The sequence below is a fragment of the Aquabacterium sp. A3 genome (assembly GCF_038069945.1).
In the GTDB taxonomy this organism is placed as follows: Bacteria; Pseudomonadota; Gammaproteobacteria; order Burkholderiales; family Burkholderiaceae_C; genus Aquabacterium.
This window is the reverse complement of record NZ_JBBPEV010000004.1, coordinates 1-55995: the sequence shown is the minus strand read 5'-3', so window position 1 is coordinate 55995 and position 55995 is coordinate 1. Positions and strand designations below refer to the sequence as shown.

Genomic DNA, 55995 nt, shown 5'->3' with positions numbered 1-55995 from the left:
AGCCCACGGGCGAGCGCTACTGCATCAACTCCGTCGCGATAGACTTCAGCCCGGAGGACGCTGGCGCGTGAGCTGAACGCTGCCATGTCCATAGGTTCATACAGCCACCACCGTTCACCAGGGGCCCCAGGCGGGCCATGTCCATGAAGTTTTTGCTTGATCTGCTGCCCGTCATCCTGTTCTTCGTGAGCTACAAGTGGTCGGAGGGGCACAAGGACGCCACCGCCGAATGGCTGACCCAGTACCTGGGCTTTGCCGTGGCCAATGGCGTGGTGATGGCCAAACAAGCGCCAGTGTTGCTGGCCACCGTGGTGGTCGTGGTGGCCACCGTGCTGCAGGTGCTCATCTTGAAGATCCTGCGCAAGCCTGTCGATCGCATCCTGTGGGCCAGCCTGGCCATCGTGGTCATCCTGGGCGCCTTGACCCTGTGGTTCAACAACGAGGCCTTCATCATGTGGAAGCCCACGGTGGTGTACTGGATGATGGGGGTGGGTTTCCTGGTCACCGAGGTGATTCTGAAAAAGCGCATGCTGCGCCAGATGATGGGGGGGCAACTGGACGTGCCCGATGCCATCTGGACGCGGGTGGGTTGGGCCTGGGCCGTGTTTTTTGTGGCCATGGGCTTTTTGAACCTGTATGTGGCCTTTGTGCTGTATGCCAACGACACCGACGCCTGGGTGACCTTCAAGACCTGGGGCACCCTGGCCCTGACCCTGGTGTTCATCGTGGCGCAGGGCGTGTACCTGTCTCGCCATGCGCTGGAGCCGGCCGGCGACGCCGCGTCGGGCTCGCGGTCTTGAGCAGAGGGCGGACACCATGAACCACAACCCTGGGGCTGCTGGGCCCGTCGAGCCCATCGAGCCCGTCAGCGCGGCCGAAATGGACGCGGTTTTGCGCGCTGCACTGCAGCCCGAGCTGCTGGACGTGCGGGACGACACCGCCGCGCACCATGGCCACGCAGGCCACAACGGCCAGGACACCGGCACCCACTTCGAGGTGCGCATCCGTGCGGCGTGCTTCCGGGGTTTGTCCCCCGTTCAGCGCCACCGGCTTGTGTATGATGCCCTGCGCGATTTGATGCCCCGAGGCATCCATGCCCTGGCCATCAAGGCCGAAGTCGCGTGAACACTCAACGAACGCCTGATTCAAACACCATGAAATCCACCCGCTTTGCACAGGCCGCCATCGTGTCGGCCCTGCTGGCGCTGAGCTCCGCCTCGGCCCTGGCCCAGAACATCGCCATCGTCAATGGCAAGGGCGTGCCCAAGGCCCGCGTTGATGCACTGGCCGAACAGGTTATGCGCGCGCAGGGTGGCAAGCTGGAAATGACGCCCGACATCGAAGCCAAGCTGCGCGACGAAGTCGTGATCCGCGAGATCTACCTGCAAGAAGCCCAACGCCGCGGCCTGCAGGCCTCTGCCGATTACCGTGCGCAGATGGAGCTGGCCCGCCAGGCCATCCTGATCCAGGCGCTGTTCAAGAACTTCGAGGCCAAGAACCCGCCCGATGAGGCCGAGGCCCGCGCCGAATACGACCAGATCAAGGCGGCCAACGGCGGTCAGGAGTACCGTGCACGTCACATCCTCGTGGAGTCTGAGGCTGAAGCCAAGAAGCTGCTCGACCAGATCAAGGGCGGCGCCAAGTTTGAAGAGCTGGCCAAGAAGCACTCCAAGGATCCAGGCTCTGGCCCCAACGGCGGTGATCTGGATTGGGCCAACCCCGGGAACTACGTACCCGAGTTCTCGGCGGCTTTGGTCAAGCTGAGCAAGGGCCAGGTCAGTGCTGCGCCGGTGCAGTCACAGTTTGGCTGGCACATCATCAAGCTCGAAGATGTGCGCGAAACGGCGTTCCCCAGCTTTGACGAGGTCAAAGAGCAGTTGCTGCAGCGCCAGAAGCAGGCCAAGCTGGCCAAGTTCCAGGAAGACCTGCGCAAGTCGGCCAAAACCGACTACAAGTTCAGCGAGTAAGGCCGGCCAGCAGGGTGGCATTGCCCCCTGCGGCGGTGGTGTTGATGCTCACCACCTGCTCGGTGGTGAAGCGCTGCAGATACCAGGGGCCGCCCGCTTTGGGCCCGGTGCCGCTCCAGCCCTGACCACCAAAGGGCTGGGCCCCCACGACCGCGCCCGTCATGCCGCGGTTCACATAGAGGTTGCCCACCCGGGCCAGGCGCTGAACGGCCTCGACCCGCGTGTCCAGCCGGGTGTGCAACCCCATCGTCAGCCCAAAACCCTGGGCATTGATCTGCTGCACCAGCGCCTCCAGCGTGGGGGCGCTGGTGCCCGGTCCCCAGTGCACCACATGCAGGATGGGGCCGAAGTGTTCGGCATCGAGCGCCGCCACGTTGGGCAGGCGCCAGGCCGAGGGCGCCACCCAATGCAGGCCATCTGACCCAGGGGGGTGCCCTGGCTCAGGCCAGGGGGTGCGTGCCAGCAGCGACACACCGCTGCCAGGCTGGGCCGCACGGGCTTCCAGGGTGTGTTCCCAGCGTTTCAGGCGCTCGGCAGCGGCCTGGTCGATGACCGGGCCGATGTCGGTGCGGGGATCATAGGGCCAACCCAGTCGCAGGCATTGCATGGCCCCGCTCAGCATGCGCTCCATGTCGATGGCCACGGCCTGGTGCAGACACAACAGCCGCAGGGCAGAGCAGCGTTGACCGGCACTGTGAAACGCGCTGTGGATCACCGCGTCCACCACCTGCTCGGGCAAGGCGCTGCTGTCAACGATCATGGCGTTGATGCCGCCTGTTTCGGCGATCAGGGGCACGATGGGGCGGTGGCCCTCTGCCAGGCTGCGTTGCAGGCGCTTGGCGGTGTCGCATGAGCCTGTGAAGACCACTCCGGCGCACTGAGGGTGGGCCACCAGGGCCGCACCCGTGAGGCCGTCTCCAGGGACGTGGTGCAGCACGCTGTCTGGTACGCCACAAGCCTGCAGCAGGCGCACGAACCGTTCGCCGATGCGTGGCGTTTGTGGCGCCGACTTCGCTGCCACGGCATTGCCCGTGACCAGCGCTGCCATCACCTGCCCCCCAAAGATGGCCAGGGGGAAGTTCCAGGGGGCGATGCACACCAAGACCCCCCGGCCGCGCAGCAGCCACCGGTTGTCTTCGCCGGTGGGCCCGGGCAGGGATTGCCCCTGCGCCAACACGCGGGCCTGATGGGCGTAGTAGCGGGCCATGTCGATGGTTTCGCGCACCTCGGCCACCGCATCGTCGATGGTCTTGTGCGCCTCGATCACCAGGTCGGCCGCCCAGTCATCCAGGTGTTGAGACAGTTGATCGGCGACGCGTTCGAGCACGGCAATGCGGTCTGACCAGGGGGTGAGCTCCCAGTCGGGCCAGGCCTGATGGAGTGCCGCCATCAACTGGCTGGCTTGCGCGGCGGGCACGGGTGCAGGGGGCACCCCCCGCCCTTGCTGTGCCTGTTGGCGTGCGTTCTGGATGGCCTCATCCAGCAGGCGCAGGTGCTCCGGGTGGCTGAGGTCGCGGCCAGGTGCTTGCGTGTGTGGGCCGCCCCAGGCTTGGCAGGGCTCAGGCCATGGCGCTTCATCCTCCGTGCCGTCCCATGGCGCGACCAGCAACTCATCGAGCGTGACGTGCGGGTCGGCCAGGCGGTGCACGAACGAGGAGTTGGCCCCGTTTTCCAGCAGGCGCCGCACCAGATAGGCCAGCAGCTCGCGCTGCGGCCCGACGGGCGCATACACCCGCACAGGCGCCATGTGCGCTGCATCGGTGTGTTCGCGGATGCAGGCGTAGGTGGACTCGCCCATGCCGTGCAGGCGTTGCCACTCGTACTGCGTGGGCTTGACGCCCATGGCCCTGGCCATGGACATCACGGCGGCGATGGTGACGGCGTTGTGCGTGGCAAATTGCGGGCGCAGTTGCGGACTGTGTTGTAGCAGCAGGCGAGCGCACGACAGGTAGGCCAGGTCGGTGTGCGATTTGCGGGTGTACACCGGGTAGCCGGGCAAGCCCAGCTCTTGCGCGCGCTTGATTTCGCCGTCCCAGTAGGCGCCCTTGACCAGGCGAATGCTCAAGGTGCGCTGGTGTGTCTGGGCCAGGCTGGCCAGTCGCTGGACAAGTGCGGGTGCCCTGAACTGATAGGCCTGCACCGCCATGCCCAGCCCCTGCCACGCGGGCGACACGCGGGCGTCGCTCAGGGCCTGCAGCAAGGCGTTGATCACCTTCAGTTGCAGGCCCAGGCGGTCGCTTTCTTCGGCGTCGAGCGTGAGCAACAGGTCGTGCTGGGCGGCCTGACGGGCCAGCGTCACCACGCGCGGCAGCAACTGGCGCACCACGTCGTCTTCGTGCCGGTGCTCGTACCGGGGGTGCAGGGCCGACAGCTTGACCGACAGGCCCTGGCCGGCCGCCTGCTGGTCGGCCAGGTGGTTCAAGGCGTGCTCGTAGGCCGCCAGATAGCGGTCGGCATCGGCCCAGGTGCGTGCCCCTTCGCCAAGCATGTCGAAGCTCCACGCGGTGTGCGCCTCTGCGGCCGCCGATTCGCGCCGGGCCTGCTGCCACGCCGACTCGATGCGGGGCGCCAGCACGAACTGGCGCCCCAGCAAGGCCACCGCATGCAAGGTGGCTTTGACCGTGGCTTGCTGTCCCAGGCGCTCAAGCACACTGACCAGCGCGCCGTGGTGATCTTGGGGCGACGAGGGCGTGTGCGGTGGCAGCATGTGCGCTGCCAGGTGCAACACCCGGTGTGACAGGGCCTCCCACCAGGGGTGGGCGCTGAGAGCGTCTGACGGCAGGTGATCGAAGTGACCGTGCTCCAACTGGTCGCTCACCAGCAGGTGCAAGGTGTCGGCGTCGGGGATTCGCAGCAGCGCCTCGGCCAGCCGCATCAGTGCCAGGCCTTGCGCGCTGGACAGCGGGTAGGCCTGCAACAGGCTTTCCATGGCCCAGAACGAAGGGGGGTGCTCACGCAGGTGCTGCAGCCAGGGGGTGGCCAGCTCACGCACCACGGGCCAGTCCCATGGGCTCAGTGGCGGGGCGGCCGAGTTCGAGGTGGCCGCGCTCAAGGCGGCCGAGTTCAGCACGGCCGACTTCAGCCGGTGGACGGCGCGCTTCTCGTCGTCCCAGGGGGGTGGCAAGGCGGGCAGGTCGGTCACGCAGCAAACTCCCGTTGGCTGCAAGCCTAGCGCGGCCAGCGTGCGCCGTCCAGTGGGAGCAGCGGGCCCGCGTCGGTTTTATGGCGCTTTGGTGATCAGCTGCGCTTTTGGAACACCAGGTCCCACACCCCATGCCCCAACCGGAGACCGCGGTTTTCGAACTTGGTCAGTGGTCTGTAGGCGGGCTTTTCGGCAAAGCCCTCGGCGGTGTTGCGCAACTGGGGCTCGGCGCCCAGCACCTCCAGCATCTGGTGGGCGTAGGGCTCCCAGTCGGTGGCGCAGTGCAGGTAGCCACCTGGGGCCAGGCGCGTCACCAGGTGGGCCACGAACGGCGCCTGGATGAGGCGGCGCTTGTGATGCCGCTTCTTGTGCCAGGGGTCCGGAAAGAAGATGTGCACGCCTGCCAGCGTGTCCGGCGCGATCATGTGCTCCATCACCTCCACGGCATCGTGGCGCACCAGTCGCAGGTTGCTGAGACCACGCTCGCCGATCTGCTTGAGCAGTGCGCCCACGCCAGGTTCGTGCACCTCGCAGCCAATGAAGTCGGTGCCTGGGAGGGTTTCGGCGATCTTGGCCGTGGCGTCGCCCATGCCGAAGCCGATCTCCAGCACCACGGGGGCTTGGCGCCCGAAGGTGGCCGCCAGGTCCAGTGGCGTGTCCTGGAAGGGCAGCACGAAGCGGGGGCCGAGTTCACTCAGGGCCCGAGCCTGACCTTCGGTGGTGCGGCCCGCACGCATGACGAAGCTGCGAATGCTGCGCGGGTGCTGAACCGTGGAGGATTCACGTTCGGCCTCGGTGGGGTCGTTGTGCTCGGAGGGGGGGGTGTCGCTCATGGGCCGGGATTCTACGTGTGGTCGGCGAGACTCAGCGTACTCACCAAGTCTGGTGTCTCCGTGACGAAGTAGACCGTTCGCCATCTGAGTGCCGACCTTAGAACCCCTGAAATGGGTGGTTTTTGAGATGCTTATCCCATGTTGTTTCGCTTTGATACACGGGCTGGTTTGCGAGCCCGGCAAGGCGTCAGGAGTACCAGATGAGCACCCTCAAGAACCGTTGGATCCACACCTTGGCAGCCTCCGCCCTGGCATGGGGGGCCGGCAGCGCACAGGCCATCACCTTGACCTTGCCAACCACCTTGATCGATGCGGAAGCGACGTTCAAGTTTTCTGAAATGTCCAGCACCTTGATGACGAACATGGGCGTGTCCGTGTCCGCCATGGGCAACACCGTGGCCAACGATGGCGGCTGGAGTTTCATGATGCCCGTCACGCAGGTCGCGCTGAGCCAGACCTTGTTCCCGTTTGCCACCACCCCCGTCTCGGGTGAGGCCACCGGGTCGTCGTTGCTGATCCAGAACAACAAGGGTGCGCTGGCCTTGTCCAACTTCGAGCTGGATTTCAAGCGCAACATCCTGATGGCCGACCTCACGACCGCCGCCGGCACCACCAAGTCGTTTGACGTTTACGCGTTCAAGGTCGACAAGGACCTGCACCTGTCGACCACGGGCGGGCTGTCGCTGGACATGAGCCTGACCAACATGATGCTGACCACCGGCGCACAAGGCGCCTTCATGTCGGCGTTGCAGTTGCCGTCGTTCTTGTCGGCGGCCTTGCCCTTGCTGGATTTCGGCACGCTGGACGTGGAGATATCGCCGTCGCTGCGGTTTGGTGTGTCGGACAAGCCTTTCATGGCCAACGTGACCGCCGTGCCCGAGCTGTCGTCGTCGGTCATGCTGGGCCTGGGTCTGGCAGGCATCGCCTTCGTGTCTCGCCGCAAGCTGGCGCACTGAGCCCCGCTTGCAACAGGCACGCGCGGCCAGGCTCACCGGGCGCTACAATCTGCGCTGCACGCGGGTGTAGTTCAATGGTAGAACGCCAGCTTCCCAAGCTTGATACGTGGGTTCGATTCCCATCACCCGCTCCAGCATGAATCCAAAAGGCCCGTCACTGACGGGCCTTTTTCATGGTGCGTTCAGCGGTCCAGCCCACCCAGGGCCAGGTACTTGGTTTCCAGGTAGTCGTCGATGCCTTGACGCGCGCCTTCGCGGCCCAAACCGGATTGTTTGACGCCACCAAAGGGCACCTCGCAGGTGGAGATCAGCCCGGTGTTGACGCCCACCATGCCGTATTCCAGCGCCTCGCCCACCCGGAAGATGCGGCCCACGTCGCGGCTGTAGAAATAACTGGCCAGCCCGAACTCGGTGGCATTGGCCATGGCGATGGCGTCGGCCTCGGTGTCGAACTTGAACACCGGGGCCACCGGGCCGAAGATTTCTTCGCGCGCCATGCGCATGTCGGCGCTCACATCGGCCAGCACCGTGGGCTGGTAGAAGTGGCCACCTGACATGTCGGCTCGCTGGCCGCCCGTCACCACCCGGGCACCTTTGCCCAGGGCGTCGCCCACCAGGGCTTCCACCTTGCCCAGGGCCTCGGCGTCGATCAGGGGGCCTTGGCTCACCCCTTGCACAAAACCATTGCCCACGCGCATCTCGCGCACCTTGGCGGCCAGCTTGTGCACAAAGGCATCGTAAATGCCCGCCTGGGCGTACAAGCGGTTGGCGCACACGCAGGTCTGCCCCGCATTGCGGTATTTGCTGACCATGGCGCCTTCGACGGCGGCGTCCAGGTCGGCATCGTCAAACACGATGAAGGGGGCGTTGCCACCCAGCTCCAGCGCCAGCTTCTTGATGGTGGGCGCGCATTGTTTCATCAGGATGCGGCCCACTTCGGTGGATCCGGTGAACGACAGGTGGCGCACCACATCGCTGGCGCACAGCGCCTGGCCCACGTCCACCGAGCGTTGTCCATCGGCGGTCAGCACATTGAGCACGCCAGCTGGCATGCCCGCGCGCTGGGCCAGTTCGGCCAGGGCCAGGGCCGACAGTGGCGTGGCCTCAGCCGGTTTGATCACCACCGGGCAGCCGGCCGCCAGGGCCGGGGCCACCTTGCGGGTGATCATGGCGATGGGGAAGTTCCAGGGCGTGATCGCGGCGCACACGCCGATCGGCTGGCGGATGACCAGGTAGCGCTTGCTGGGATCGGTGGTGGGGATGGTTTCGCCATACACCCGCCGGGCTTCTTCGGCAAACCACTCGATGAAGCTGGCGCCATAGCCCACCTCGCCCTTGGCCTCGGCCAGTGGCTTGCCCTGTTCGGCCGTCAGGATGTGGGCGAGGTCGTCGGCGTGTTGCTGGATCAGCTGAAACCATTTCATCAGCACGGCGCCGCGGGCTTTGGCCGTCATGGCGCGCCAGGCGGGCCAGGCGCGATGGGCGGCCTCGATGGCCGCCTCGGTGTGGGCGGCCCCCAGGTTGGGCACCTCGGCCAGAGGATGGCCGGTGGCCGGGTCGATCACGGCAAAACGTTCGGGTGCATCCACCCAGTCGCCATCGATCAGCGCCTGGGTTTTGAGCAAGGTGAGGTCCTGCAGTTGGCTCAGCGGTGATGTCATGTGTTGGTCTCCGTGGGGGCATCCCAGCCACCATCATAGAGAGGCATTGCTTTGGGGGCTCAGAAGTCGCGGCGCAGCCCCAGGATCCAGGCGTGGCCACCGCTGGTGGACGCGCTCAGCCCCGACAGCCCGTCGCCTCGGGAGGTCAGTGCGGCGGTTTCAGCCTCCCGGTAGTACTCCAGAAAAACCTTGAGCCATGCATCGTGTTGATGGTCGATGCCCAGGTGCACGATGTGCTCGCCGTAGCCGGCGACGCGTGCCCACATGGCCTTGAAGGTGTTGGCGCCGCGGCGGTGCGTGACCAGCAGGCTGGCGGCCTGGTTACCGTCGCGGCTGAAGCTGCCCGGGGTGTGGTTGTTGGTGTCAAAGCGCTCGTACTTGGCCGCCCACTGCCAGGCGCCCATCGCATGACTGGCCGACAGGCCATACAGCCGATTGCGTCCGGTGCCGGCGTCGCCGCGATCGTCCATGGCCACGGCCAGCCGGGTGTGGCCGTGTTGGTAGGTCACGGCCATTTGCACCCGCTCGTCGTCAATGCGAGACGTGGAGCGGCGATTGCCCCGCGCGGGCGCGTAGGCGGCCGACACGCTGAAGCCCTGAAACTCCGGGCTGTTGTAGGCCACGGTATGGCGCACCCTGAACACGGTGTAGGTGGCAAATCCGCTGTAGTAGCTGCTGAAGGCATCCACCGGCGCGGAGATGGCGTTGTAGTACGGCATCCATTGTTGTCCCCAGTGCAGGGTGCCCCAGGGCGCCTGCACGCCCACACGGGCAATGCGCAGACGCTCGGGGCTGCCGTCAGGGGCGTCGCCCTGGTCATAGGGGTCTTGCAGTGACAGGTTCGGCACGTCCACGGGCAGCTCCAGCTGCCCGGTCAGCGCGATGCCGTCGCGCACCTGGTGCCGCACCGACACACCCACGCGCGAATAGGCATCGCGCAGCCCCGTGTAGCGAGCCAGCGCGTCACGGTGGTCCGGGTGCACGGATTCGGCCTGCACCCTCAGCGAGGCGTACCAATCAACTTCGGTGGCTGGCGCCGTGGTGGTGGTGGTGGTGGTGGCGCCGGCAACGCCGCTCAGCGTGGCGCACCAGGCGATCAAGGCGATGCCTGGGTGAATGCTCGGCAGCGGCAGACAGGTTCTTTTCAGCACGGTGGGTGTTGGTGTGTGTGATGGGTTGCTGGATGACGATGGCGTAGGGCGTTGGAGGATGGGGGCGCGCATGCGAGGGGGCTCAGCGAGGCAGGCTGCTCCACAAGGTGCGCACCAGCTCGCTGGCGCCGTCCCAGACGATCTGCACGCCCATGCACAACAGGATGAACGCCGACAGGCGCAGAAACACCGCCGTGCCGGCATCGCCCAGCGCGTGCAGCAGGCGGGCGGCGTAACGAAACGCCAGGAACATCAACAGCGCCACCAAGGCCACGGCCACCAAGGCGCCAGCCATGCGCACCAGCGAGGTCACCAGGCTGGCTTCGTGCAAGGCCACCCCCACGGTGATGGCCACCGCCACCGACCCGGGGCCACAGCTGATGGGGAAGGTGAGTGGATAGAAGGCCTGACGGCGGGCATGCTCCGGGGTGAATGACTCTGCCAGTGCGGCCCGACTGTCGGGCATGGACGGCGTGGCACCCAGCAGCCGCCAGGCCATCGCAGCCAGGATGAGCCCTCCGCCAATGCGGACGATGGGCAGCGAGATGCCGAACAGGTCCAGCACATAAGAGCCCACGAGCATGGAGCCGGCCATCAGCCAGAACGCGTTGATGGCAATTCGCCGTGCCAGCAGCGTCCGTGTCAAGGGCGAGGCCCCCTCGGTCAAGGACAGGAACACGGGCGCCGTGGCCGCCGGATTCAGGATGGGCAGCATCGCCGCCAGCACGAACAGGAAGCTTTTGCCCAGCGCCAGCAAGAGGTCGATGGTCATGCGCTCAGCTCTTGGGGGGCTGGTCGGCCAACTGGCGCAGCCGGCGGTTCAATGCCTTGCGGCGCGCGTCGTGCTCGTGCCAGTCGTGGTCGATGGCGCGCCACAGCGCGTAGGCCATCAGGACAATGACCAGCGTGAAGGGCAGTGCAAACACGATGGTGGCGGTCTGCACGGCCTTGACGCCGCCAGCCACCAGCAAGATCGCTGCGATCCCGGCCACCAGCAGCCCCCACATCACCTTGATTTTGCTGCCAGGGTCAGGTTGTCCACCCGTGCTCATCATGCCCAGCACCAGGGTGGCCGAGTCACCCGAGGTGACGAAAAACAGCAGCACCAGGCAGGTGGCCAGCAGCGACATCACCGAGCCGAAGGGCAGCGCCTCAAACATGACAAACAGCGCGGTTGAGACGTCGGCCTGAACGGCTTCGGCCAAGGGCACGTGCTGCCAGATTTCCATGTGCAGCGCAGCGCCGCCAAACACGGAAAACCACACAAAGCCCGCCAGGGTGGGCGCCGCCACGGTGCCGAATATGAACTCGCGGATCGTGCGCCCTCGTGATACGCGGGCGATGAACAGGCCCACAAAGGGCGACCAGGCGATCCACCATGCCCAGTAAAAGACCGTCCAGCCACCGACCCAGCCGCTGTCGCGGAAGGGGGTCATGCGCAGGCTCATCCTCACGAAGTCGCTGGCGTAGGCGCCCAGGGTGTTGGTGAAGGTGTCAATGATGGCCACGGTGGGCCCCACCATGAACACCACCAGCATCAAGGCCAGTGCCAGCAGCAGGTTCATGTTGGACAGCCACTTGATGCCTTTGCCCACGCCCGTGAGGGCGGACGCCAGAAACAGCACCGTCGTGACGGCGATGATGGCCAGTTGAGACGCCAGGCCCACCTCGAGGCCAAACACCGCGTGCAGGCCACTGTTGATCTGCAGGGCGCCGATGCCCAGCGAGGCGGCCACGCCAAAAGCGGTGGCCACCACCGCCAGCACATTGACCACCACGGTGAGCCTGGGGGCCCACGAAAAAGGCAAGGCCTCTGTGGCCGAGCTGATCAGGGCGGGCCGGCCTCGACGAAACGAGAAGAACGCAATGGCCAGGGCCACCACGCTGTAAACCGCCCAGGGGTGCAGTCCCCAGTGGAAAAAGCTGTAGCGCATGGCGGCATTGGCGGCCTCGGGGGTGTTGGCCAACACACCGGGTGGTGGCGCGCCGTAATGAGACAAGGGTTCTGCCACGCCCCAGAACACCAGCCCGATGCCCATGCCCGCCGCAAACAGCATGGCAAACCAGCTGCCGACCGAGAACTCGGGTTCTTCGTCCTCATCGCCCAGCTTGAGATCCCCGTAGCGGCTGAAGGCCAGCGCCGCCGCCATGATCACCAGCCCCAGCACCACCCAAAGGTACAGCCAGCCAAAGTTGGTGGTGATGGTGGCCAGCGCCTGGTCGAAGAATGCGCCAAGCGAGGAGGGCGCCAGCGTGCCCCAGATCATGATGATCAGGATCAGGCCGGCAGACAGCCACAATTGCATCAGGTGCTCCTGTGAAAAAGTTGAACGCTTTTTGCGCAGAAAGCAGACGAGTCTATCCCGCAGGGGGTGTTGAGCCGGTCTCCGATAACCTTGCTCGGCACTTGGTCTTGAAATCTATAATCCGGGGCTTTGCCCCATCCGATCCCCTAGAAAGCCGCCGCATGAAAGCAGCCGACATTCGCAAGACCTTCCTGGAGTTCTTCCAGTCCAAGGGCCACACCATCGTGGCATCCAGCCCTGTCGTGCCGGGCGATGACCCCACGCTGCTGTTCACCAATGCGGGCATGAACCAGTTCAAGGACGTGTTCCTGGGCTTCGACAAGCGGCCCTACACCCGTGCCACCACCTCGCAGAAGTGCATCCGCGCCGGCGGCAAGCACAACGACCTGGACAACGTGGGCTACACCGCGCGGCACCACACCTTCTTCGAGATGCTGGGCAACTTCTCGTTCGGGGACTACTTCAAGCACGATGCCATCAGCTTCGCGTGGGAGCTGCTGACCGAGCACTTCAAGCTGCCCAAAGACAAGCTGTGGGTCACCGTTTACTCTGAAGACGACGAGGCGTACGACATCTGGAACAAGACCGTGGGCGTGCCCGCCGAGCGCATCGTGCGCATCGGCGACAACAAGGGCGGCCGCTACATGTCCGACAACTTCTGGATGATGGGCGACACCGGCCCCTGTGGCCCCTGCACCGAGATCTTCTATGACCACGGCCCCGACGTGGCCGGCGGCCCCCCGGGCAGCCCCGACGAAGACGGCGACCGCTACATCGAGATCTGGAACAACGTCTTCATGCAGTTCAACCGCACGGAAGACGGCGTGATGCACCCGTTGCCCAAACCCTCGGTGGACACCGGCATGGGCCTGGAGCGCATCACGGCCGTGCTGCAGCACGTGCACTCCAACTACGAGATCGACACCTTCGTGTCGCTGATCGACGCGGCCAAGGCGGCGGTGGACGCCGCTGGTGCTGGTCAACAGGGCGACGGGTGTGACCGCAACAGCCCCAGCCTCAAGGTCATCGCCGACCACATCCGTGCCACCTCGTTCACCGTGGCCGATGGCGTCATCCCCAGCAACGAAGGCCGCGGCTACGTGCTGCGCCGCATTGCTCGGCGCGCCATCCGCCACGGCTACAAGCTGGGCGCCCGCACGCCGTTCTTCTACACCCTGGTCAGCACCCTGGCGGCCGAGATGGGCGACGCCTACCCCGAGCTGCGCAGCCATGAGAAGCGCATCACCGAGGTGTTGAAGACCGAAGAAGAGCGCTTCTTCCAGACCATCGCCAATGGCATGGAGATCCTGGAAGGCGCCTTGGCCACGGGCGCCAAGGTCATTGATGGCGACACCGCCTTCAAGCTGCACGACACCTACGGCTTCCCCGTGGACCTGACCGCCGACGTCTGCCGCGAGCGCGACGTGACCGTCGACCAGGCTGGCTTTGACGCCGCCATGGCCCGCCAGCGCGAGCAGGCCCGTGCCGCCGGCAAGTTCAAGATGGCCGCCGGCCTGGAGTACAGCGGTGCCGCCACCACCTTCCATGGCTACGAGCACCTGGTGCACGAAGGCGCCAAGGTCACGGCCGTGTACGTGGACGGCGCCCCGGTGCAGCAAGCCAACGCGGGCGATGACGCCGTGGTGGTGCTGGACAACACCCCGTTCTACGCCGAGTCCGGCGGTCAGTGCGGCGACAGCGGTGACCTGCGCAACGCCAGCAGCCGCTTTGTGGTGGAAGACACCATCAAGATCCAGGCCGATGTGTTCGGCCACCATGGCCGCGTGGTCGAAGGCGCCATCAAGGTGGGCGACACGGTGAATGCCAAGGTGGATGCCGAGCTGCGTGCCAAGACGGTGCGCAACCACAGCGCCACCCACCTGATGCACAAGGCCTTGCGCGAGGTGCTGGGCGAGCACGTGCAGCAAAAGGGCTCGCAGGTCACGCCCGACCGCACCCGTTTCGACTTCTCGCACGGCCAGCCCCTGAGCGACGAAGAAATCCGCGAGATCGAGCAGATCGTCAACGCCGAGATCCTGGCCAACGCCGACGCGCAGGCCCAGGTCATGGCCCTGGACGACGCGCAAAAGAGCGGCGCCATGATGCTGTTCGGCGAGAAGTACGGCGAGACCGTGCGCGTGCTGAGCATCGGCTCGTCCAAGGAGCTGTGCGGCGGCACCCACGTCAAGCGCACCGGTGACATCGGCCTGTTCAAGATCGTGGCCGAAGGCGGCGTGGCCGCGGGCGTGCGCCGCGTCGAGGCCATCACCGGTGACAACGCCCTGGCTTACGCCCAGAACCTCGAAGGCACGGTCAACGGCCTGGCCGCCATGCTCAAGGCCACCCCGCATGACGTGCCCGCCCGCGTGGCCGCTGCGCAAGAGCAGATCCGCGCGCTGGAGAAAGAAATCGCCGCCCTCAAGGGCAAGCTGGCGTCTGCCCAGGGTGATGAGCTCGTGGCGCAGGCTGTCGACATCAAGGGCGTGAAGGTGTTGGCCGCCCGCCTGGATGGCGCCGACGCCGCCACGCTGCGCAACACCATGGACCAGCTCAAGAACAAGCTCAAGACCGCGGCCATCGTGCTGGCGGCTGTGGACGGTGGCAAGGTGCAGTTGGCGGCCGGCGTGACCGCCGACACCACGGGCAAGGTCAAGGCTGGCGAGCTGGTGAACTTTGTGGCCCAGCAAGTGGGCGGCAAGGGCGGTGGCAAGCCCGACATGGCCATGGCCGGTGGCACCGACGCGTCTGCCTTGCCACAGGCCCTGGCGGGTGTTCAGGGCTGGGTGAGCGAGCGCCTGTGAGCCGGGCAGGGCGGCCTGCCCTGCCCAAGCCAAGCCACGTCCACCACGCGATGGCGCCAAGGGTTTTCCTGGGGCTTGGCGGGGTTTGGGCGCGCCAGTACGCGGTGATAGTTCACAAGGGTGTCATGACCGCACCCCTTGTGTCATGCAGCCTGCCACCGTTTGCACAGGCATCCTTCAGACTGAAGCCATGGTGCCGATCACTGTGATGGGTACCCGCTGACGTCGAAGGAGTTTTCATGTCTCATCCAGAAGCCAAGCATCCGATCGTGCCCCGCGAGCGCCTGCAGTTCGGGCTGGATCAGGACATCCCGAAGTACTGGTTTGGTGGTGATCCGTTCAAGACCCGTTTTTGGGACGCCCTGTCCATCATCTTCCCGCCGGGCGAAAAATTCTTCATGAACTGCGTGCGCGACTACCGCGACCAGATCAGCGACCCCAAGCTGCTGCAAGAGATCAAGGATTTCAACATCCAGGAAGCGCAGCACAGCCTGGTGCACCGCCAGGACAACGACCGCCTGCGCCGCCAGGGGGTGGACGTTGACCGCCTCACCCAGTTTGTTGACACCATGCTCAACAAGGACTACCGAAGCAAGTACAGCAAGGCCCACACGCTGTCGCTGACCTCGGCACTGGAGCATTTCACCTCCATCATCGCGCACAGCCTGTTCGACAAGCGTGACGTGATGAAGGAGGCCGACCCCCGCGTGCGTGCCATGTACGCCTGGCACGCCATCGAAGAGGTGGAGCACAAGGGGGTGGCCTATGACGTGATGATCGATTACGCCAAGGTGGGCTACTTCAAGCGTGCCTTGGGTTTGATTCACGCGTCGCTGATGTTCCCGTACGTGATCGCGGTCATCCAGCGCCAGTTGTTGATCCATGACGGCTTCACCATGCTGCAGCGTGCCCGGCTCATGGTGGGCGGCGTGTGGTGGCTGGTCAAGCCGGGTGGCTTGCTGGCGCCCATGCTCAGCCACTACTGGACCTACTACAAGCCGGGCTACCACCCCTGGCAAGAGGCCGAACAGCCGGGGTACGAAGAATGGCTGGCCGCGTTCGACCGCCATCAACGCGATCCGGTGAAGGCCAGCGAAGACATGCGCCAGGCCATGTCTCTTGCCTGATCCTCGCCAGGCCGCATCCAAGCCCCTTCGGGGGCTTTTTTGTTTTGGATCAAGTGCTGGGCCAATACGAGTTTGGTTTTGTCGCGCCCGAAACCCTGGTGTCACCCCCCATCCTGTCGCTTTGTCTCCCCATTTCTTAACATGGAGCCATCCTGGAGACAAAAAGACAAGGACCGCACATGGCACACACCCCTGACAAGCAGCACCCCATCATCCCGCGCGAAAAGCTGGATTTTGGTCTGGATGACCCCAGCATCCCGAAGTACTGGTTCGGTGGCGATGCCTTCAAAACCCGATTTTTTGATGCGATGTCACTGATCTTCCCCCCGGGAGAGAAGTTCTTCATGGTCACGGTGCGGGATTTCCGTGACCGTGTCTCCGACCCCAAGCTCCTGCAGGACATCAAGGACTTCAACCGCCAGGAAGCCCAGCACAGCATGGTGCACAACCAGTACAACGACGTGCTGCGCAAGCAAGGCATGCCGGTGGACAAGCTCATTGGCTGGCTCGACAAGCTGCTGTTCGACAAGTACCGCAGCCGCTACAGCCGCGAATACACCTTGGCCATCACCGGGGCACTGGAGCACTTCACGGCCCTGGGCGCTCACGCCATGTTCGATGACCGGGACATCATGGGCGATGCGCACCCGAAGGTGCGCGCCATGTACGCCTGGCACGCCATCGAAGAGGTGGAGCACAAGGGGGTGGCCTACGACGTGATGATCGATTACGCCAAGGTGGGCTACTTCAAGCGCGCTGGCGCCCTGGTGCATGCCACGTTCATGTTCCCGTACGTGATCCTGATGTTCACGAACGCCATGCTCAAGGCCGATGGTTTCAGTGCCTGGCAGCGCACCAAACTGTTTGCCAAGGGCATCTGGTGGCTGCTGAAGCCCGGTGGCTTTGCCGCGCCGCTGCACAAGCACTACATCCAGTACTACAAGCCGGGTTACCACCCCTGGCAGGAAACCGAGCAGCCCGGCTACGACGAATGGCTGCGCGGGTTTGCCAAGCACCAGGATCCGGTGGAGGCCAGTGAGTTGATGCGCGCAGATCTGGCTGCTGCACGTTGAATTCGCCGCGCTTTTTGTAGCGTGACCACGGTTTAGTTGGTTAGACTTCGGCACACCTGTCTTGGGTGTGCCGAAATCATTTATGCGCATTCCACTTCCCCCTGCGGCCGTGCTGGAGGCCTTGGGCATCAAGCCCATCCCGTTGTTCATGCTGTCGGCCTGGATCAAGGCGGGCGCCAAGTGCGGCATCAACGTCCAGACGCTTTTCAAGGAGGCAGGTGTCAAGGTTGACCTGATCCGCCTGGAAGACGCGCGGGTTTCACCTTTGCAGTTGATCTCCTTGCTGGAGCAGTGCGCTGCATTGACGCCGCCTGACAAGCACTTTCCCTTCGTGTTGGGCGACACGTTTGCTTTTGAGTCGCTGCCCGAGTTCGAGACCCTGCTGACCACCAGCCCCACCTTGCGCGAGGCGCTGAGGGTGGCCGACCTGGCGCGGCAGGTGGTGCTGCCCTGGCTCAAACTCGAAGTTCGTGAGGATGGCGATCTGGCGCGTGTGGTGGTGGGGCTGGACGTGCCGTTGCCCAACGTCGAGGCCTACGGCCTGCCGCTGCACCTGGTCACCGATGCCATCCTGGCGTGCATCCGCAAGTTTGGCCGTTCGCTGCAGGGCTCTGAAGAAGGCTTGTTGGGCGTGCAGATTCGCCGCGCCGCGCCGCCCAACGCCGCGCAGTTCGACGCTTTCTTCACGGTGCCCACACAGTTCAACCAACCGGTGGACGCGCTGGTGTTCGAGCGTCGGATCCTGGATGTGCCCCTGGAAGGCGCGTTTCCAGCGCTGCATGAGCAGGCGCAGTTTCTGGCCGAGCAGCGTCTGGGTAAAGAGGTCAAGCGTCAGGGCGTGGCCGCCGAGATCGAGTCCTTCATCGCCCGCGATGCCTCGTTGCTGGCCCTGGGTGTGGAAGAAATGGCCGACCGCCTCAGCCTGCACCCCCGCACCTTGCAGCGCCGGCTGAAAGACGAAGGCGACACCTACCTGCACGTGCAGGCCCGCATGCGCCAGCGCCTGGCCTGCCAGTGGCTGCGCGAGGGCAAGCTGTCCATCGACGACATCAGTGCCCGGTTGGGCTTTTCAGACCGCCGGGCCTTCACGGCCGCGTTCAAGCGCTGGGAAGGGGTGACCCCCTCGGCCTGGCGTGATCGCGAGGTCTGAGGGCGTCAGGCGGCGGGCCGGGCTCAGGCCCCGCCGTATTGCAGCGGCTGCGCCTTGCCCCCGAACACACGGTAGATGAACACCGTGTAGGCGCAGATCGCCGGCAGGGTGATCAAGGTGCCTGCCAGGATGATCTTCAAAGACCCGGGGGCGGCCGCCGCGTCCCACATGGTGAGCTTGTCCAGCACGATGTAGGGGTACAGGCTGTAAGCCAGACCCATGCCCCCCACCAGCATCACGCAAATGGCCAGCGTCAGTGGCAGCCAGCACAGCTTGCCTGCAGCACCGACGATGCGGTGTGAATTGAGCAGGCCCCGCAGTGCCACCAGCGCCAGCCCCGCCATGACCGGCACGGGCAGCAAGGCCAGGATGTTGGGGAAGCTGAACCAGCGCTCGCGCACGGTGTCGCTGAACCATGGTGTGGCCACCGACACGCCCAGCAGCGCCACCACCATGGCGGGCCAGCACCACTTGGCCCAGGCCACGGCCTGACGCTGCAAGGCGTCCTCGGTTTTCAGGATCAGCCAGCAGGCGCCCAGCAGGGCGTAGGTCACGGGCAGGGCCACCGCAATCAAGCCCGCAAACGCCATGGCGTGGGCGCCGGTGTCCAGGCCCATCACGAAGCGGCCCAGCATCCATCCTTGAGAGGCTGCGGCCATCAGGGAGCCCAGGCTGAACAGGGCATTCCACAGCGGCTTGTGTTGTGCGTGGGCCTTCACCCGGAAGTCAAAAGCCACGCCGCGCAAGATCAGGCCGATCAGCATGACCGCCACGGGCAGGTACAGCGCGCCCAGCACCACGCCCTGGCCTTTGGGAAAGGCCACCAGCAGCAGCCCCACGCCCAGCACCAGCCAGGTCTCGTTGGCATCCCAGAAGGGGCCGATGGAGGCGACCATCATGTCCTTGTCCTGGTCAGAGGCCCAGGGCATGAGCAGGCCCACACCCAGGTCATAGCCGTCCAGCACCACATAGGCCAGCATGGACACGCCCAGCAAGAGCCAGAAGACGATGGGCAGCCATTGTTGATCGGGCATGTTCAGGCTCCTTGAACTTGGGGGTGGGAGACGGCATGGCCGCTGCGTGCAGCCTCCAGGCCGGGCGGCAGGTCCATGGGCTTGCCGGCCAGGTAGCGCAGCACGCTGATGTAGGCCGCCAGCAAGGCCAGGTACACCGTCACGTAGGCGGTCAAGGTGATGGCGACATGCGCCGGTGGCGTGGTCGTGGCCACCTCGGCCACGGTCAACAGGCCATGCACGATGTAGGGTTGGCGCCCGATTTCGGTGACATACCATCCGGCCACCGTAGCCACCCAGCCAGAAAACGTCATCCACATCAGCACGTGCAGGGTGAACCGCGGCATGCGTGGCGGCTGCCAACCGGCGCGGCGCAACTGCCACAGCGCCAGCCAGCTGCTCAGCAGCATCAGCATGCCCACCCCCACCATCAGCCTGAAGCCATAGAACAGGGGCGCCACGGGCGGATGGCGGCCCTCGAACTCGTTGAGGCCCCGGATCTCACCGTTCAGGTCGTGCTTGAGGATCAGGCTGGCCAGGGCCGGGATGCCCACTTCAAAATGATTGGTGCGATTGGCTTCGTCCGGCACGGCAAACAGCAGCAGGGGCACCCGTGTGGAGGTGTCCCACACCCCTTCCATGGCCGCGATTTTTTGCGGCTGGTGCTCCAGCGTGTTCAGGCCGTGCAGGTCGCCCATCACGATCTGCGCCGGGATCAGGATGGCGCCCAGGGTCACGCCCAGGCGCAGGCTCTTGGGTGTGGACGGATTGCTTCGCCCGCGCAACACCTGCCAGGCGGCCAGCCCCGCCAGCAAAAAGGCCACGGTCAGGCCCGAGGCCAGCAGCATGTGGGCCAGCCTGTAAGGGAAGCTGGGGTTGAAGATGATGGCCGACCAGTCGGTGGGAAAGAATTCGCCATTGACGATCTCGTAACCCACCGGGGTTTGCATCCACGAGTTCAGGCTGAGGATCCAGAAGGCGCTCACGGTGGTGCCAAACGCCACCAGGAAGGTGGCCAGCAGGTGCACTCGCTCACTCACGCGACCATGCCCGAACAGCATCACGCCCAGGAAGGTGGCCTCCAGGAAGAAGGCCGTCAGCACCTCAAAGCCCAGCAGCGGGCCGGCAATGTTGCCCACCCGTTCCATGAATCCTGGCCAGTTGGTGCCGAACTGGAAGCTCATGGTCACGCCGCTGACCACGCCCAGGGCGAAGGTCAGCGCAAACACCTTGGTCCACAGTCGGTAGGCCCCCAGCCAGGCGGTGTCTTGCGTGCGCAGCCAGCGCCAGCGCATGAACAGCAAGGCCCATCCCAGGGCGATGGTGATCGTGGGAAACAGGATGTGGAAGGTGATGTTGGTCGCAAACTGCATGCGCGACAACAGCAAGGTGTCCATGATTCACTCCTTGGAAGAACCGGTTGACGGCTGCGCAGGCAGGCGGCGTGGCGACGCGAACTCCAGCAGGCGCCCCACCTTGGCGCCCAGCGTCATGAGTTGGGCCAGGGTCTTGGGGTCCATGCCCTGGATGTCGTCAAACCACCGCGTCATCAGCTCGATGAGGTCGTGCATGCCCTTCATGCGCTGTTGGGCGATGCGGTCGGCCTCGTTGGCGGGGTCTTCCAGCAAGGCATTGCGCAGCATCGACAGGGTGGGCTCGATCTCTCGTCGTCGGCGCTCTTCGGCCAGGGTCTTGAACACCTCCCAGGCATCCTGGGGGGCTTCGAAGTACTCGCGCCGGTCCCCCGGGAAGTGCTTGAGGTGGACGAGCCGCCAGGCCTGCAACTCCTTGAGTCCCATGCTCACGTTGGAGCGACTGAACTCCAGCGCCTCGGCGATGGCGTCGGCGTGCAAGGGCTGGGGCGACACGAAGATCAGGGCGTAGATCTGGCCCACGGTGCGGTTGATGCCCCAGCGGCTGCCCATTTCACCGAAATGCGACACAAAGCTGCGGACCAGGGGGGTGAGGGCGGTGTTCATGGTTGATGGCCATCAAGAGATGCGCCATTAGATCCTGAAATTTCAGGAATTACTGAAAGTTCAGGATTAACCGTGTGCACCCTGGGGGCAAGAACCTCCTTACGGGTGCTTGACAAGTTACGACGACATGGGGTTAGTGCTATGCCGATTCAGGGGATGTCGCGTGGCATGCGGTGCGTTAATGGCGCGAAATAGCCCTCTTTGGCCCTGAAGGTTCCTTGCCGCGAGGGCGCCAGACCAATAGATTAATAGCGTCGGATGTTCCCTTTCAGCGGTCAAAAATCCCATGTATCAGATGTTGTCCTCCTCCTCCGTTCCCATGCCATCCTTGGGCAGCTGGCGTGAAGCCGCCTCGACCTGCGGGTTCGCCTTGGAGCCTGTGCTGCGAGAGGCAGGCATCAGCCAGGTCGACGGGCACGCCCCCTTGCGCGTGTCGCCGGTCAATCTGTTCAAGGCGTTTTCCATGTGTGTGGAACGCGCCCGTGGTCATCACTTTCCGTTTGCGCTGGGTGAACGGTTCGTGTTTGAACATTTCGCCGAGTTCGATGCCTTCATGGGGGCGTGCTCCACCATCCGTGACGGGCTGGAGTTGGCGGGGTGGGCGCGCGAGTTGCTGGCGCCGTGGCTCACCGTGCGCCTGGACGAGTTTGGCTCCGAGGCGCACCTGCGCATCGTGATCGACGCCCCGGGCGTCAGCGTGGAAGAGTTGCGTCCGGTTCGCGAGGTGGCCCTGTCGGTGGTCAACCAGGTCATCCGCCGCGCCACCCGTGAGCCCAACTGGCTGCTGTCTGTGCGGCTGGCGGGTGCACCACCGGCCAACCATGAGCGCTACACCGCGCACTTCGGGGTGCCGGTGCTGTTCAATGAAGAGATCGATGCGCTGGTGATGGACCGTCGCTGGCTTGACTTGCCACTGACGCCGCCATACCCCCAGGCCCGAGGTGAAGCACGTCAGCGCATCGAGCGCCGCCTCAACCAAGAGCTGGGTGAGCGTCGGCGTCTGGTTGACGAGGTGCGCTGGGCCCTGGAGCGCCGGCCCGAACTGCTGCGTGAAGGCCTGGAGGCCACCGCCGTGGCATTGGGGCTGCACCCCCGAACCCTGCAGCGTCGCCTGCAGGCGGAGGGCTTCAAGTTCGTGGACATCCAGTCCGAGGCCAAGCAGCATCGTGCACAGATCATGCTGCGTCGCCGCGCCATCTCCATGGAGTCCATCAGCACCGAGCTGGGTTTTTCAGACCGTCGGGCCTTCACCTTTGCATTCAAGCGCTGGACGGGCATGTCGCCCAGCGCCTACCGCAGCCAGTTGGGCATCTCCGGTCGCTGATCGGCGTCGGTCGCTGCGCCCGGGCACAGTCCTGCTAGAGTGCGGGGCATGTCAGAACGCGCAGACCTTCAGGGCCGGCACATCGTGCTCGGCCTCTCAGGCGGCATCGCCTGCTACAAATCGGCCGAATTGGTGAGGCTGCTCACCCAGGCCGGGGCCACCGTGCAGGTGATCATGACCGAGGCGGCCGAGGCCTTCATCACCTCGGTCACCTTTCAGGCGCTCTCCGGGCGGCCTGTGTACACCAGTCAGTGGGACAGCCGGCCTGACAACAACATGGCTCACATCCAGCTGGGGCGTGAGGCCGATGTCATCCTGGTGGCGCCGGCCAGCGCCGATTTCATGGCCCGGCTGGTGCAGGGCCGCGCCGATGAGCTGCTCAGCCTGACGTGCCTGGCCCGTCCCCGCGACCGTTGTGCGCTGCTGCTGGCGCCGGCCATGAACCGCGAGATGTGGTCTCACCCGGCCACCCAACGCAACGCACAGCAGTTGCGCGATGACGGCACCATCCTGCTTGGGCCGGCCGCAGGCCAGCAAGCCTGTGGCGAGGTGGGCGATGGGCGCATGCTGGAGCCGGCCGAGTTGCTGGACGAGCTGGTGGCGCATTTCCAGGTCAAGCACCTCGCCGGACAGCGCGTATTGATCACGGCGGGCCCCACCTTCGAGGCCATTGATCCGGTGCGGGGCATCACGAACCTGTCGAGCGGCAAGATGGGCTTTGCGATTGCCCGTGCTGCGCACGAGGCGGGGGCCCAGGTCACGCTGGTGGCCGGACCCGTGCACCTGCCCACCCCTCGCGGTGTGCGGCGACTGGACGTGCGTTCAGCCCGCGACATGCATGACACCGTGCTGCCCCTGGCTGCCGAGCACGATGTCTTCATCGCCACGGCGGCGGTGGCAGACTGGCGGCCCGCCGCCTTGAGCGAGCACAAGATCAAGAAAGAAGGCAAGAAGGTGGCCCCCACCTTTGAGCTGACCGAGAACCCCGACATCCTGGCCACGGTGGCGGCCCTGCCACAAGCACCTTACTGCGTGGGTTTTGCCGCCGAAAGCGAGCAACTGCTGGCCCACGCGCGCGCCAAGCTCGTGCGCAAGGGTGTGCCCCTGATCGTGGGCAATCTGGGGCCGGCCACCTTTGGCCGCGACGACAACGCCTTGCTGCTGGTGGATGCCGACACCGAGCGAGCGCTGCCGGCCGATGGCAGCAGTGCCGACAAGCTCACCCTGGCGCGAGAACTGATGCGCGATCTGGCCACTCGGCTGGCCCGACAGGGCAGGGTGCGTGCAGGCCATGCCGCGCCGGGTGAGCCCACCGATCCCCCCATCCATTGAAGACAAGACGCATGACGACCGTTGACATCCGCGTTCTGGACGCCCGCGTGGCCGATGCCCTGCCAGCGTATGCCACCACCGGCAGTGCCGGGCTGGATTTGAGGGCCTGCATCGACGCACCGTTGGTGCTGGAGCCCGGTCAGGCGCAACTGATTCCCACCGGCCTGGCCATGCACCTGGGCGATCCAGGTCTGGCGGCCATGATCCTTCCCCGTTCGGGGCTGGGACACAAACAAGGCATTGTGCTGGGCAACCTCGTGGGGCTGATCGATTCCGATTACCAGGGCCCGCTGATGGTGAGTGCCTGGAACCGGGGGCACGCTCCCGTGACCATCCAGCCCATGGACCGCATTGCCCAGATGGTCATCGTGCCCGTGGTGCAGGTGGCGTTTCGGCAGGTCGAGTCGTTCGAGGCCACCGAACGCGGCCAGGGCGGGTTCGGCTCGACAGGGCGCGGCTGAGCAGCTTGCGCAGACGCCGCGCCCGGCGGCGTCAATGCAGGGTGTCGTCCGGGCCCGGAGAGGGCGCCAGGCTGAACGGCAGTGAGGACACCGAGCCCTGGGCCACTTCCTCTTCCAGGGCGGCGCGCACATCGTGCACCTTCAAGGACAGCCGCAGTGCCAGCCCCGCCAGAGGGTGGTTGCCATCCAGCACCACATGCTGGTCGTACACCTCGGTGACGGTGTAGATGGCTTCGCGAGGCAGGTCAGGCGTGGACGCCCCTTCCGGCGGGCCATCGAACTGCATGCCTGGTGAGACCTCGGCCGGGAAGATGTCTCTGGGCTCAAAAAACACCAGATCGGCGTCGTAGTCGCCGAACGCGTGCTCGGGCTCGAGGTGCAGGTTGGCTTCAAATCCAGCCGCCTGGTCCAGCAACGTTTGCTCAACCTTGGGCAGCAGGTCTTCACCTCCCACCAGAAATTCCATGGGGGTGTCTAGTTCGTCGATGAGCTGCCCCTGGGCGTCTTCAAGTCGCCAGGTCAGGCTCACCACGCAGGGCGAGGCAATGATCATCCCGCGATCATCGCATGGCTGCGACGGCTTTCGCATCTTCTCGGGCGCACAATGTGGGCATGAGCTCGCGCACCTCCACACCACGTCGCGCCGCTGTGGCGCCCATCGATCCCCTGGCCCAGCCCACGCCCCTGCTGGGCGGCTTGTCGCCTCAGGCGTTCATGCGCCGGCATTGGCAGAAAAAGCCCTTGCTGATTCGGCAAGCGGTGCCGGGTGTGCAGCCCCCCGTGTCCAGGGCCGAGCTGTTTGCCCTGGCGGCACAAGATGATGTCGAGTCGCGCCTCATCGTGCGGCAGCCTGGTCAGCGTGGTGCCAAGGGCAAGGCCTTGGCTGCCCAGGCCCCGGATTGGCGTTTGAAACGGGGCCCTGTGGCCCGCCGATCGCTGCCGCCCTTGTCTCAGCCAGGCTGGACCGTGCTGGTGCAGGGCCTGGATTTGCATGTGCCGGCCGCGCATGAGTTGCTGCAACGCTTCCGCTTCGTGCCGGACGCGCGGCTGGACGACCTCATGATTTCTTATGCCACCGACACCGGCGGGGTGGGGCCGCATTACGACTCATATGATGTGTTTTTGCTGCAGGTGTCTGGACGGCGACGCTGGCGCATTGCGCCATTGAAAGACCGCACGCTGGAACCTGACGTGCCCTTGAAGATACTGCGCCACTTCACGCCCACCGAGGAGTGGGTGCTGGAGGCTGGCGACATGCTGTACCTGCCGCCGGGCTGGGCCCATGATGGGGCGGCCGAGGGGGACGACTGCATGACCTGTTCCGTAGGGTTCAGGGTGCCGGAAGCAACCGGCCTGTCACGCGAGCTGCTGCTGCGCTGGGCCGATGAGTTGGAGCCGCCCGAACGCCCCAGGCTGTACCGAGACCCGGCGCAGCCGGCCACCGCCACACCAGCGCGCATCCCCGACGGGCTGCAGACCTTTGCACAAGAGGCCATCAGCCGCTTGCTCACCGACCCACAGGGCCTGATGTCGGCGCTGGGTGAGGTGCTGACCGAGCCCAAACCCTCGGTGTGGTTTCAGGGCGGCAGCGCGCTGGCCGACGGAGACGGTGTGCGCCTGGATCCCAAAACCAGGATGATGTACGACGACGCCCGCGTGTTTGCCAATGGCGAATCCTGGCGCGCTGCCGGGAAAGATGCGCGTGTGCTGCAGACCCTGGCCGATCAGCGGCAGCTGACACCCCTGGCCGTGAGCCGCGCCAGCCCGGCCGTGCGCGAGTTGCTGACGCAATGGGCCCTGGACGGCTGGTTGCACCCGTGGCGATGAGGTCCCCATGAGCGAATCGGCACCGACCTGGGAAGAAGGGGGGCGCATCGACGGATGGCGCGACTTCTCTGACCGCGTCTGCGCCGCGCTGGCCTGGGCGTGCACCCAGCCCACGTCCTTGTGCCTGAGCGACCGTGATTTTCAGTCATGGCCCCTGGGTCAGCGTGCGGTGGTGACGGCCTTGCAATCGTGGGCCATGGCCAACCGACAGGCCAGGATGCAGGTGCTGCTGGCCCAGACAGATCGGGTGGCCTTGCAGCATCCGCGATGGATCGCTTGGCGACAGGGTTGGGGGCACCGTGTGCAGGTCTGGCAGGCCGATGATGATCAGCGTGACCAGGTGCCGACCCTGTTGCTGGTGGGCAAGGTGCTGGGCCTGCGTTTGCATGACCCGCAACGCGGGCAGGGCGTGTGGACCCGGGACGCCGCCACTGTGCAGCACTGGCAGGATGGGTTTGACGTTATTTTGCAACGCTCAGTCAGTGCACTACCAGTTACGACTTTAGGCCTATAAGGAAAAGCCCGAGTGCTCGTATAATTTCCGCCTGTACATGCTGCACTATTAATGTGCAACATGACCGTCTTTGCTGGTCCATTACCTGGTCGCGGCTTGACGCGATCCATAACGTATTTTTGACACTCCTTTTCGAGGATACAAGCATGAAAAAGTCGCTCCTGCTGGCTTCGCTGATCGCTTCCATCGCCCTGGCCGCTTGCGGCAAGAAGGAAGAAGCCGTCGTTGACACCGCCGCCTCCGAGGCCGCTGCCATGACCGAAGCTGCTTCTGAAGCTGCCGTCACCGCTACCGAAGCTGTGACCGAAGCCGCTTCCGATGCTGCTACCGCCGTGACCGAAGCCGCTTCTGACGCAGCCGCCGCTGTGACCGAAGCCGCTTCTGAAGCTGCTTCGAACTGATCTTTTCAGTTCCAGCAAAAAAAGCCGCTCGGTTGAGCGGCTTTTTTCATGGGCGATCGTGATCAGTCGTCCTCGGTGTCGATCTCAAGCGCGCTGATGCTCGCGCCGTCGGCGTCCACGGTGCCTTTCACTTCCACGCGGTTGCCGTTGCTGATCTGGCTGCTGGTGATGTCGTCATCCAGCGCCGAGTCGACATACGTCACGTTGTAGACCCGGCCACCGCTGGTGGTCAAGGTGAAGCTGCCGCCACCAGAGACACGCTGCGCGGCGCTGATCAGTCCAACAAACTCCTGGTTCTCTGCCTGCGTGCGCAGATCATCGTCGTCTTCCAGCTCAATTTCTCGCGCCAGCAACACGCCATCCACGATGCGGCCCTCGACCTCAACGCGCACGCCGTTTTGCAGTTGAGCCAAATTCAGCCCGTCTTCCAGTTGGGTGCTGCTGCCAACCTGCACAGGCAGTCCGTTGACGCTGAAGTTCACCGTGCCTGACGATTCGGTGCGGCCGGTGATCAAGCCCTCCACCTCTGCTTTGCTGGTGTCGGGCGCCTGGCGGTTGCGCACGGTGATGCGGGTGGCCATACCTGCGGGGCTGGCATCGTTGTAGCTGCCGGCGCTCAGACGCACGCGAACCATGTTGCCATCGTTGAGGGTCTGGTCATCCAGCACGGTGCTGTTGTAGTTCACCAGCAGCGCATGGATGCGGAACGTGGTGTCGTTCACGTTGCTGACCGGCCCGAACAGGCGGTATTCGGTGGCGCTGTCGTCGCATGCAAAGCGTGTGGCGGTGTAGGTTTGATCGCCAGCGTTGTAATAGCCGTAAACCTCGGCAAAGGGGCAGGTGCTCAGTTGCTTGCTGACGGCATCGGCCAGGTCGGTGGCACCTTCGAAGATGGTGCCGGCGTCCACCTTCATGTTTTGTCCCAGCATGGTGAAGTCGTTGCCGCTGACGTTGCCGAAGGGCCCCTTGAACTCATTGACGACGCGGATGGCGCTGGCCACGGCGCGCCCCAGCCCGCCAGTGGTGCTGGCGGCGGTCACTGCACCACCTTCGACCTCAATGGTCATGCCCAGCTTCAGGTCATTGCGGCTCAGGCTGTCGTCATCGTCGTCGATGACGTCGGCGGACGAATCGTCGTAGCGGATGCCATTGATGATCACGGAGCCAAACCCCGAAATCGATCCAGAGGCGTAGCTGCCGGTGCCCCCTGTGCCAGGTTGAGCTGATTGGTCACCGCCACCACCGCCGCCGCAGGCGGTCAGGCTGGAAATCAGTGCGATGGCGCAACTGGTGCTCAGCCTGGGCCAGCGCCCGAGGTGGGGCTTGGCGATCACGGACTGGATCGGGGCAATCTTGGTGTTCATGGGTGTTCCTTGGGCGAGATGGGACGGGCCTTGGGTTGTGGGGCTTGGGGTTCAAAGTACTGAAACAGGCCGATGCGCACGCGCTGGTTTTGCAGCCTGCCGGCACGGCGGTCGTCTTCGATCAGCCGCTCCAGAAGCGGGATGGATTCATCCAGCAGCATTTGCCAGTGGCGCTCAACCAGCGCCCTGATCACCGGCATGGCTTCGGCGGACAGGTCGTCCGAGAACACCGACTGTTCGAAGTGGGGAGGCGGTCCCGCCGACAACACGTTGCTGACGGCCGCCCGCAGGTGATCGCCGGTGTTGTCGCCCAGGAAGCGCAGCATCCTGGCCTGGTCCCCTTGTGGAACAAAGGTGCTGCGTGCGATGCGCACCTGGTCTCGGGTTTCATCGATCTCGGTCATGCCCAGGCGGCACAGTTCATCGAGGATGCTTCGGGGGTGGACGTCACGGGTCACGCCTTGGGCCAGGCTTTCGAAGCTGGGTGATTCGCCGAGCCTTGGGAGGGGCAGTGGCTGCCGTTGCGCGTCGCGGTAGTCCGGGTGCGTGATCCAGCGCGTGAAAACCTCTGACACGACGGATGTTCTGCGATCGGCATCGGCCGGCTCTGGTTGGCTCAGGCGGGTGACCTCCCGGCGGTTGATGCCGGTCATGGTGCTGATCCGGCTGGTGCGCCGATGGGCGGGCACCTTGTCGCCGGCGTGCTGCTCGACGGCCTCCTGGGCAGCGCGCACATAGGAGCGTTTGAGCGTTTCTTCCACCTGCGCATAGGGCATGCCCCTGGCCACCAACAGCCGGGCCAGAGGCTCCAGAAGGGAGTTCAAGGCCAGTTGCAGCGCAGGAACATCTTGTTGAGCGGGCGCTTGTGGAGTGGTTTCAGACATGGCGAGGTGATGCTGTCGGGTGGCTTCATTATAAATGTGCAAATTGCACATTTGCAAGCAGGCAAAAGAAAACCAGGCACGAGGCCTGGTTCATGGGGTTCAGAAGCGGATCAGTTCAGTTCCAGCAACAACTGCTGAGCCACCTTCTGCGCCGCTGGTGAGTTGGTGGCTGCGCCCTTGTCGTCCAGCACCGCGACGGTGGTTTGCCGGCCTTCGCCACTCACTTTGATCTGGTAGCGGCTGAGCACGTCGTTGCCAGACTCGCCACGGCCAAACAGCTTGGCAAAGAAGCCTGGCTCTTCGGTTTGCTGACGCGCCACCCGAACCAGGTAGCTGCCTTGTGTGCGGTCACGGCTTTCAATGGTGTAGCCACTGCGGTCCAGCGCCAGACCCACTCGACGCCAAGCGGTGTCGAAGTCGGTGGACAGGCGCAGGCTGGTCTGGTCGGCCAGCAGTTGTGCGCGTTGCGCGCGCTCGGCCGCCACGGTGGCCGTCACTTCTTGCGCCTGTTCTTCGGTGGCGCCCAGCTTCACCATCAGCCGAGACAGCATCTCGGCTTCCAGTTGAGGGTCGCTGGGGCGAGGGCGCCAGGTGGTTTGTTCCTTGCGCTGCGGGTCCACGTACTCTTCGACCAAGCCACGGTGCGCGATGTAGATCTCGGTGCCTTTGGCTGTGCGCTCGATGCGGGTGCGGTACTGGTCGCGCTCGCCGGTGTCATACAGCATGTCGAACACGCGACCCAGTGCCTTGCGGATGCCGTCTTGCGGAACCTTGGCCCGGTTTTGTGCAAAGTTGGTTTCCATGACGCCAGCGTCGGCCTGCTCGGTGGTGAGCTCGAAGCCCAACTCTTCCCAGAAGGCTCGCACCTTGGGCCACACCTGTTCGGCGGGCTGCCCCACCACCAGCCATCGGGTCTGGCCGTCACGTTCGAGCCTCACGCCGCCCAACTGGCTGGGCGCCACGGCGCCACCCGGGTTGGCTGAAGGGTCGCGTCGAGCAGCTTCTCGTGCCAGCTCGTTGGCACTCACGCTGTCGGCGGGCACCTGCCCGAAGCGGCTCTGGCCAGGCAACTGGGTCAGGTCTGGCGGTACGTCCAGCTTGACGGTTTGTGCACCGCTGGTGCGGTAATCCACCTTGCCACCGGACAAGGTGTCACTGATGGAGCTGCAGCCGCTGGTCAACATGGCTGCAGCCGCCACAGAACCCAGCACGAACACGGTCTGGGCGCGAGAGAAATTCGACATGGACATTCCGTACGGTGCCAGCCGGCGTGTGCCAACTGGCGTTCAGTGGTCAGCGAAGGCTTGGATGCGCTCTCAGAGCACGCCGGATTCGCGCAGGGCGGTTTCCACCACCGGGTGCGCAGCATTCGACAGCGGCGTCAAAGGCAGACGCAGCGTACCACCAATCTTGCCCATTCGAGCCAGGGCCCACTTCACGGGGATCGGGTTGGGCTCGCAGAACAATTGCTTGTGCAGTGGCAGCAGCTTCATGTGGAGCTCGGTGGCACGGGCGGCATCTTTGGCCATGGCGGCACGGCAGAGATCGGCCATGTCGCGCGGTGCCACGTTGGCCGTCACGCTGACGTTGCCATGGCCGCCCAGCAGCATCAGGGCGACGGCCGTGGGGTCGTCACCTGAGTAGATCCCGAAACCCTTGGGGGCTTGCTTGATCAGCCAGGCCGCGCGCTCCAGGTTGCCGGTGGCTTCTTTCACGCCGATCACGCCAGGCACCTCGGCCAGCCGCAGGGTGGTCTCGACGCTCATGTCGGCCACGGTGCGACCGGGTACGTTGTAGAGCACCACCGGCAGGTCCACCGACTCGGCAATCGCCTTGAAGTGCTGGTAAATGCCTTCCTGGGTGGGCTTGTTGTAGTACGGCACCACCTGCAAGGTGCAGTCGGCACCGACCTTCTTGGCAAACTCCGTGAGTTCGATGGCTTCGCGGGTGGAGTTGGCGCCGGCGCCGGCCATCACTGGCACACGACCCGCGCATTGCTCCACGGTCACGCGGATGATTTCGCAGTGCTCGTCCACCGACACGGTCGGGGACTCGCCGGTGGTGCCCACCACGCCGATGCAGTTGGTGCCTTCAGCGATGTGCCAGTCGATGAGTTGACGCAGTTGGTCGTAGTTGACGCTGCCGTCCTCGTGCATGGGCGTGACCAACGCGACGATGCTGCCAAAAATCGATTTCATGTTGCTTCCTTCGATGTGAGGATTCTAATTTCTTAATGGGTGTCATCACCCCGGCAAGGCACGTCTTTCCCCCTGGGTGGGTTCAGTATTTGCCCTGATCGCTCAGAAGCAACTGATCACCAGGGTGCTCAGATCAACCATCAGATGCGGGTTGAGGTAGAGCGAGCCCACCAGCACCAGCCCCAGGGCCATACAAACCCATGTCAGCACGCTGCGCCAGGGGCGTGGTTTGGCCGATCGGCCCGGGTTCAGGAGGTCACGATCCGTCGGCATGGCGCGCGGTGCTCCTGGATCGGAAGGTTCAAAACGCTGGCCACCACCCCCAAGGCGATGGCGAGCCACCACACCAGTTGGTAGTTGCCACTCAGCTCGTACAAGTGTCCGCCCAGCCACACCCCCAGGAAGGAGCCGATCTGGTGCGAGAAGAACACCATGCCGCCCAGCATGGACAGGTGCTTCACCCCCATCATCTGGGCCACCACGGCGTTGGTGGGCGGCACCGTGGACAGCCACAAGGCGCCCATGACGGCTGCAAACACCGCCACGCTCACGGGTGATGGGGGCGTGGCCACAAACAAGATCATGGCCACAGCACGCCCCATGTAGATGGCCGACAGGATCCAGTTCTTGCGCCAGCGCTGGCCCAGCGCGCCGGCTGCGTAGGTGCCCACGACGTTGAACAGGCCGATGAGGGCCAGGGCGGTGGTGGCCACCTGGGGGGACAAGGCGTGGTCTTTCAGGTAGCTGGGAAGGTGCACGCCAATGAAGGCCAGCTGAAAGCCGCAGACGAAGTAGCCCGCCGTCAACAAGAGGTAGTCCCGGTGGGTGAACGCCTCGCGCAGGGCGGCCATGGCCGTCAGGGTGGGGGCGCCAGAGGTCATGGGCTCGCGTGGGGACCGGGACGGCTCTTTCAGGCCCAGTGACAGCGGCCCGATGAGGGTGGCCATCGCGGCCAGGGCCAGCAGCGCGTAAGACCAGTCCAGCGACTGGATGAGGCTGGCGGCCACCGGCACCATCAAGAACTGCCCGAACGAGCCGGCTGCGGCCGTGATGCCCATGGCCCAGGATCGGCGGGCGGGGTCGATGTGCCGCCCCAGGATGCCGTACAACACGGCGTAGGTGGTGCAGGCTTGTGCCAGCCCGATCAGCACCCCGGTGCTGACCAGGAAGGTGCTGGCTTGTACGCTCAGGGCCATGCCCGCCAGGCCGAGCGCATACAGCAGCGCACCGGTCCACAGCACTTTGAAGGCGCCACGCCGGTCCGACCACCATCCCACCACAGGGCCTGCGGCACCCCACACGAGGTTTTGCACCGCCATGGCCAGCGAGAAGTCCTCGCGGCTCCAGCCGTGCGCCATCGTGATGGGTTGCAGCCACAGGCCAAAGCTGTGACGGATGCCCATGGACAGCGTGACCACCAAGGCGCAGCACAGCAGCATTTGCCTGAGCGGCAGCGTGTCGGGGGCGGGCGCGGATGTGTGCATGGGAGGCATGGGCTGGCGGGCCGGCGTGTGGTGCCGACTGGCCACCAGCGGCCAGGCTCACACCTGCATGTTCATGATATCCGTGTAAGCCTGAACCAGCTTGTTGCGCACCTGCAGCGCCGACTGGAAACCCAGTGATGCTTTTTGCGAGGCGATCATGGTTTCTTCCAGGCTGACCGTGGGGTTGCCGAACTGCACTTCGCGTTGCAGGGCCTGTGCGCTGGCTTGCGCCTTGCTGATGTCGCCCAGGGCCTGGGCAAATGAACTCTGAAATGAACCTGGCTCAACCGCCTGGTTGCCCATGCCCGGCTCGATGCGGGCTTTGGATTCGACGCGACGCGCAACATCCGCCATGCCGGCCCGCGCAGCGGCTTCCGCAAAGTTGAATGGCTTTAGTTTGACGTCCATGGTGCCGATGAGGTCCATACGAGGGGGAGCCTTCTCCCCATGTCTGGCACTGTAGGCCGGCGGCCGCGTGATGATGCCGGGAAGAGCTTGGCATTTCTCCGGCTGTTTCCGGCACTTTTGCCCGTGCCGACTCCGAATAATGGGACCGTTGCAGCGGGTTTGCGGCATCGTTGGGTAACGATGCGCGGCCCAAGCCAGATCGCCCCATGGATGTCACAGTCGCCTCTCCTCAAAATGTGATCCTTCCCGCCTCGGCCAGCCCGGTGGCGGTGGACACGCAGCCCAATGGCTTTGCCCAGCGGGTGATGGCCTTGCCGGCCCAGCGCAAGATGATGCTGGGAGGCGGGCTGGCTGCGTTGCTGGCCATCCTGGTCACGATGGTGATGTGGAGCAGCTCCGGTGATTACCGGGTGTTGTATTCCAACCTGTCGGACAAGGACGGCGGCGCCATCCTGGCGCAATTGCAGCAAATGCAGGTGCCCTACAAACACGCCGAAGGCGGCGGAGCGATCCTGGTGCCTGCCGATCGCGTTCACGATGTGAGACTGCGCCTGGCCTCGCAAGGGCTGCCCAAGGGGTCGGTGGTGGGTTTCGAGCTGATGGAAAACCAGAAGTTCGGCGTCACGCAGTTCCAGGAGCGGCTGAACTTCCAGCGCGGGCTTGAGGGAGAACTCACCCGTTCGATCCAGGCCATCGCAGGGGTGCAGTCGGCCCGCGTGCATCTGGCGCTGCCCAATCAGAATGGATTCTTCCGTGAGCAGCAAAAGGCGTCTGCCTCGGTGGTGCTGACCCTGTACCCCGGTCGCTCGCTGGACCGCAGTCAGGTGGCCGGCATCGTTCACCTGGTGTCGTCCAGCGTGCCCGAGATGTCCACCAAGTCCGTGAGCGTGGTCGATCAAAGCGGCAGCTTGCTGTCCGGGTCACACGAGCCCGGTGACCAGGGCGAACTCGATGCCAAGCAGTTGCAGTACGTGCGCCAGATCGAAAGCGCCTACACCCAGCGCATTCGCGACATCCTGGAGCCGGTGGTGGGGGCGGACAACCTGCGTGCGCAAGTGACCGCCGAGGTGGATTTCTCGCAAATCGAATCCACCGCCGAGGAGTTCCGCCCGAACCAGGGCACCGACAACCAGGCCACCATCCGCAGCCAGCAAACCAGCGAGCAGATGGGTGCCGGTGCAGGGCAGCCCACCGGCGTGCCCGGTGCCGCCACCAACCAGCCACCCGTGCCTGCACAGGCACCGATCAATGGTCCTGCGCAAGCCATGCAGGCCGCCGGCCAGGCCGGTCAGACGGGTGGTACTTCGCGTCGGGACTCGGTGACGAACTTCGAGGTGGACCGCACTGTGCGTGTCACCCGCAACGCCTCGGGCAACATCAGGCGCCTGACCGCAGCGGTGGTCCTCAATCACCGCACCAAGACAGACGCCAAGGGCAAAACCACGACCGAGCCGCTGAGCGATGAGGAAATCGACAAGCTGACCTCGCTGGTGCGCGAGACCATCGGCGCAGACGATAAACGCGGTGATTCGATCAAGGTGGTGACGGCGCCCTTCCAGGTGATCAAGGAAGAGCCCATCGAGATTCCCCTGTGGCAGCAACCGGACGTGATCGACCTGGTGCGCACGATCGCGGTGCCGGCCGCCCTGACCCTGGCGGCGCTCATCGTGGTGTTTGGTGCCATTCGCCCCGCGATTCAGGCTGCCCGTCCGGTGCCTCAGCCTGAAGACGCCACCAACAAGCTGCGCGCCGTGGTCGATGATCCGCAGGAATTGCCCGCCCTGGGCAACGGCGTGGATGTGGCGACCGGGCCCGATGGGCAGCCGCTGCAGGCCCTGGAAGCGCCCGGAGTGGACCAACGCCTGGAGCTGGCGCGCAAGCTGGCCAAGGACAACCCCGTGGCCATGGCCAACCTGGTTCGTGGCTGGATGAACAACTGAGCGAGGACGCGCCACATGGACGAAAAAGGCCTTGAAGACGCCGCCATCCTGCTCATGTCGATGGGTGAGGAAGAGGCCGCCGAAGTGTTCCGTCAGCTGGAGCCCAAAGAGGTTCAGGTGCTGGGCGAAACCATGGCCAAGCTCAAGACCATACAGAGAGAGCGAATCGACAACGTGCTGGATCGCTTCTCGACCGAATCGGCCGAGATGGGGGTGCTGGTGGCCGACACGGACGAGTACGTCAAGTCGGTGCTGCGCAAGGCCTTGGGCGATGACAAGGCCAACCTGCTGATCGATCGCATCATCCAGGGCAGCGACATCACCGGCATCGAGAGCCTGAAATGGATGGATGCCCAGTCCGTGGCGGAGCTGCTGCGCAATGAGCACCCCCAGATCGTGGCGGCCATCCTGGTGCACCTGGACCCGGACCTGGCCTCGGGCGTGCTGAAGAGCTTCACCGAGCGGCATCGCAACGAGGTGATGATCCGCATCGCCACCCTGGACGGCATCCAGCCCTCGGCGCTCAAGGACCTCAACGAGGTGCTGTCACGCGTGTTGGCCGGGGGCGCCCAGGTTCGCAAATCGTCGCTGGGCGGTGTCAAGCCGGCGGCCGAGATCATCAACCTCATGGGCTCCAGCGTCGAGACATCGATCCTGGACTACATCCGCGAGGCCGATGGCGATCTGGCGCAGAAGATCATGGACAACATGTTCACCTTCGACGACCTGATCAAGCTGGACGACAAGGGCTTCCAGAGCCTGCTCAAGGAAGTGCAGACCGAGTCGCTCATCATCGCGCTCAAGGGGGCGTCGCCCGACATCCGGGAGAAGGTGTTCAAGAACATGTCCTCGCGTGCGGCAGAAACCCTGCGCGAAGACCTCGAAAGCCGCGGCCCGGTCAAGCTGTCCGAAGTGGAAGCCGAGCAGAAAGAAATGTTGAAGATCGTTCGCCGTCTGGCCGACGAGGGCCAGATCGTGCTGGCCAGCGGAGGCGATGATGACTACGTCTAACAAGTCCAATCCGCCGGGCAACAACCCCTACGCGCGGTTCATCCCCAGAGAAGAGCTGGGTGGCAAGGTCTCGGCCTGGAATCTGGAAACCTTTGAGCCGCCCCCAGCGCCCGCCGAGCAGGACGTGGGGGTGCGCAAGCCCACGCTGGCAGAGCGTGCGGCCGCCGAGATGCGCGCCAAGGCGCGGCCTGCACCACAGGCGGCGCGGCACGCCGATCAGGCCATGGGCAAGGCCGCCGCCGCCCCTGCCAACGGCGCTGCACGGCCCGCCAAGGCCGCAGGCCCACGCCCTGTGGTGGGCGGGGTGCCAGGGCAGGACGACGCCCCCCCGCAGCGCCCGAAGGCTGCGCAGCCTGCGGCTGGCCCCAGTGCCGAGCAGGTGGCCGCCCTGGTGCAAGAGGCGCGACAAAGTGGATACCAGGATGGCTACCGCAATGGTCTGGCGGCGTTGGAGAGCTACAAGCAAACCCAGACGGCGCAGATGGCCGCATTCATGAGTGACCAGGTGGGCACGGTGGTGCGCGAACTGCATCACCGGCTGGAGGCACTGGAGCAGCAGTTGGCCGGGCGGGTGGCCCGCGTGGCCCTTGAGCTGGGGCGGCAGGTGGTGCGCGCGGAAATCCTGCAGCACCCGGAGCACGTGGTGGTGGTGGCCGAGCAGGCGCTCAGCGCCTTGCTGAGTTCGGCCCGGCAGATCGTGGTGCGCCTGCACCCTGACGACCTGCACCTGGTGCAGATCCAGCTGGCCGAGGCCATGGGCGCCCGTGGCGTGCGTTTGGTGCCAGACGCCGGCCTGACCCGTGGTGGATGCGTGGTGGAGTCCGACATCGCCACGGTGGACGCCACGGTGGAAGCCCGCTGGGAGCGTGCCGCCGCGTCGCTGGGACAGCGCTCCAGCTGGCATGCGGGCCGCGAATCCACCGATGCACTGGACACCGCTTTGCCAGAAGAGCAAGATGAGGCAGAAGCCTGGATGAACGATGGTGGCGCCGCCTCAAGAGCGCCCGGTGAGGAGGATGACGCATGAACATGCCCATTCGCACCGAACATGGCGTGGCCATGGAGCAGTGGATGCGCTTCCTTGACGACCTGGACGCCTGCGCCAGCACCCCCCAGCCCTTCGAGAATCAGGGCAAGCTGGTGCGCGTGGCTGGTTTGGTGCTGGAGGCCACCGGCCTGCGGCTGCCGGTCGGGGCCGTGTGCGAGATCCATTCCGAGACCCGTCTGGAGTCCACCCCGGTGTTGGCCGAGGTGGTGGGCTTCACGGGTGATCGCGCGTTCCTGATGCCCACCGCCGAGGTGCATGGCCTGTCCAGCGGCGCCAGGGTGGTGCCGCGCACCTTGCCCGTGAACCCGCCCGTGCTGGGACGCCCCAACCATCCCTGGCGGCGCAGCGAAGACCGCACCCGACACCTGCCCATCGGCAGTGGCTTGTTGGGCCGGGTGGTGGATGCACAAGGCGTGCCCATGGACCGCAAAGGGCCGCTGGACCACGTCCGCAGTGAACCACTGGCCCGCCGTCCCATCAACGCGATGGAGCGTGACCCGGTGCGTTTGCCCCTGGACACGGGCGTGCGCGCCATCAACGCCATGCTCACGGTGGGGCGCGGCCAGCGCATCGGCTTGTTCGCCGGTTCGGGCGTGGGCAAATCGGTGTTGTTGGGCATGATGGCCCGCTACACCCAGGCTGATGTGATCGTGGTGGGGCTCATTGGCGAGCGGGGTCGCGAGGTCAAGGAGTTCATCGAAGACATCCTGGGTGACGATGGTCTGGCGCGCTCTGTGGTGGTGGCCGCACCCGCCGATGCGCCGCCGCTGACGCGCATGCAAGGTGCCAGCTACGCCACGGCGGTGGCCGAGCACTTCCGGGACCAGGGCCTGCACGTGCTCTTGCTCATGGATTCACTGACCCGTTACGCCATGGCGCAGCGCGAGATTGCACTGGCCATTGGCGAGCCGCCTGCCACCAAAGGCTATCCGCCATCGTGTTTTGCCAAGCTGCCTCAGTTGGTCGAGCGCAGCGGCAACGGCCTGAACGGCCGAGGCTCGATCACCGCCTTCTACACCGTGCTGTCAGAGGGTGACGACCAGCAAGACCCGATCGCCGACGCCGCACGCGCCATCCTGGATGGTCACATCGTGTTGTCGCGCGACCTGGCCGAGTCCGGTCACTTTCCGGCGATCGACATCGAGCGGTCCGCGTCGCGGGTCATGCACAACGTGGTGGACCAACAGCACACCGAGGACGCCCGACGGTTTCGCCAACTGTGGTCGCGTTACAGCAAGGCCAAAGACCTCATCCAGCTGGGCGCCTACGTGCCGGGCCAGGATCACGAGCTTGACCTGGCCGTGCGGGTGCACCCGCAGATGGTCAAGTTGTTGCAGCAGGGCATGCACGAACCCGCTGTCTTGCAGGAAAGCACCCATGCACTGCACCGCCTGGTGCAGCCATCATGACCTGATCAAGGGCCTGCGCCCCGGAGTAGTACGGACTCATGACCGCCATTCAACCCTTGCTGTTGGTGCTGGACGCTGCCGAGAAGGCGCGCGACGAGGCCTTGTCGATGCTCGAAGGCGGACAACGGCAGTACGATGCCGCGCGCCAGCAGGCGCAATCGCTCAACGACTGGCGGCGGGACTATCAGCAGCGCTGGCAAAAGCAGTTTCAGCAGTCTGGTGGCATGGAAATCATGCGCTGCTACCAGGATTTCATGGGCCGGCTGACCGATGCCCAGGCTGAGCAGGATCGTCGAGTCGAGCAGGCCCGCGAACGGCTGGACCGTTTGCGCCTGGAGCTGATCGATCGGGAAAAGCGGGTGGCGGCCGTCTCTCAACTGATCGACCGACGCCTGCTGGAGCAGCGGCGCAAGGAACAACGCCAGGAGCAGAAGGCGACCGACGAAATCGCGGCCAGAACGCCCCGCTTATCGTCGGGCTTCGGTGCAGGCGAAGGCGAGACACTGGCATCGTTCTGATGGGCCACGTGCGCCCGGAAAGGTTGATGCCATGACCACACCGCTGAACAGCCAGGGCAAGACCGGACTGCCGTCCGCACCGGCCGTTGCCAGTGTCAACGCCCTGCAGGATGCGCTGGGCCGCCTGGGCGGCGGCGCGCAAGCGGGTGCAGACACCGATTTCTCTCGCATGGTGGCGCAGTACCGTCAGGCCGAACAGCCTTCGCGGCCCGAGCGTGCCCCTGCGCCACCGGCCGCCCCGAAAGGCTCGGCCGATCCGGCCACCAGGGCATTGACCCAGCGCATGACCGATCAGGCGCTGCAGAAGGCGCGCATGAGCGCGCAACTGCAAGCACAACGCGCAGAGCAGGCGCCACGGCCTGCCACGGTGACGGCGCCGCCGGCCCAGGCGCAAAGCGAAGCCGGCAAGGCCCCGGAGCCTGCGCGCGCCACCGCGAAGGCGGCCCGACCGCAGGCGCCGCAGAAAACCGACCCATCGACGCGACAGCGCGCCGAGAAGTCCGGGGCGGGCCAGGCTGACGAGTCCGACGAGTCCTCAGGTGACCTCACCCGTTTCAACACGGCGCAAGGCGAAGGGGTGGCCTGGGTGCGAGAAATCAACCCACCCGCCGGGGTGGACCCTTCCGATCCGGCCGGCATGATGAATTGGTTGGCAGCGCTCACAGAGGGCGATCCCGCGGGGGCGGCCATCGCTCCAGAGGACACGCTGGGCGCTTTGGCCACCGCTGATCCGGCGGCTTCAGGCACCTTGCCCGACCTGGCAGGGCGAGGGGCCGGGGCCTCGCTGGGCGAGGGGGCCTGGGCTGCCGCACAACTGCACCTGGAGGGTGGGGTGGCCTCGGACGACACCGCTTCGCTGAGCATCGACGGCCTGACCGCCACCGATGGCACTGAGCGCCTGGAACTGCCAGGCACAGGTTCGGCGCTGTCGGCCAGACACCTGCCCATGGCGGGCTTGGGCGCGCCTGGTTTGGGTGAACCCATGGGTGCTCGGCATGCGTCGGCCGCCCTGGGGCCCGCACCTGGCACTGGACAGTTTGCGCAAGCCCTGGCCGATCAGGTGGGGGTGTGGGTGGGACAGGCCCGTGCCGATGGACCGATGACCGCCGAACTGCGACTCAATCCCGCCGAGCTGGGCCCGATCAACATCAAGATTGCCGTGGACGGCCAGGCCGCTCGCATTGATTTCGCCGCCACGGCGCTGGAAACCAGGCAGGCCATCGAGTCCAGCCTGGGGCAGCTGTCTCGCTCTTTGAGCGACGTGGGCCTCAGCCTCACCGGCGGTGACGTCATGTCCCAGTTCAGCCAGGCGCCATCAGGCGGCCAGGACCAGGCCCAGGCGCGCGGTGAAGGCCGTGGCGCCCCAGGCGCCATGCTGGCAGGCACCCCGGGCAGCGACGACCCCGTGGACCCGGCACGCTTGGGTGCTTTGCGCCCCGCGCCTGGCGGCCTCGGCGGCCTGGACCTGTATGCCTGATCCGGCGTGACCACGTTCCGGAATCACAAGGATTTCACATCCTTTATCCGTCCATCAAGACGGCGCTGACTTCCAATAATGGTTTCATGGGCCGACACCCCCCAGGCACGTCGGACTTTGCAAACACTGGAGATGGACCATGTCAGCAGCAGCACCTGCCGCGGCCGAAGGCGAAGCCCCCAAAAAGGGCTCGAAGAAACTGATCATCATCATCGTGGCCCTGGTGGCGGTGTTGCTCATCGGTGGTGGCGCCGCCGCGTTTCTGCTCATGAAGAGCAATGCCGATCACGCCGAGGCCACCGACGACGAATACGCCGACGAAGCGCCCGTGAAGCGAAAGGCGCCCCCGCACAAAGAGAAGGAGCCGGCAGCGCCGCCCACCTTCGTGCCCCTGGACCCCTTCGTGGTGAACCTGGCCGACCGCGACACCGAGCGCTTTGCGCAGGTGGGCATCACCTTTCAGATCGACGATCCCAAGGTGGCCGAAGAAATCAAGCTGTACATGCCCGCCATTCGTAACGCCGTTCTGCTCATCTTGGCCCACAAGACCGCGCCGGAGCTCTTGAGCACCGAGGGCAAGATCAAGCTGGCCGATGAGATTGGCCGCGAGGCGGCCCGTTCCATGGGCTACGAGATTGATGACCCTGAGGAGGAAGAGGAGCAGGAGACCACGAAAAAGCGCAAGCGCAAGAAGGTCGAGTCCTACAACCCGATCACTCAGGTGCACTACGCCAATTTCATCATTCAGTGAGTTCGGAGCAACACGTCACGTGGCGTGAGAACGGACGACGATGAACCAGCAGATCCTCTCCCAAGACGAAGTCGATGCGCTCCTGCAGGGCATCACTGGCGAAAGCCAGAAGCTCGAGCAGGACGACACGCCCAAAGAGGGCATTCGCGACTACAACCTGGCTCAGCAAGAGCGGATTGTGCGTGGGCGCATGCCCACCATGGAGATCATCAACGAACGCTTTGCGCGCAACATCCGCGTGGGCTTGTTCAACCTGATTCGCAAATCGCCCGAGGTCTCTGTCGGTGGCATCAAGGTGCAGAAGTACAGCGCCTTCTTGCGTGAGATCGTGGTGCCCACCAACTTCAACATCATGGCCATCCGGCCCTTGCGGGGCTCAGGCCTGGTGGTGTGCGAGCCCACCTTGGTGTTTGCGGTCATTGACTCGCTGTTTGGCGGAGCCGGCAAGTTCCACACCCGCATCGAAGGCCGTGATTTTTCAGCCACCGAGCAACGCATCATCCGTCGCCTGGTGGACGTGGTGTCCGAAGAGTACAAAAAGAGCTGGCATGGCATCTACCCGGTCGAGCTGGATTACCAGCGCTCCGAGATGCAGCCCCAGTTCGCCACGGTGGCCACGCCCTCCGAGATCGTGGTGTGCTGCTCGTTCACGCTGGAAATCGGTGACACCAGCGGCACCATCCACATCTGCATCCCCTACGCCACGCTCGAGCCCATCCGCGACATCCTGTTCTCGTCGATCCAGGGCGACTCGGCGGAACCCGATCGACGCTGGGTGAAGCTGCTGACGCAACAGATCCAGTCGGCCGAGGTCGATCTGGTGGCCGAACTGGCCCACGCACCCGCCACCGTCGAACAACTGCTGGCCCTCAAGCCGGGCGACTTCATCGAGTTGGACCTGGACAAGATCATCCAGGCCAAGGTCGATGGTGTGCCGGTCTTTGACTGCTACTACGGCACGTCGAACAACAAATACGCCTTGCGCGTTGAAAAACTGCTAACTGCTGGCAACACCGGCTGGCTTGGAGATTCTCATGTCTGAAACCGCTCCCGAGTTTCCGCCGGAAGGCGCGGCATCCGAGCAGGATGCGATGGCGGCCGAGTGGGAGGCTGCACTGGCGCAACAAACCTCGGCCACGGGTGGTGGGGATGCCGCAGCCACTGGGCAGACGGCGCAGGAGGTGACCGACGCGGCTCCTCAGATGACACCGGCCGCGTTTGCCAATTTCGGTCCCACCTCGCCGACGAATGCCGGCAATGACATCAGCATGATCCTGGACATTCCAGTGCAGCTGACGGTGGAGCTGGGGCGCACGCGCATCCCCATCAAGAACATCCTGCAACTGGCGCAAGGTTCGGTGGTTGAGCTTGATGCACTGGCCGGAGAGCCCATGGACGTGCTGGTCAACGGCTTTTTGATTGCCCAGGGCGAAGTGGTGGTGGTCAACGACAAGTTCGGCATTCGCCTGACCGACATCGTGACGCCGTCCGAGCGCATGCGCCGGCTCAGCAAGGGAGGCTGAATGAGCCAGTCGCCCTCACTGGGTCTCATGGTCATGTGGTTCGTGATCGTGCTGGCCCTCATCCCCATCAGCCTGTGGGTGCTCAAGCGCTCGGGTGTGGCCGGGCAGATGGCCAGGACGGATGCGGCCACGATGCGCACCGTCGGTCAGCACGTGCTGGGCCAGGGGCAGCGCCTGGTGACGGTGGAGGTGGGCCAAGGCGAGCACCGCACCTGGCTGGTGCTGGGCGTCACGCCTCACAGCATACAGACCGTGCACACGATGCCGGCGCAGGCCGAGGTGGACCTGGCGCCAGCACAGGCCGCCGGGTTTGCCCACGTGCTGGGGCAGTTGCGTCAGCGCGGTCAGACCTCCGGGGAGCAGGCATGAGCGTGGGTGGCCTGTCTCGTCGCATGAACGTCGCGTCCAAGTCGGCCGTGGGCCTCCTGGCCTTGACGGCCGCCATGGGGGCCTGGGCGCAAGCGGCCCCTGCCGGGCCGGCCACCTTGCCATTGCTGGTGGGGCAGGGCGCATCAGGCAACAGCTATTCGGTGCCCATCCAGACGCTGTTGTTCTTCACGGCGCTGAGCTTTCTGCCGGCGCTGTTGTTGATGATGACGGGCTTCACCCGCATCGTCATCGTGCTCAGCCTGATGCGTCAGGCGCTGGGCACGCCGTCGGCGCCACCCAATCAGGTGATCATTGGCCTGTCGCTGTTTTTGACCTTCTTTGTGATGGGGCCCACGCTGGACCGCGTCTACAAAGACGCCTACCAGCCTTTTGCCGCCAACCAGATCGACTTCACCACGGCATTGGAGCGTGGCCAGGTGCCCATGCGCGAGTTCATGCTCAAGCAAACCCGGCAGTCTGATCTGCAGTTGTTTGCGGGCCTGGCCAAGGTCGATCCGGCCATCAAGGCCGAAGAAGTGCCATTTCGTGTGCTGGTGCCCGCCTTCGTGACCAGCGAGCTCAAATCAGCCTTCCAGATCGGGTTTCTGATCTTCATTCCCTTCCTGGTCATCGACATGATCGTGGCCAGCGTGCTGATGAGCCTGGGGATGATGATGCTGTCGCCTGTGATGGTGGCGCTGCCCTTCAAGCTGATGCTGTTCGTCCTGGCCGACGGTTGGAACCTCTTGCTGGGTTCGCTGGCCGCCAGCTTCGCGCAGTGACCATCACCCATTCCACAGGTGCCCCATGGATCCCCAACAGGTTCTGACCCTGACCCGAGACGGTCTGCTGACCTTGCTGACGGTGTGCGTGCCAATCCTGTTGGTCGTTCTGGCGGTGGGCCTGGTGGTCAGCGTGTTTCAGGCCGCCACGCAGATCCATGAACAGACCTTGTCGTTCGTGCCCAAGCTGCTGGCCGCTTTCGCCACCCTGGGCATTGCCGGGCCGTGGATGTTGAGCACCCTGGTGGACTACATCCGGCAGGTGCTGCAAACCATTCCCCAGGTTGTCACCTGAGGCGGGCCACACGCATGGTCAGCTTCAGCGAAGCCCAGGTACTGGCGTGGATCTCGCCCTGGCTGTGGGCGTTTTTCAGGGTACTGGGGCTGTTCACGACCGCCCCGGTGATTTCCATGCGCATGGTGCCGCGGCGCGTGCGCGTTGGGCTGGCCCTGTTGATCGTGGTGGCCGCCCAACCCGCCTTGCCTGAGGCGCCAGCCATTGACCTCAATTCGGCCGAGGCCTTGATGGTCATCTTGCAGCAGGTGTTGATTGGCGCGACCATCGGCTTTGCCGCGCGCGTGGTGTTTGCCGCCATCGAATACGCTGGCGAACTGGTGGGCCTGCAGATGGGCCTGAACTTCGCGATGTTCTTTGACCCGGTGGCCGGCGGTCAGGTCACGTCCGTCAGCCGATTTTACGGCACCACGGCATCGTGGCTGTTCGTGGTCATGAACGGCCACCTGCTGCTCACGGGGGCGGTGTTGCACAGCTTCAAGGTGTTTCCCATTGCGCCAGAGCCTCTGGCGTTCCTGTCGGCCATCCAGCCTCAGGTGTGGGGCACCGAGTTGTTCAAGTTGGGCGTGTGGGTGTCCTTGCCCGTGGTGGCCATGCTGTTGCTGGTCAACATGGTCATGGGGCTCATCTCAAGGGTGTCGCCTCAGATGAACGTGTTTTCAGTGGGCTTTCCGCTCACCTTGGCGGCCGGTTTGACCGGCCTGTGGCTCACCTTGCCCTTGATGCAAGCGCCCCTGACCATGGCCATCGAGCGCATGCTGGCCCAGTTTCAGTGAGCCGGTCAGTGCGTCCGGCGCCTGGAGGCCAGCAACCCGATGCCGGCCAGGCCCAAGAGCATCAAGGCCGAGGTGCCGGGCTCAGGGATGGCCTGGGTGAAGCCAAACTTGGCCACGTACGTGCCACCCAACAGGCCAGTGGCCTTGCCAGAAATCAGCGCGCTGTAATCGCCTGCGTCAAAGTCGCCCGTGATGATCAGCGACTTGTTCACATCAAAGCCGGCCAGGTCCAGGGCCAAGGCCTGCAGATTGAAGGCCGACACCTTGCCCACGGCGGTGGCGTACGACTCGCCCAGCCAGGTCTGGCCAGTGGTGTCATTGCGCAATGTCAGCGACGCGTCGTTGATGTTGTCGAGCAGGAAGTTCAGGCCACCGTTGCGTGGCAGCAGCCACACCAGGCCGGTGTAGGGCTGGTCCAGCTCGAAGTTGACCGTGTCGGTGAAGGCCCCATAGCCGGTGCCGGCGTCAATCCGGGTGTAGGGATCGTCGGTCGGCACCTCAACCGTGTAAGTGTTGTTGGCCCACGCGCTTTGAAGGGCGAGGGCTGTGGCGGCGATGGTGATCAGCTTGCGCATGAGGGCGGACTCCCGGACAGTTTGGAATGTCGGTTCATCCTATACCCCTGGCGTGCATTTGTCACGCTGCCGCGTCCTCAAGACAGGGGGGGCGGCAGCGTGCACTCGCCCCTGGCCTGCTTGGGCGGCCAACCTGCGTGGCCGATGGGCGTCAGGCCCGCCGACGCGTCACCTGGGTGGCGCTCAAAGCCGCCAGGCCGAGTCCCATGAGCCAGAGGGTGGCTGGCTCCGGGATGGCCGGCGCCATGCTGAACTTGGCGACGTAGGTGCCACCGTTCAGCCCGGTGGCCGTGCCGCTGATGAAGGCCGAGTACTGCCCCGGACCAAAATCGCCCGCAATCCACAGCGATTTGTTGGGGTCCAGCCCGGCCAGCGCCAGGTTCAGGGCCTGGACGTCCAGGTAACTGACACCGCCTTGGGCTTGGGCAAAATTCAGACCGGTCCAGGTGTCGCCTGTGCTGTCGTTGCGCAAGGTGAGGCTGGCGTCCTGGATGTTGTCCAGCCCACTGAACAGCCAGTCCTGGCGGGGGAACAGCCACACGTACCCTGCGTAGGTGCTGTCCAGCGCGAACGACACCGTGTCGGTGAAGCTGCCGGGTGCCGCATGGCCGTCGATGCGTGTGTAGGGCAAGGCCGTGGGCGTGCTCAGCGTGTAGTCGGTGTCAGCATGGGCCAGCAGGCTGGTCAACGCCAGGCACCAGCCCACCAATGTTGTCTGCACGCGCATGATCTGACCTTGTCGTGAAAAATTTCCCAGATGTTATGTCAGACCGGCGTGGCTGTGGGCAGAAATACCGTGAGGAAATACCCGCAATCCATCACTTTGGAACTCTCTAGAATCCCGCCCATGTCTTCGAAGCCTTCGACCAAACCCCACCCGTCCGCCAACCAGCCCGCTGCCTATGGCGAGGCGTCCATCCGTGTGCTCAAGGGCCTGGAGCCCGTCAAGCAGCGCCCGGGCATGTACACCCGCACCGACAACCCCCTGCACATCATCCAGGAGGTGATCGACAACGCGGCCGACGAGGCGCTGGCGGGTCATGGCAAACGCATTGCCGTGACCTTGCACACCGATGGCTCCATCAGTGTGGACGACGACGGGCGCGGCATTCCCTTTGGCATCCACCCCGAAGAGGGCGTGCCGGTGGTGGAAATCGTGTTCACGCGGCTGCATGCGGGCGGCAAGTTCGACAAGGGCTCGGGAGGGGCTTACAGCTTCTCGGGTGGCTTGCATGGGGTGGGCGTGAGCGTCACCAACGCCTTGTCCACGCGCCTTCAGGTCACGGTGTGCCGCGACAAGCAGGTGGCCACCCTGGTGTTTGGCCATGGTGGCGAGGTGCTGGAGCCCGTGGCCGTGCGCCCAGCGGTCAGCGGCGATCGCAAGCAAGGCACCAGCGTGCGCGTGTGGCCTGATGCCAAGTACTTTGAAAGCGCCGAGCTGCCCCGGGGCGAGTTGGTGCACATGCTGCGCAGCAAGGCCGTGCTGATGCCCGGCGTGACCATCACCCTGACCATCGAGAAGTCGGGCAAAGAGCCCGAGGTGCAAACCTGGCTGTACCAGGGCGGCCTGCGCGATTACCTGAGCCAGACGCTGCCGGTTGACCCCATCATTCCGTTGTTTGAAGGCGAGATGTACGCCACCGAGGGCGAAACCGAGAACTTCGCCGAAGGCGAGGGTGCGGCCTGGTGTGTGGCCTTCACTGAAGACCTGGCCCCGGTGCGCGAGAGCTACGTCAACCTCATTCCCACGGTGGCCGGGGGCACGCACGAGTCCGGCCTGAAAGACGGGCTGTTCAACGCCGTCAAGGGCTTCATCGACATGCATGCGCTGCTGCCCAAGGGCGTCAAGCTCATGCCCGATGACGTGTTCGGGCGGGCCAGTTTTGTGCTCAGCGCCAAGGTGCTGGACCCTCAATTTCAAGGCCAGACCAAAGAGCGTTTGAACAGCCGCGATGCGCTGCGCCTGGTCAGCACCTTCGTCAAGCCGGCCATGGAGCTGTGGCTCAACCAGCACGTGGAGCACGGCAAACGGCTGGCCGAGCTGGTCATCAAACAGGCGCAGGCCCGCCAGCGCGCCGGCCAGAAGATCGAGAAGAAAAAGAGCTCGGGCGTGGCCGTGCTGCCTGGCAAGCTCACCGATTGCGAAAGCCGCGACCTGGCGTTCAACGAGGTGTTTCTGGTCGAGGGCGACTCGGCCGGTGGCTCTGCCAAGATGGGCCGCAACAAAGAGACCCAGGCCATCCTGCCCCTGCGCGGCAAGGTGCTGAACGCCTGGGAGGTGGAGCGCGATCTGCTGTTCAAGAACAACGAGATCCACGACATCTCGGTGGCCATCGGCGTGGACCCGCACGGCCCCACCGACACGCCCGACCTGAGCGGCCTGCGCTACGGCAAGGTCTGCATCCTGTCAGATGCGGACGTGGATGGTTCGCACATCCAGGTGCTGCTGTTGACGCTGTTCTTCCGCCACTTCCCCAAGCTGGTGGAGGCGGGGCACGTGTACATTGCCCGCCCGCCGCTGTACCGGGTGGATGCGCCGGCGCGCGGCAAGAAGCCAGCGGCCAAGATGTATGCGCTGGACGAGGGCGAGCTCACCGCCATCCTCGACAAGCTGCGCAAAGAGGGCTGCCGAGAAAACGCCTGGACGATCAGCCGGTTCAAGGGCCTGGGCGAGATGAGTGCCGAACAGTTGTGGGAAACCACCCTCAACCCCGAAACCCGCCGACTGCTGCCGGTGGCCTATGGCGAGCCTGGGTTTGATGCCACGGTCACGTCCTTCAACAAGCTCATGGGCAAGGGCGAAGCCGCCTCACGTCGTGAGCTGATGGAGGTTTATGGCAACGAGGTGGACGTGGACGTCTGAGCCACGCGTGGGCTGCGCACCCAGCCGACGGTGACCACCTTGGTGATGGGATGGGTGTAGCGCACCTGGGTCCATCCGGGCCGCTGCTCTTCGATCATCACGCGATCGCCTTGCACCAGGTGCTTGCCCAGGCGGCTGCTCAGGTCGGGCAGCGCATGCAGCAGGGTGCGGCCCCGAGCGGTGATGCGCCCCGTGCGTTCTGGCGTTGCGGGCGCCCATCCCTGGGGGGCACCGGCGGTGGGGCCAGCGGTTGGGGGTGTTCGCTCCAGTTCATCGAGCGCGGCCAACATGAAGGCTGCCGAGGCCTTGGGTTGACACTGGGTGCGCATGGCGGTGCTGGTGGGCATCCACAATTGTTCCTGGTCCTGGACACGCCAGCCGGCGTCGGTGCGGCTCATGTGAACCCGGCTCAGCAACATCCGCCCCTGTCGCAACTGTGGGACGCCTCGGCGGTCCACCGCCACGGCGCACACGGTGGCCTGATCATGGTCTGACCATACCCGTCTGATCGACCAGCCCTGGCCAGTTTGATCATTCAAGTCGCCCAAGGCGTTTTGCGTTCTAACCCACGACACCAGCGCGAGCCGGTCAGGTTCGTCCGCCCGCAGATCACGGGCTTGTGCGTCAGGCAAGAGCAAACCACCCATGCCGGGCAGCACAAGGGCGATCAAGGCGGAGGTGAGTGCACGTTTCATGGCTGCATGCGGCCTTGTGTGGGCGTGCCGCAACCCTGGTCAGGATGGCCTGTACCTTAGCGCCGATGCCCTCGGGCCCATCCGCCGATAAGCCTGGGTTTTTCAGCGCTTGCGCAGCACCACCGCCAGTTCGTGTGAGAGGCTGGGATGTGCCACCTTGGCGTAAGGGGGCTTGGGCCAATGCCACAGGCGTTCGGGAAACAAGGCCCTCACCGCATTGATGTCGCAATGGTACGGCGGGCCTTCGATCAGCCCTTCTTCGATGGCCGCAGGACGAGGGCGCTGCATGATGAGCATCAGCAAGCGGCCGTCTGTGCGCAGCCAGCGGTGCAACTGCGCTGCGTAGGTGCCCCAGTGCTCGGGATGGATGGCGCACAGGCAGGTCTGCTCGTAAACGGCATCAAACGGCGCCGGGGGCTCGTAATGCAGCACGTCGGCCTGCACCACCTGGGCGCGCAGGCCCAGGGTCTGTAAGCGGCGCCGAGTGCTGTCTACCGCGGCAGGGGTGTAATCCAGTGCCACCACCTCATGCCCGTGACGGGCCAGTTCGGCAACCTCCCAGCCGTGGCCGCACCCCGGAACCGCCACGCGCCCCATCGGCACTTCGTGGTGGGCCAGCCAATCCAGGAGCTGGGGGCTGGGGCCTCCGCGATCCCACCCGGTTTGTTGTTGTTCGAAGCGGGCTTGCCAAAATGAAGTGTCGGGTCCAGCCATCATGAGGGCGCCGGTCTGGCGTCTGCGATTGGTTTGTGTGGGCGGATCAGTGCACTCAGTGCAGAGACCATGTCATGTTGATGGCCGCGGCCATCGCCAGGAAGCAGGCAATCCACAGCACCACCTGACCAGACGTGCCTTCGAATTCGAACCCCAGACCCTTGAATTTGATGGGGCCCGAGGCTTGTTGCAGCACCACCACCAGGAAGACAGCAAACACGGCTGCCACCGGCAATCCCACGATGGCAGCAAAGTGCTGCTTGACCAACTCCAGCAAGGTGTCGAAGGGAATGAACGTCATGAACGCCGCCAACACGGCGGTGGTGGCCACCGGAACAGCAAGGGTCAACACCCATGCAATGACCATCTTGGGATCAGGATTCAAGAGCGCTCCATCGCGGCGCGTCCAACGCGCCAATGTTCAACGGCATGATAAGGGCAGTGACACGGCAAGGCGCAGACAAGCGCGGGGCGCTCAAGCCACGACAAGCAGGGCCAGGCCAAGGGCTGCGGGCAAGGCCTGAATGAAGAGAATCTTGCGACTTGCTGTGACCGCACCATACATTCCGGCCACCACAACGCACCCCAGAAAAAACACCTTGAACGGTGTGCCTTCCGCGCCCAGGTAAAGCCCCCACATCAACCCTGCGGCGAGAAAACCGTTGTAGAGGCCCTGGTTGGCGGCAAGCACCTTGGTGGCTTCGGCTTGCTCCGGGCTCAGGCCAAACGCCTTTCTGCCAGAGGGCTTCGTCCACAAAAACATCTCGAGGACCAGGAAATACATGTGCAGCACCGCAACGAGGGCGATGATGATGTTGGCGGCGATGGTCATGGTGGGATGTGGTGCGGAGTGGAAGACGTTGCGGGCACGTTAACCCTATTCATTCAGGCAGATGGCACACGGCTTCAATGTTGTTGCCTTCAGGGTCAATGACGAACGCCCCGTAGTAGTTGGCGTGGTAATCCGGCCGCAGGCCAGGCGCGCCATTGTCCTTTCCGCCCGCGGCGATAGCGGCCTTGTAGAAGGCATCAACTTGCGCACGATTTTTTGCTCGCCATGCGAGGTGACAGCCAGATGTTGCGGCTGGGCCGCCATATGGAGATGGGCCATCAATGAACCACACGTCAGCCTTTTTCCCGTCTGGCTCGGACGCATCAGGGTAGGCAAGGCCAAGGATGTTTGAGCCGTAGTTGCCTTCAAAACAAACGCTGTAGCCCAGCGGGGCCAAGGTTGCGCTGTAAAACGCTTTTGCCTGAGCGATGTCGGATACGCGGAATGTCATGTGGTCAAGCATGGGGATACCGAAGTTGTTGGGCGGTGCAGGATGGCACCCGTGAACTGTATGCATATACAGTTCTTCTTGCAAGAGGCCTGGCTACCACGGTGACCGGCGCCGGAGCCCGTGAGGGCGGAGGGTACAAGCACGGGCCATGAGAATGGCGAAGCCATCGCCAGTGTTGGCGTCCGCTTGATAGACCCGTACCTGCGCATGCTGCTGGTGCACGGCGCCAGAAGCGTGCTGAGGACGGTGGCGGCAGCGCAGGCACAGGGCAAGCCCCTGGCGCGCTCAAGCGCTGGGCGCTGCAATTGCAAGCCAGGACGTGCCACAACAAGGGCGCCTGTGCCTTGGCCAACAAGCTGGCGCGCATTTGCTATGCGTGCCTGAGAGACAAGGTGCCTTACCAGGCCAAGATGGCGTGATGGCAGCACCCCGAACCCCGTCTTGAAGGAAGAAAACCACGTTCCCCTCCCAGCGTTGCGACGAGATTGATATCCCATCATGGCACCCCGGGTCACACCCACACAGCATGAAGCCGGTAACTGTCGTGGCAGCTTGCCTGCCGCTTGCACCGATTGGCTCCGCTGTGACGCAGATTCCATGTCGGCACGGGCCAGCTCACACGGGCCCACCACAGATGCCGGATATACGACTGCAGGCGCACCCATCACGGCCATTCAATCGATCAGTCTCTTGCGTTTGCGGGGGAGTCCATATACCCAGTTAGGCTGGGGCGCGTAGGCGCGGTGCTGCACTCGGATGAGGTTAAGTATCGCTTACAAGGTCTGCTATTCGCCCGCTTGGAAGCCGTACTGGCCCTCGTAGTGTCAGATCATTTGCTAGATGCTCATCGAGCATCTCAAAGCATTGATCTCTCAGGTTGAGCAATAGTTCTTCATCGCGTGTTTCAAAATACTGCCCCTCATCGATGACCTCAAGAGACTCGAAGAGCGGTATGAGCTGATCCAGAAGAAGAACTAGCTCTTTATGCGTTTCCGGGGGCGCAAACTGCGTTTTTGTGTATTCCTGAATGAATAGGTTTTCGTCGAACTCCAGGCGAATCGGCTCGGAGCTTGGATGGGGCTGCAACTCAATTCCTTTGGTTGGGCCTTCATAGTTCCAGTCTTCTCCATTCCGAACTCGGGATAAAGTGGTTCTCGCAACTAGGAAGCCTTTGGCTTGCCAACCTCTTGCCAAAGCAAATTGTTCTGCAGCATGGATGAGGGCTTCGTAAGCAGAATCGCCTTTCAGGCGACCTTCGAAATGAATTGTGATTCCCATAGTAAATCCTCCCGAGTGCTGATGGCCAGCCAAAGAAAGCCTAACTACCAAGGTAACTGGCGCCGGAGCCCGCCAGGGCGGAGGGCACAAGCAAGGGTCATGAGAATGCCGAAGGCATGGCCCTTGGTTGCGTCCGCGTTGACCTGACAGTTAGGCTGGGGCGCGGAGGAGAGGGCGTGGAGCACACGGCAAACTGGCCGTGGTTCGATGAACAGTGATGCTGCACAGACGCTACCCTTGATGTTTGAGAGCAGTGTGCCAGACGCCTCGGTCTGGTGGAAGACCACTGAGCTTGTTTGAGAAAAAGGCCGATGGCGAGTGGCAATTTGGTACTCGTTTTCATGGCACGGTTGCCAGGGCTACGACATTCTTCAATTAATGGAGATTTTTCTTCCGCTGATGGAAGTCTTTGAGCTTTCCCTGTCCGTAGATGCCAAGTGTCCCTAAGGTTCCCGAAACGATAAGTACGAGAGCGGTTGTTGGTGCTACTAAATAGTACAAGGAGATGGCAGCAGCGCAATACACAATAAGTGAAGGTATTGCTGCAGGCCGAAGTGCCATGAGCGCTATTATGAGCAAAGGTGCCAGCAACCACGCGTGCCAGTCCAGAACGGCAACCCAAAATGGCGGATTTGGCGTGCTTGGTACGGCAAAGTATGCCTCTGCCTCACCTTCTCGGAAGACCATGCCTGTTACAACAGCAGTATCTGCTTTGGCTTGAACGTGCCGAGACATAGTGGGATTAATCGGAGTTCCTATTAATGAGCCCACAACGAATGTAAGTAATATGCTGGCAATCACTGCGGATAGCGCTTTTAGGTAGCATGCTGAACTTTTTCTCATGAGTAGCCTAACTACCAAGGTAACCGGCGCCGGAGCCCGCTAGGGCGGAGGGTACAAGCAAGGGCCATGAGAATGCCGAAGGTATGGCCCTTGGTTGCGTCCGCGTTGACCTGACAGTTAGGCTGTGGCGCGAAGTAGAGGGCGTGGAGCACACGGCAAACTGGCCATGGTTCGATGAACAGTAATGCTGCACAGACGCTCCATTTGATGTTTGCGATCAGTGTGCCAGACGCCTCGGCCTGGTGGAAGAACGCCGATGCTGTTGAGCCAAAAGGCTGATGGCGAATGGCACTTTGCGCCCCTGGATGTTGAGCTGACTGCCGAAGGACAGCTATGCACCTAGCATTTCAACCATCTAGCGATGCAACACAGCCTGCTTCCGCAAAGGCCTCGATGTCCCTTCATATTAGCTTTGGCTGTGTGCTGAGGTTGGTGCAGCTAATTTTACACGTAGCGTCCTTGATGCAAGCAACCCAGCTATTCCTAACGCTAGCAATATTTGACTGTCTGGTTCGGGAACTGCACTAAATGTAAATGTGCCAGTGTACTTGTCTACGTAGTCGCCGCCATAGCAGCAAGAGCCGAATGCCTCAAAGGAGCTTGAAAACTCTTGAATTTTCCCGTCAATTGAGAAAGTCGCTTTTTCAACTGTAAAACTCCCCCACACCGCATTGTTGCCATAAGGACCGAAGCCAATACTAAAGCCGGCATGTCCAGCGGACTCGAACGGGGCCCGCTCCGTGTTGGTTTAGGTGCCAACAGCTATTGGTTGGTTTAGGTTGGCGGTGCTGAAATTAAGACTCAGCCATGGCCGATCTGATGAGAGGCCTGAAGTTCCGAGACTGAAGTGGAGGTAAGTTGCTTCCCCTGAGGGGGTCCTGCCCCACACCCAAGCGTCGAAAAAATCAGAATTTTCAGGGGTATACGTTACGTCGTAATGCTGGTCGGGGCTGTAGCGAGAGCCAATTGTCAGATCCAAGTGAGCTACTTGGGCGTGAGACGCGCTCGCGCCCACAGCCAACGCAGTTAGCAGTGAGGCGCTAACGATTTTTTTATGATAACTGATTTTCATGTTGATAATAAATAAGATTGATCAAATGTATCCGTTGATGGATGTAATGTACACCCCCAAAATGCCTGGCTCAATCTGCCTAACTACCAAGGTAACCGGCGCCGGAGCCCGTGAGGGCGGAGAGTACAACCAAGGGCCATGAGAATGCCGAAGGCATGGCCCTTGGTTGCGTCCGCGTTGACCTGACAGTTAGGCTGCGGCGCGGAGTGGAAGGTTTTGCTGGTGCGGTTGCCTGCATTTTGGGTGTTGCAATTCATGTGCCAATTTTTACTAGCGATAGATTACAAGACGCATGAGAAAACGCCGAATTGCCGATGGATATTGATGTTTCACATATGCATAGCCACACTCAATTGCTTTGAGTGCCAGAGATTTTTCCAGATGCTGGTTCAGTGGTGGTTGGCTTTGATTGCACACGGTAATCAGGCGCACAAATTTTGTTCACTGCCGAATCTTGTAAATAAGATATAGAACGATTCCGATTGCTCCGAAAACCCTCGTCAAGGTTAGTGGTTTATCGTTTGGGACGCCGATCCCTAAAACTAAGAACAAAACGGCCGTTACTATCAATCCGGCGAAGGCTATGAGCAGCCCAATTGAAATTCCAGTTGCCTCAACGAGTGGCTTCTTAAGCAAAAGAAAGACGATTGGGAGAGCGCAGGCAGCTGATAAGCAAAGAAAGCCGAGCGCTAGAACGGCACCAGGTAGCGCAGGATAAAAAACTACACTTCGACGTGCTTGGATTGATAGGCCATCCCCGCTCAAGCCTTGCAGTGCTATGAAGAAGAAGAAAGCCGCAGCCAAAGTTACGACGATGTAAGCGGCCAACTTGATGAGCGAGGGGCCAAGTGCTTTCATGCGCTGATGACCATTTTTGCGGCCTAACGCCCGCAGTAAGCCTCGCTGGAGCGAAGCGTAGGGCACCAACAGCATAGCTGTTGGCGTCGGCTTGACCAAACAGTTAGGCCACTGAGCGAAGGCACGCTCTGTGGCCGACGAGTTGAGGCGCTCATTCTTCTAAAACTCCTGGCGGTGCAAGGTCTGGATGTTCTGCATAGATTGGCTCTAGGCCTTCAAACGAAAGCTTGCCGATTTGAGAGCCGATCAAGCGTTTGAAATTTTCATGTGCGGCGGGATCAAGGCGTTCCTGTGCTTCTCGCAACGCAAGCGAGAGCTGCGAGATTGCGTTTTCCAGATGAGTTGCAATAGCAGCTGCGTCAGTTTTGTTCATAAGAGGCCTAACTACCAAGGTAACCGGCGCCGGAGCCCGCCAGGGCGGAGGGCACAAGCAAGGGTCATGAGAATGCCGAAGGCATGGCCCTTGGTTGCGTCCGCGTTGACCTGACAGTTAGGCTGGGGCGCGGAGGAGAGGGCGTGGAGCATACGGCAACCTGGATTGCCTTAACTTGCCGACTGA

General features: G+C 63.8%; 56 protein-coding genes and 1 tRNA gene (1 of these 57 only partly in view). 30 read left to right on the top strand and 27 right to left on the bottom strand.

Going from position 1 to position 55995, the window contains the following annotated elements; translation table 11 throughout:
* The 4 genes from msrB to WNB94_RS13365 all read left to right on the top strand — a co-directional run.
* A protein-coding gene (gene msrB / locus WNB94_RS13380; RefSeq protein WP_341390916.1) for a peptide-methionine (R)-S-oxide reductase MsrB crosses the window boundary here: on the top strand, window positions 1–71 show its 3' portion. The gene continues 349 nt to the left of window position 1, outside the view; only the last 71 of its 420 coding nucleotides appear in the window; its start codon lies off the left edge, out of view; its stop codon occupies window positions 69–71.
* 66 nt (window positions 72–137) lie between these two features.
* The gene (locus tag WNB94_RS13375; RefSeq protein ID WP_341390915.1) at window positions 138–800 is read left to right on the top strand and encodes a septation protein A; all 663 of its coding nucleotides are present in this window, start codon (window positions 138–140) and stop codon (window positions 798–800) included.
* A 16-nt stretch (window positions 801–816) separates the two neighbouring features.
* Window positions 817–1125, top strand: a complete 309-nt coding sequence (locus WNB94_RS13370; RefSeq protein WP_341390914.1) for a BolA family protein — start codon at window positions 817–819, stop codon at window positions 1123–1125.
* A gap of 29 nt (window positions 1126–1154) precedes the next feature.
* Entirely contained in the window at window positions 1155–1967 is an 813-nt protein-coding gene (locus WNB94_RS13365; RefSeq protein WP_341390913.1) for a peptidylprolyl isomerase, read from the top strand.
* On the opposite strand, the gene putA is transcribed toward WNB94_RS13365, so the two are convergent.
* Window positions 1957–5109, bottom strand: coding sequence for a bifunctional proline dehydrogenase/L-glutamate gamma-semialdehyde dehydrogenase PutA (gene putA / locus WNB94_RS13360; protein WP_341390912.1), 3153 nt, complete (start codon window positions 5107–5109; stop codon window positions 1957–1959). The two genes, WNB94_RS13365 and putA, sit on opposite strands and share 11 nt — an antisense overlap.
* Window positions 5110–5204: 95 nt before the next feature.
* Window positions 5205–5846, bottom strand: coding sequence for a tRNA (guanosine(46)-N7)-methyltransferase TrmB (gene trmB / locus WNB94_RS13355; protein WP_510166943.1), 642 nt, complete (start codon window positions 5844–5846; stop codon window positions 5205–5207).
* A gap of 296 nt (window positions 5847–6142) precedes the next feature.
* Between trmB and WNB94_RS13350 the strand changes: the two genes are divergently transcribed.
* A complete protein-coding gene (locus tag WNB94_RS13350) occupies window positions 6143–6898 on the top strand; it encodes a hypothetical protein (RefSeq protein ID WP_341390910.1) in 756 nt (251 codons plus the stop codon).
* A 60-nt stretch (window positions 6899–6958) separates the two neighbouring features.
* Window positions 6959–7032, top strand: a tRNA-Gly gene (locus WNB94_RS13345).
* Window positions 7033–7080: 48 nt separating this feature from the next.
* Here the strand turns inward: WNB94_RS13345 and WNB94_RS13340 are convergent.
* From WNB94_RS13340 to WNB94_RS13325, 4 genes are all read right to left on the bottom strand, one after another.
* On the bottom strand, window positions 7081–8559 hold the full coding sequence (locus tag WNB94_RS13340) for an NAD-dependent succinate-semialdehyde dehydrogenase (protein ID WP_341390909.1): 1479 nt from the start codon (window positions 8557–8559) through the stop codon (window positions 7081–7083).
* 59 nt (window positions 8560–8618) lie between these two features.
* Window positions 8619–9710, bottom strand: coding sequence for a porin (locus WNB94_RS13335; protein WP_341390908.1), 1092 nt, complete (start codon window positions 9708–9710; stop codon window positions 8619–8621).
* An 82-nt stretch (window positions 9711–9792) separates the two neighbouring features.
* Window positions 9793–10482 carry a MarC family protein gene (locus WNB94_RS13330; RefSeq protein WP_341390907.1) on the bottom strand — a complete coding sequence of 230 codons (690 nt, stop codon included), beginning with the start codon at window positions 10480–10482 and terminating at the stop codon, window positions 9793–9795.
* Window positions 10483–10486: 4 nt separating this feature from the next.
* On the bottom strand, window positions 10487–12016 hold the full coding sequence (locus WNB94_RS13325) for a BCCT family transporter (RefSeq protein ID WP_341390906.1): 1530 nt from the start codon (window positions 12014–12016) through the stop codon (window positions 10487–10489).
* 161 nt (window positions 12017–12177) lie between these two features.
* On the opposite strand from WNB94_RS13325, the gene alaS reads away from it, so the two are divergent.
* The 4 genes from alaS to WNB94_RS13305 all read left to right on the top strand — a co-directional run bounded on the left by alaS (window position 12178) and on the right by WNB94_RS13305 (window position 18167).
* The gene (alaS, locus tag WNB94_RS13320; protein WP_341390905.1) at window positions 12178–14817 is read left to right on the top strand and encodes an alanine--tRNA ligase; all 2640 of its coding nucleotides are present in this window, start codon (window positions 12178–12180) and stop codon (window positions 14815–14817) included.
* Between the two features lie 239 nt (window positions 14818–15056).
* Entirely contained in the window at window positions 15057–15944 is an 888-nt protein-coding gene (locus WNB94_RS13315; protein WP_341390904.1) for a metal-dependent hydrolase, read from the top strand.
* A 179-nt stretch (window positions 15945–16123) separates the two neighbouring features.
* Window positions 16124–17017 carry a metal-dependent hydrolase gene (locus tag WNB94_RS13310; RefSeq protein WP_341390903.1) on the top strand — a complete coding sequence of 298 codons (894 nt, stop codon included), beginning with the start codon at window positions 16124–16126 and terminating at the stop codon, window positions 17015–17017.
* 82 nt (window positions 17018–17099) lie between these two features.
* Window positions 17100–18167: a helix-turn-helix domain-containing protein gene (locus tag WNB94_RS13305; protein ID WP_341390902.1), complete on the top strand. Its 1068-nt coding sequence runs from the start codon at window positions 17100–17102 to the stop codon at window positions 18165–18167.
* Window positions 18168–18190: 23 nt separating this feature from the next.
* On the opposite strand, the gene WNB94_RS13300 is transcribed toward WNB94_RS13305, so the two are convergent.
* Genes WNB94_RS13300 through WNB94_RS13290 form a run of 3 tightly spaced genes read right to left on the bottom strand, consistent with a single transcriptional unit; the run spans window position 18191 to window position 21159 of the window.
* On the bottom strand, window positions 18191–19201 hold the full coding sequence (locus tag WNB94_RS13300; RefSeq protein ID WP_341390901.1) for a cytochrome d ubiquinol oxidase subunit II: 1011 nt from the start codon (window positions 19199–19201) through the stop codon (window positions 18191–18193).
* Between the two features lie 2 nt (window positions 19202–19203).
* The gene (locus WNB94_RS13295) at window positions 19204–20577 is read right to left on the bottom strand and encodes a cytochrome ubiquinol oxidase subunit I (RefSeq protein ID WP_341390900.1); all 1374 of its coding nucleotides are present in this window, start codon (window positions 20575–20577) and stop codon (window positions 19204–19206) included.
* Window positions 20578–20580: 3 nt separating this feature from the next.
* Complete coding sequence (locus WNB94_RS13290; RefSeq protein WP_341390899.1) at window positions 20581–21159, bottom strand: GbsR/MarR family transcriptional regulator; 579 nt, start codon at window positions 21157–21159, stop codon at window positions 20581–20583.
* Window positions 21160–21454: 295 nt separating this feature from the next.
* Between WNB94_RS13290 and WNB94_RS13285 the strand changes: the two genes are divergently transcribed.
* The 3 genes from WNB94_RS13285 to dut are packed head-to-tail and all read left to right on the top strand — an operon-like array spanning window position 21455 to window position 24276.
* Window positions 21455–22483, top strand: coding sequence for an AraC family transcriptional regulator (locus WNB94_RS13285; RefSeq protein ID WP_341390898.1), 1029 nt, complete (start codon window positions 21455–21457; stop codon window positions 22481–22483).
* A gap of 48 nt (window positions 22484–22531) precedes the next feature.
* Window positions 22532–23815 carry a bifunctional phosphopantothenoylcysteine decarboxylase/phosphopantothenate--cysteine ligase CoaBC gene (gene coaBC / locus WNB94_RS13280; RefSeq protein ID WP_341390897.1) on the top strand — a complete coding sequence of 428 codons (1284 nt, stop codon included), beginning with the start codon at window positions 22532–22534 and terminating at the stop codon, window positions 23813–23815.
* Window positions 23816–23826: 11 nt separating this feature from the next.
* Window positions 23827–24276, top strand: a complete 450-nt coding sequence (dut, locus tag WNB94_RS13275) for a dUTP diphosphatase (RefSeq protein ID WP_341390896.1) — start codon at window positions 23827–23829, stop codon at window positions 24274–24276.
* 31 nt (window positions 24277–24307) lie between these two features.
* Here dut and WNB94_RS13270 read toward each other — a convergent pair whose 3' ends face one another.
* A complete protein-coding gene (locus tag WNB94_RS13270; RefSeq protein ID WP_341390895.1) occupies window positions 24308–24829 on the bottom strand; it encodes an FKBP-type peptidyl-prolyl cis-trans isomerase in 522 nt (173 codons plus the stop codon).
* 59 nt (window positions 24830–24888) lie between these two features.
* Here WNB94_RS13270 and WNB94_RS13265 point away from each other — a divergent pair, with 59 nt between their 5' ends.
* The 3 genes from WNB94_RS13265 to WNB94_RS13255 all read left to right on the top strand — a co-directional run bounded on the left by WNB94_RS13265 (window position 24889) and on the right by WNB94_RS13255 (window position 27018).
* Entirely contained in the window at window positions 24889–26103 is a 1215-nt protein-coding gene (locus WNB94_RS13265; RefSeq protein ID WP_341390894.1) for a ribosomal protein uL16 3-hydroxylase, read from the top strand.
* Window positions 26104–26110: 7 nt separating this feature from the next.
* Window positions 26111–26617: a DUF7931 domain-containing protein gene (locus WNB94_RS13260; protein ID WP_341390893.1), complete on the top strand. Its 507-nt coding sequence runs from the start codon at window positions 26111–26113 to the stop codon at window positions 26615–26617.
* 146 nt (window positions 26618–26763) lie between these two features.
* The gene (locus WNB94_RS13255; RefSeq protein ID WP_341390892.1) at window positions 26764–27018 is read left to right on the top strand and encodes a hypothetical protein; all 255 of its coding nucleotides are present in this window, start codon (window positions 26764–26766) and stop codon (window positions 27016–27018) included.
* A gap of 62 nt (window positions 27019–27080) precedes the next feature.
* Here the strand turns inward: WNB94_RS13255 and WNB94_RS13250 are convergent, their stop codons facing one another.
* The 7 genes from WNB94_RS13250 to fliE form a co-directional block, all read right to left on the bottom strand.
* On the bottom strand, window positions 27081–28382 hold the full coding sequence (locus WNB94_RS13250; RefSeq protein ID WP_341390891.1) for a DUF5666 domain-containing protein: 1302 nt from the start codon (window positions 28380–28382) through the stop codon (window positions 27081–27083).
* On the bottom strand, window positions 28379–29266 hold the full coding sequence (locus WNB94_RS13245) for a DUF6502 family protein (protein ID WP_341390890.1): 888 nt from the start codon (window positions 29264–29266) through the stop codon (window positions 28379–28381). The genes WNB94_RS13250 and WNB94_RS13245 overlap by 4 nt, the downstream gene beginning before the upstream one ends.
* Before the next feature lie 110 nt (window positions 29267–29376).
* Window positions 29377–30510 (bottom strand): NlpB/DapX family lipoprotein, encoded by a 1134-nt coding sequence (gene bamC, locus WNB94_RS13240; RefSeq protein ID WP_341390889.1) that lies wholly within the window; start codon window positions 30508–30510, stop codon window positions 29377–29379.
* 72 nt (window positions 30511–30582) lie between these two features.
* Complete coding sequence (gene dapA / locus WNB94_RS13235) at window positions 30583–31464, bottom strand: 4-hydroxy-tetrahydrodipicolinate synthase (protein WP_341390888.1); 882 nt, start codon at window positions 31462–31464, stop codon at window positions 30583–30585.
* A gap of 102 nt (window positions 31465–31566) precedes the next feature.
* Window positions 31567–31737 (bottom strand): hypothetical protein, encoded by a 171-nt coding sequence (locus WNB94_RS13230; RefSeq protein WP_341390887.1) that lies wholly within the window; start codon window positions 31735–31737, stop codon window positions 31567–31569.
* Window positions 31713–32948 (bottom strand): MFS transporter, encoded by a 1236-nt coding sequence (locus tag WNB94_RS13225; protein WP_341390886.1) that lies wholly within the window; start codon window positions 32946–32948, stop codon window positions 31713–31715. The genes WNB94_RS13230 and WNB94_RS13225 overlap by 25 nt, the downstream gene beginning before the upstream one ends.
* Window positions 32949–33005: 57 nt before the next feature.
* Window positions 33006–33356: a flagellar hook-basal body complex protein FliE gene (gene fliE, locus WNB94_RS13220; protein ID WP_341391119.1), complete on the bottom strand. Its 351-nt coding sequence runs from the start codon at window positions 33354–33356 to the stop codon at window positions 33006–33008.
* Window positions 33357–33562: 206 nt separating this feature from the next.
* Here fliE and fliF point away from each other — a divergent pair, with 206 nt between their 5' ends.
* The 13 genes from fliF (at window position 33563) to fliR (ending at window position 45255) form a co-directional block, all read left to right on the top strand.
* Entirely contained in the window at window positions 33563–35296 is a 1734-nt protein-coding gene (gene fliF, locus WNB94_RS13215; protein WP_341390885.1) for a flagellar basal-body MS-ring/collar protein FliF, read from the top strand.
* A 15-nt stretch (window positions 35297–35311) separates the two neighbouring features.
* On the top strand, window positions 35312–36307 hold the full coding sequence (fliG, locus tag WNB94_RS13210; RefSeq protein ID WP_341390884.1) for a flagellar motor switch protein FliG: 996 nt from the start codon (window positions 35312–35314) through the stop codon (window positions 36305–36307).
* The gene (locus WNB94_RS13205; RefSeq protein WP_341390883.1) at window positions 36291–37334 is read left to right on the top strand and encodes a FliH/SctL family protein; all 1044 of its coding nucleotides are present in this window, start codon (window positions 36291–36293) and stop codon (window positions 37332–37334) included. Before fliG ends, WNB94_RS13205 begins: the two co-directional genes overlap by 17 nt.
* The gene (fliI, locus tag WNB94_RS13200; protein ID WP_445819074.1) at window positions 37331–38764 is read left to right on the top strand and encodes a flagellar protein export ATPase FliI; all 1434 of its coding nucleotides are present in this window, start codon (window positions 37331–37333) and stop codon (window positions 38762–38764) included. The genes WNB94_RS13205 and fliI overlap by 4 nt, the downstream gene beginning before the upstream one ends.
* Window positions 38765–38802: 38 nt before the next feature.
* Complete coding sequence (gene fliJ / locus WNB94_RS13195; protein WP_341390882.1) at window positions 38803–39282, top strand: flagellar export protein FliJ; 480 nt, start codon at window positions 38803–38805, stop codon at window positions 39280–39282.
* Between the two features lie 31 nt (window positions 39283–39313).
* The gene (locus tag WNB94_RS13190) at window positions 39314–40759 is read left to right on the top strand and encodes a flagellar hook-length control protein FliK (protein WP_341390881.1); all 1446 of its coding nucleotides are present in this window, start codon (window positions 39314–39316) and stop codon (window positions 40757–40759) included.
* Between the two features lie 139 nt (window positions 40760–40898).
* Window positions 40899–41510, top strand: a complete 612-nt coding sequence (locus tag WNB94_RS13185) for a flagellar basal body-associated FliL family protein (RefSeq protein ID WP_341390880.1) — start codon at window positions 40899–40901, stop codon at window positions 41508–41510.
* 40 nt (window positions 41511–41550) lie between these two features.
* Window positions 41551–42552, top strand: a complete 1002-nt coding sequence (gene fliM / locus WNB94_RS13180) for a flagellar motor switch protein FliM (protein WP_341390879.1) — start codon at window positions 41551–41553, stop codon at window positions 42550–42552.
* Between the two features lie 49 nt (window positions 42553–42601).
* Window positions 42602–43033: a flagellar motor switch protein FliN gene (gene fliN, locus WNB94_RS13175; protein WP_445819080.1), complete on the top strand. Its 432-nt coding sequence runs from the start codon at window positions 42602–42604 to the stop codon at window positions 43031–43033.
* The gene (locus tag WNB94_RS13170; RefSeq protein ID WP_341390877.1) at window positions 43034–43402 is read left to right on the top strand and encodes a FliO/MopB family protein; all 369 of its coding nucleotides are present in this window, start codon (window positions 43034–43036) and stop codon (window positions 43400–43402) included.
* Between the two features lie 23 nt (window positions 43403–43425).
* Window positions 43426–44184: a flagellar type III secretion system pore protein FliP gene (gene fliP, locus WNB94_RS13165; RefSeq protein ID WP_341391117.1), complete on the top strand. Its 759-nt coding sequence runs from the start codon at window positions 43426–43428 to the stop codon at window positions 44182–44184.
* Window positions 44185–44209: 25 nt separating this feature from the next.
* Window positions 44210–44479 carry a flagellar biosynthesis protein FliQ gene (fliQ, locus tag WNB94_RS13160; RefSeq protein WP_341390876.1) on the top strand — a complete coding sequence of 90 codons (270 nt, stop codon included), beginning with the start codon at window positions 44210–44212 and terminating at the stop codon, window positions 44477–44479.
* Between the two features lie 14 nt (window positions 44480–44493).
* Window positions 44494–45255 carry a flagellar biosynthetic protein FliR gene (gene fliR / locus WNB94_RS13155; protein WP_341390875.1) on the top strand — a complete coding sequence of 254 codons (762 nt, stop codon included), beginning with the start codon at window positions 44494–44496 and terminating at the stop codon, window positions 45253–45255.
* Window positions 45256–45260: 5 nt separating this feature from the next.
* Here the strand turns inward: fliR and WNB94_RS13150 are convergent, their stop codons facing one another.
* On the bottom strand, window positions 45261–45830 hold the full coding sequence (locus tag WNB94_RS13150) for a PEP-CTERM sorting domain-containing protein (protein ID WP_341390874.1): 570 nt from the start codon (window positions 45828–45830) through the stop codon (window positions 45261–45263).
* Window positions 45831–45981: 151 nt separating this feature from the next.
* A complete protein-coding gene (locus tag WNB94_RS13145) occupies window positions 45982–46557 on the bottom strand; it encodes a PEP-CTERM sorting domain-containing protein (protein WP_341390873.1) in 576 nt (191 codons plus the stop codon).
* A 120-nt stretch (window positions 46558–46677) separates the two neighbouring features.
* Here WNB94_RS13145 and WNB94_RS13140 point away from each other — a divergent pair, with 120 nt between their 5' ends.
* Window positions 46678–48693, top strand: coding sequence for a DNA topoisomerase IV subunit B (locus tag WNB94_RS13140; protein ID WP_341390872.1), 2016 nt, complete (start codon window positions 46678–46680; stop codon window positions 48691–48693).
* Here the strand turns inward: WNB94_RS13140 and WNB94_RS13135 are convergent.
* The 8 genes from WNB94_RS13135 to WNB94_RS13100 form a co-directional block, all read right to left on the bottom strand.
* Window positions 48663–49388, bottom strand: a complete 726-nt coding sequence (locus WNB94_RS13135; protein WP_341390871.1) for a hypothetical protein — start codon at window positions 49386–49388, stop codon at window positions 48663–48665. The genes WNB94_RS13140 and WNB94_RS13135 overlap by 31 nt on opposite strands.
* A 102-nt stretch (window positions 49389–49490) precedes the next feature.
* A complete protein-coding gene (locus WNB94_RS13130) occupies window positions 49491–50105 on the bottom strand; it encodes a methyltransferase domain-containing protein (protein ID WP_341390870.1) in 615 nt (204 codons plus the stop codon).
* A 52-nt stretch (window positions 50106–50157) separates the two neighbouring features.
* A complete protein-coding gene (locus WNB94_RS13125) occupies window positions 50158–50487 on the bottom strand; it encodes a hypothetical protein (RefSeq protein ID WP_341390869.1) in 330 nt (109 codons plus the stop codon).
* A 90-nt stretch (window positions 50488–50577) separates the two neighbouring features.
* Complete coding sequence (locus tag WNB94_RS13120; RefSeq protein WP_341390868.1) at window positions 50578–50934, bottom strand: DUF1304 domain-containing protein; 357 nt, start codon at window positions 50932–50934, stop codon at window positions 50578–50580.
* Window positions 50935–50983: 49 nt separating this feature from the next.
* Window positions 50984–51397 carry a VOC family protein gene (locus WNB94_RS13115; protein WP_341390867.1) on the bottom strand — a complete coding sequence of 138 codons (414 nt, stop codon included), beginning with the start codon at window positions 51395–51397 and terminating at the stop codon, window positions 50984–50986.
* 750 nt (window positions 51398–52147) lie between these two features.
* A complete protein-coding gene (locus tag WNB94_RS13110) occupies window positions 52148–52663 on the bottom strand; it encodes a hypothetical protein (protein ID WP_341390866.1) in 516 nt (171 codons plus the stop codon).
* A 2356-nt stretch (window positions 52664–55019) separates the two neighbouring features.
* The gene (locus WNB94_RS13105) at window positions 55020–55436 is read right to left on the bottom strand and encodes a hypothetical protein (protein WP_341390865.1); all 417 of its coding nucleotides are present in this window, start codon (window positions 55434–55436) and stop codon (window positions 55020–55022) included.
* A 151-nt stretch (window positions 55437–55587) separates the two neighbouring features.
* Complete coding sequence (locus tag WNB94_RS13100) at window positions 55588–55809, bottom strand: hypothetical protein (RefSeq protein WP_341390864.1); 222 nt, start codon at window positions 55807–55809, stop codon at window positions 55588–55590.
* Between the last annotated feature and the right edge of the window lie 186 nt (window positions 55810–55995).

Coding starts and splice junctions, on each gene's coding strand:
- WNB94_RS13375 (WP_341390915.1), top strand. CDS start 138: ATGTCCATGAAGTTTTTGCTTGATCTGCTGCCCGTCATCCTGTTCTTC.
- WNB94_RS13370 (WP_341390914.1), top strand. CDS start 817: ATGAACCACAACCCTGGGGCTGCTGGGCCCGTCGAGCCCATCGAGCCC.
- WNB94_RS13365 (WP_341390913.1), top strand. CDS start 1,155: ATGAAATCCACCCGCTTTGCACAGGCCGCCATCGTGTCGGCCCTGCTG.
- trmB (WP_510166943.1), bottom strand. CDS start 5,846: ATGCGTGCGGGCCGCACCACCGAAGGTCAGGCTCGGGCCCTGAGTGAA.
- WNB94_RS13350 (WP_341390910.1), top strand. CDS start 6,143: ATGAGCACCCTCAAGAACCGTTGGATCCACACCTTGGCAGCCTCCGCC.
- WNB94_RS13340 (WP_341390909.1), bottom strand. CDS start 8,559: ATGACATCACCGCTGAGCCAACTGCAGGACCTCACCTTGCTCAAAACC.
- WNB94_RS13330 (WP_341390907.1), bottom strand. CDS start 10,482: ATGACCATCGACCTCTTGCTGGCGCTGGGCAAAAGCTTCCTGTTCGTG.
- WNB94_RS13325 (WP_341390906.1), bottom strand. CDS start 12,016: ATGCAATTGTGGCTGTCTGCCGGCCTGATCCTGATCATCATGATCTGG.
- alaS (WP_341390905.1), top strand. CDS start 12,178: ATGAAAGCAGCCGACATTCGCAAGACCTTCCTGGAGTTCTTCCAGTCC.
- WNB94_RS13315 (WP_341390904.1), top strand. CDS start 15,057: ATGTCTCATCCAGAAGCCAAGCATCCGATCGTGCCCCGCGAGCGCCTG.
- WNB94_RS13310 (WP_341390903.1), top strand. CDS start 16,124: ATGGCACACACCCCTGACAAGCAGCACCCCATCATCCCGCGCGAAAAG.
- WNB94_RS13305 (WP_341390902.1), top strand. CDS start 17,100: ATGCGCATTCCACTTCCCCCTGCGGCCGTGCTGGAGGCCTTGGGCATC.
- WNB94_RS13300 (WP_341390901.1), bottom strand. CDS start 19,201: ATGCCCGATCAACAATGGCTGCCCATCGTCTTCTGGCTCTTGCTGGGC.
- WNB94_RS13295 (WP_341390900.1), bottom strand. CDS start 20,577: ATGGACACCTTGCTGTTGTCGCGCATGCAGTTTGCGACCAACATCACC.
- WNB94_RS13290 (WP_341390899.1), bottom strand. CDS start 21,159: ATGAACACCGCCCTCACCCCCCTGGTCCGCAGCTTTGTGTCGCATTTC.
- WNB94_RS13285 (WP_341390898.1), top strand. CDS start 21,455: ATGTTGTCCTCCTCCTCCGTTCCCATGCCATCCTTGGGCAGCTGGCGT.
- coaBC (WP_341390897.1), top strand. CDS start 22,532: ATGTCAGAACGCGCAGACCTTCAGGGCCGGCACATCGTGCTCGGCCTC.
- dut (WP_341390896.1), top strand. CDS start 23,827: ATGACGACCGTTGACATCCGCGTTCTGGACGCCCGCGTGGCCGATGCC.
- WNB94_RS13270 (WP_341390895.1), bottom strand. CDS start 24,829: ATGATCATTGCCTCGCCCTGCGTGGTGAGCCTGACCTGGCGACTTGAA.
- WNB94_RS13265 (WP_341390894.1), top strand. CDS start 24,889: ATGAGCTCGCGCACCTCCACACCACGTCGCGCCGCTGTGGCGCCCATC.
- WNB94_RS13260 (WP_341390893.1), top strand. CDS start 26,111: ATGAGCGAATCGGCACCGACCTGGGAAGAAGGGGGGCGCATCGACGGA.
- WNB94_RS13255 (WP_341390892.1), top strand. CDS start 26,764: ATGAAAAAGTCGCTCCTGCTGGCTTCGCTGATCGCTTCCATCGCCCTG.
- WNB94_RS13250 (WP_341390891.1), bottom strand. CDS start 28,382: ATGAACACCAAGATTGCCCCGATCCAGTCCGTGATCGCCAAGCCCCAC.
- WNB94_RS13245 (WP_341390890.1), bottom strand. CDS start 29,266: ATGTCTGAAACCACTCCACAAGCGCCCGCTCAACAAGATGTTCCTGCG.
- bamC (WP_341390889.1), bottom strand. CDS start 30,510: ATGTCGAATTTCTCTCGCGCCCAGACCGTGTTCGTGCTGGGTTCTGTG.
- dapA (WP_341390888.1), bottom strand. CDS start 31,464: ATGAAATCGATTTTTGGCAGCATCGTCGCGTTGGTCACGCCCATGCAC.
- WNB94_RS13230 (WP_341390887.1), bottom strand. CDS start 31,737: ATGCCGACGGATCGTGACCTCCTGAACCCGGGCCGATCGGCCAAACCA.
- WNB94_RS13225 (WP_341390886.1), bottom strand. CDS start 32,948: ATGCACACATCCGCGCCCGCCCCCGACACGCTGCCGCTCAGGCAAATG.
- fliE (WP_341391119.1), bottom strand. CDS start 33,356: ATGGACGTCAAACTAAAGCCATTCAACTTTGCGGAAGCCGCTGCGCGG.
- fliF (WP_341390885.1), top strand. CDS start 33,563: ATGGATGTCACAGTCGCCTCTCCTCAAAATGTGATCCTTCCCGCCTCG.
- fliG (WP_341390884.1), top strand. CDS start 35,312: ATGGACGAAAAAGGCCTTGAAGACGCCGCCATCCTGCTCATGTCGATG.
- WNB94_RS13205 (WP_341390883.1), top strand. CDS start 36,291: ATGATGACTACGTCTAACAAGTCCAATCCGCCGGGCAACAACCCCTAC.
- fliI (WP_445819074.1), top strand. CDS start 37,331: ATGAACATGCCCATTCGCACCGAACATGGCGTGGCCATGGAGCAGTGG.
- fliJ (WP_341390882.1), top strand. CDS start 38,803: ATGACCGCCATTCAACCCTTGCTGTTGGTGCTGGACGCTGCCGAGAAG.
- WNB94_RS13190 (WP_341390881.1), top strand. CDS start 39,314: ATGACCACACCGCTGAACAGCCAGGGCAAGACCGGACTGCCGTCCGCA.
- WNB94_RS13185 (WP_341390880.1), top strand. CDS start 40,899: ATGTCAGCAGCAGCACCTGCCGCGGCCGAAGGCGAAGCCCCCAAAAAG.
- fliM (WP_341390879.1), top strand. CDS start 41,551: ATGAACCAGCAGATCCTCTCCCAAGACGAAGTCGATGCGCTCCTGCAG.
- fliN (WP_445819080.1), top strand. CDS start 42,602: ATGGCGGCCGAGTGGGAGGCTGCACTGGCGCAACAAACCTCGGCCACG.
- WNB94_RS13170 (WP_341390877.1), top strand. CDS start 43,034: ATGAGCCAGTCGCCCTCACTGGGTCTCATGGTCATGTGGTTCGTGATC.
- fliP (WP_341391117.1), top strand. CDS start 43,426: ATGAACGTCGCGTCCAAGTCGGCCGTGGGCCTCCTGGCCTTGACGGCC.
- fliQ (WP_341390876.1), top strand. CDS start 44,210: ATGGATCCCCAACAGGTTCTGACCCTGACCCGAGACGGTCTGCTGACC.
- fliR (WP_341390875.1), top strand. CDS start 44,494: ATGGTCAGCTTCAGCGAAGCCCAGGTACTGGCGTGGATCTCGCCCTGG.
- WNB94_RS13150 (WP_341390874.1), bottom strand. CDS start 45,830: ATGCGCAAGCTGATCACCATCGCCGCCACAGCCCTCGCCCTTCAAAGC.
- WNB94_RS13145 (WP_341390873.1), bottom strand. CDS start 46,557: ATGCGCGTGCAGACAACATTGGTGGGCTGGTGCCTGGCGTTGACCAGC.
- WNB94_RS13140 (WP_341390872.1), top strand. CDS start 46,678: ATGTCTTCGAAGCCTTCGACCAAACCCCACCCGTCCGCCAACCAGCCC.
- WNB94_RS13135 (WP_341390871.1), bottom strand. CDS start 49,388: ATGAAACGTGCACTCACCTCCGCCTTGATCGCCCTTGTGCTGCCCGGC.
- WNB94_RS13130 (WP_341390870.1), bottom strand. CDS start 50,105: ATGATGGCTGGACCCGACACTTCATTTTGGCAAGCCCGCTTCGAACAA.
- WNB94_RS13120 (WP_341390868.1), bottom strand. CDS start 50,934: ATGACCATCGCCGCCAACATCATCATCGCCCTCGTTGCGGTGCTGCAC.
- WNB94_RS13115 (WP_341390867.1), bottom strand. CDS start 51,397: ATGCTTGACCACATGACATTCCGCGTATCCGACATCGCTCAGGCAAAA.
- WNB94_RS13110 (WP_341390866.1), bottom strand. CDS start 52,663: ATGGGAATCACAATTCATTTCGAAGGTCGCCTGAAAGGCGATTCTGCT.
- WNB94_RS13105 (WP_341390865.1), bottom strand. CDS start 55,436: ATGAAAGCACTTGGCCCCTCGCTCATCAAGTTGGCCGCTTACATCGTC.
- WNB94_RS13100 (WP_341390864.1), bottom strand. CDS start 55,809: ATGAACAAAACTGACGCAGCTGCTATTGCAACTCATCTGGAAAACGCA.